At 66.4% G+C, this 55,197-nt stretch carries 54 protein-coding genes (1 of these 54 only partly in view); 24 read left to right on the top strand and 30 right to left on the bottom strand.

What is annotated here, in order from left to right:
* The 3 genes from RTQ83_RS00820 to phbB form a co-directional block, all read left to right on the top strand.
* On the top strand, nt 1-668 hold the 3' portion of the coding sequence (locus RTQ83_RS00820; RefSeq protein ID WP_312510629.1) for a zinc-dependent peptidase. Its footprint begins 220 nt before the window's first position; the window shows 668 of its 888 coding nt (coding positions 221-888); its start codon lies beyond the left edge, outside the window; the stop codon is at nt 666-668.
* Between the two features lie 133 nt (nt 669-801).
* Nucleotides 802-1,356 (top strand): hypothetical protein, encoded by a 555-nt coding sequence (locus RTQ83_RS00815; RefSeq protein WP_312510628.1) that lies wholly within the window; start codon nt 802-804, stop codon nt 1,354-1,356.
* 113 nt (nt 1,357-1,469) lie between these two features.
* Complete coding sequence (phbB, locus tag RTQ83_RS00810) at nt 1,470-2,216, top strand: acetoacetyl-CoA reductase (protein ID WP_312510626.1); 747 nt, start codon at nt 1,470-1,472, stop codon at nt 2,214-2,216.
* Nucleotides 2,217-2,320: 104 nt separating this feature from the next.
* Here the strand turns inward: phbB and RTQ83_RS00805 are convergent, their stop codons facing one another.
* The 5 genes from RTQ83_RS00805 to RTQ83_RS00785 all read right to left on the bottom strand — a co-directional run bounded on the left by RTQ83_RS00805 (nt 2,321) and on the right by RTQ83_RS00785 (nt 7,191).
* A complete protein-coding gene (locus RTQ83_RS00805; protein ID WP_312510624.1) occupies nt 2,321-2,911 on the bottom strand; it encodes a hypothetical protein in 591 nt (196 codons plus the stop codon).
* A gap of 11 nt (nt 2,912-2,922) precedes the next feature.
* Nucleotides 2,923-3,747 (bottom strand): hypothetical protein, encoded by an 825-nt coding sequence (locus RTQ83_RS00800; RefSeq protein ID WP_312510869.1) that lies wholly within the window; start codon nt 3,745-3,747, stop codon nt 2,923-2,925.
* A gap of 114 nt (nt 3,748-3,861) precedes the next feature.
* A complete protein-coding gene (locus RTQ83_RS00795) occupies nt 3,862-4,227 on the bottom strand; it encodes a VOC family protein (protein WP_312510623.1) in 366 nt (121 codons plus the stop codon).
* Nucleotides 4,228-4,764: 537 nt separating this feature from the next.
* Nucleotides 4,765-6,117 carry a DEAD/DEAH box helicase gene (locus tag RTQ83_RS00790; RefSeq protein WP_312510622.1) on the bottom strand — a complete coding sequence of 451 codons (1,353 nt, stop codon included), beginning with the start codon at nt 6,115-6,117 and terminating at the stop codon, nt 4,765-4,767.
* 294 nt (nt 6,118-6,411) lie between these two features.
* The gene (locus tag RTQ83_RS00785; protein ID WP_312510868.1) at nt 6,412-7,191 is read right to left on the bottom strand and encodes an inositol monophosphatase family protein; all 780 of its coding nucleotides are present in this window, start codon (nt 7,189-7,191) and stop codon (nt 6,412-6,414) included.
* Nucleotides 7,192-7,364: 173 nt separating this feature from the next.
* On the opposite strand from RTQ83_RS00785, the gene RTQ83_RS00780 reads away from it, so the two are divergent.
* The 5 genes from RTQ83_RS00780 (at nt 7,365) to RTQ83_RS00760 (ending at nt 11,541) form a co-directional block, all read left to right on the top strand.
* Nucleotides 7,365-8,141 carry an RNA methyltransferase gene (locus RTQ83_RS00780; protein ID WP_312510620.1) on the top strand — a complete coding sequence of 259 codons (777 nt, stop codon included), beginning with the start codon at nt 7,365-7,367 and terminating at the stop codon, nt 8,139-8,141.
* Nucleotides 8,142-8,165: 24 nt separating this feature from the next.
* Nucleotides 8,166-9,170, top strand: coding sequence for a hypothetical protein (locus RTQ83_RS00775; protein WP_312510619.1), 1,005 nt, complete (start codon nt 8,166-8,168; stop codon nt 9,168-9,170).
* Nucleotides 9,171-9,237: 67 nt separating this feature from the next.
* A complete protein-coding gene (locus RTQ83_RS00770; RefSeq protein WP_312510617.1) occupies nt 9,238-10,113 on the top strand; it encodes a response regulator in 876 nt (291 codons plus the stop codon).
* 109 nt (nt 10,114-10,222) lie between these two features.
* Nucleotides 10,223-10,918 carry a TetR/AcrR family transcriptional regulator gene (locus tag RTQ83_RS00765; protein ID WP_312510615.1) on the top strand — a complete coding sequence of 232 codons (696 nt, stop codon included), beginning with the start codon at nt 10,223-10,225 and terminating at the stop codon, nt 10,916-10,918.
* Nucleotides 10,919-10,938: 20 nt separating this feature from the next.
* Complete coding sequence (locus RTQ83_RS00760) at nt 10,939-11,541, top strand: TIGR00730 family Rossman fold protein (protein ID WP_312510614.1); 603 nt, start codon at nt 10,939-10,941, stop codon at nt 11,539-11,541.
* Between the two features lie 20 nt (nt 11,542-11,561).
* Here the strand turns inward: RTQ83_RS00760 and RTQ83_RS00755 are convergent, their stop codons facing one another.
* The 8 genes from RTQ83_RS00755 to RTQ83_RS00720 all read right to left on the bottom strand — a co-directional run bounded on the left by RTQ83_RS00755 (nt 11,562) and on the right by RTQ83_RS00720 (nt 20,239).
* Entirely contained in the window at nt 11,562-12,707 is a 1,146-nt protein-coding gene (locus RTQ83_RS00755) for a diguanylate cyclase domain-containing protein (RefSeq protein ID WP_312510867.1), read from the bottom strand.
* On the bottom strand, nt 12,707-15,475 hold the full coding sequence (locus RTQ83_RS00750; RefSeq protein WP_312510613.1) for an EAL domain-containing protein: 2,769 nt from the start codon (nt 15,473-15,475) through the stop codon (nt 12,707-12,709). Before RTQ83_RS00750 ends, RTQ83_RS00755 begins: the two co-directional genes overlap by 1 nt.
* 10 nt (nt 15,476-15,485) lie before the next feature.
* Nucleotides 15,486-15,935 carry a phosphate ABC transporter substrate-binding protein gene (locus RTQ83_RS00745; RefSeq protein ID WP_312510611.1) on the bottom strand — a complete coding sequence of 150 codons (450 nt, stop codon included), beginning with the start codon at nt 15,933-15,935 and terminating at the stop codon, nt 15,486-15,488.
* Nucleotides 15,936-15,945: 10 nt separating this feature from the next.
* On the bottom strand, nt 15,946-17,265 hold the full coding sequence (locus RTQ83_RS00740; protein ID WP_312510609.1) for a porin: 1,320 nt from the start codon (nt 17,263-17,265) through the stop codon (nt 15,946-15,948).
* A gap of 187 nt (nt 17,266-17,452) precedes the next feature.
* Nucleotides 17,453-17,968 (bottom strand): YgjP-like metallopeptidase domain-containing protein, encoded by a 516-nt coding sequence (locus RTQ83_RS00735; RefSeq protein WP_312510607.1) that lies wholly within the window; start codon nt 17,966-17,968, stop codon nt 17,453-17,455.
* Between the two features lie 171 nt (nt 17,969-18,139).
* Nucleotides 18,140-18,475, bottom strand: coding sequence for a KGG domain-containing protein (locus tag RTQ83_RS00730; protein WP_312510605.1), 336 nt, complete (start codon nt 18,473-18,475; stop codon nt 18,140-18,142).
* A gap of 186 nt (nt 18,476-18,661) precedes the next feature.
* The gene (locus tag RTQ83_RS00725) at nt 18,662-19,108 is read right to left on the bottom strand and encodes a phasin family protein (protein ID WP_312510604.1); all 447 of its coding nucleotides are present in this window, start codon (nt 19,106-19,108) and stop codon (nt 18,662-18,664) included.
* A gap of 99 nt (nt 19,109-19,207) precedes the next feature.
* Nucleotides 19,208-20,239, bottom strand: coding sequence for an NADP-dependent oxidoreductase (locus RTQ83_RS00720; protein ID WP_312510603.1), 1,032 nt, complete (start codon nt 20,237-20,239; stop codon nt 19,208-19,210).
* 129 nt (nt 20,240-20,368) lie between these two features.
* Between RTQ83_RS00720 and RTQ83_RS00715 the strand changes: the two genes are divergently transcribed.
* Nucleotides 20,369-20,911, top strand: coding sequence for a YaeQ family protein (locus tag RTQ83_RS00715; protein ID WP_312510602.1), 543 nt, complete (start codon nt 20,369-20,371; stop codon nt 20,909-20,911).
* Between the two features lie 80 nt (nt 20,912-20,991).
* The gene (locus tag RTQ83_RS00710) at nt 20,992-21,489 is read left to right on the top strand and encodes a copper chaperone PCu(A)C (RefSeq protein ID WP_312510601.1); all 498 of its coding nucleotides are present in this window, start codon (nt 20,992-20,994) and stop codon (nt 21,487-21,489) included.
* 23 nt (nt 21,490-21,512) lie between these two features.
* Here RTQ83_RS00710 and RTQ83_RS00705 read toward each other — a convergent pair whose 3' ends face one another.
* On the bottom strand, nt 21,513-22,304 hold the full coding sequence (locus RTQ83_RS00705) for a head GIN domain-containing protein (protein WP_312510599.1): 792 nt from the start codon (nt 22,302-22,304) through the stop codon (nt 21,513-21,515).
* Between the two features lie 183 nt (nt 22,305-22,487).
* Here RTQ83_RS00705 and RTQ83_RS00700 point away from each other — a divergent pair, with 183 nt between their 5' ends.
* A complete protein-coding gene (locus tag RTQ83_RS00700; RefSeq protein ID WP_312510598.1) occupies nt 22,488-22,970 on the top strand; it encodes a DMT family transporter in 483 nt (160 codons plus the stop codon).
* A gap of 72 nt (nt 22,971-23,042) precedes the next feature.
* Nucleotides 23,043-24,164, top strand: coding sequence for an ATPase, T2SS/T4P/T4SS family (locus RTQ83_RS00695; RefSeq protein WP_312510597.1), 1,122 nt, complete (start codon nt 23,043-23,045; stop codon nt 24,162-24,164).
* A gap of 21 nt (nt 24,165-24,185) precedes the next feature.
* On the opposite strand, the gene RTQ83_RS00690 is transcribed toward RTQ83_RS00695, so the two are convergent.
* The gene (locus tag RTQ83_RS00690; RefSeq protein WP_312510596.1) at nt 24,186-24,875 is read right to left on the bottom strand and encodes a DUF3617 domain-containing protein; all 690 of its coding nucleotides are present in this window, start codon (nt 24,873-24,875) and stop codon (nt 24,186-24,188) included.
* A gap of 111 nt (nt 24,876-24,986) precedes the next feature.
* Between RTQ83_RS00690 and RTQ83_RS00685 the strand changes: the two genes are divergently transcribed.
* The 3 genes from RTQ83_RS00685 (at nt 24,987) to RTQ83_RS00675 (ending at nt 28,045) form a co-directional block, all read left to right on the top strand.
* Complete coding sequence (locus RTQ83_RS00685; protein ID WP_312510595.1) at nt 24,987-27,407, top strand: TonB-dependent receptor; 2,421 nt, start codon at nt 24,987-24,989, stop codon at nt 27,405-27,407.
* A gap of 65 nt (nt 27,408-27,472) precedes the next feature.
* On the top strand, nt 27,473-27,700 hold the full coding sequence (locus tag RTQ83_RS00680; RefSeq protein ID WP_312510594.1) for a hypothetical protein: 228 nt from the start codon (nt 27,473-27,475) through the stop codon (nt 27,698-27,700).
* Nucleotides 27,701-27,739: 39 nt separating this feature from the next.
* Complete coding sequence (locus tag RTQ83_RS00675; RefSeq protein ID WP_312510593.1) at nt 27,740-28,045, top strand: hypothetical protein; 306 nt, start codon at nt 27,740-27,742, stop codon at nt 28,043-28,045.
* Here the strand turns inward: RTQ83_RS00675 and RTQ83_RS00670 are convergent.
* On the bottom strand, nt 28,038-28,901 hold the full coding sequence (locus tag RTQ83_RS00670; RefSeq protein ID WP_312510592.1) for an endonuclease/exonuclease/phosphatase family protein: 864 nt from the start codon (nt 28,899-28,901) through the stop codon (nt 28,038-28,040). The genes RTQ83_RS00675 and RTQ83_RS00670 overlap by 8 nt on opposite strands.
* A 251-nt stretch (nt 28,902-29,152) precedes the next feature.
* Here RTQ83_RS00670 and RTQ83_RS00665 point away from each other — a divergent pair, with 251 nt between their 5' ends.
* A complete protein-coding gene (locus RTQ83_RS00665; protein ID WP_312510590.1) occupies nt 29,153-30,025 on the top strand; it encodes an alpha/beta fold hydrolase in 873 nt (290 codons plus the stop codon).
* A 3-nt stretch (nt 30,026-30,028) separates the two neighbouring features.
* On the opposite strand, the gene RTQ83_RS00660 is transcribed toward RTQ83_RS00665, so the two are convergent.
* The 4 genes from RTQ83_RS00660 to RTQ83_RS00645 form a co-directional block, all read right to left on the bottom strand.
* A complete protein-coding gene (locus RTQ83_RS00660; protein WP_409456070.1) occupies nt 30,029-31,297 on the bottom strand; it encodes a c-type cytochrome in 1,269 nt (422 codons plus the stop codon).
* A complete protein-coding gene (locus RTQ83_RS00655; protein ID WP_312510587.1) occupies nt 31,294-32,019 on the bottom strand; it encodes a cytochrome c4 in 726 nt (241 codons plus the stop codon). Before RTQ83_RS00655 ends, RTQ83_RS00660 begins: the two co-directional genes overlap by 4 nt.
* 96 nt (nt 32,020-32,115) lie before the next feature.
* On the bottom strand, nt 32,116-32,664 hold the full coding sequence (locus RTQ83_RS00650) for a 3'-5' exonuclease (protein WP_312510866.1): 549 nt from the start codon (nt 32,662-32,664) through the stop codon (nt 32,116-32,118).
* Between the two features lie 77 nt (nt 32,665-32,741).
* The gene (locus RTQ83_RS00645; RefSeq protein WP_312510585.1) at nt 32,742-33,335 is read right to left on the bottom strand and encodes a ProQ/FINO family protein; all 594 of its coding nucleotides are present in this window, start codon (nt 33,333-33,335) and stop codon (nt 32,742-32,744) included.
* A gap of 563 nt (nt 33,336-33,898) precedes the next feature.
* Between RTQ83_RS00645 and RTQ83_RS00640 the strand changes: the two genes are divergently transcribed.
* Both RTQ83_RS00640 and rpoD read left to right on the top strand, forming a co-directional pair.
* Complete coding sequence (locus tag RTQ83_RS00640) at nt 33,899-34,099, top strand: hypothetical protein (protein ID WP_312510584.1); 201 nt, start codon at nt 33,899-33,901, stop codon at nt 34,097-34,099.
* 194 nt (nt 34,100-34,293) lie between these two features.
* Nucleotides 34,294-36,669: an RNA polymerase sigma factor RpoD gene (gene rpoD, locus RTQ83_RS00635; protein WP_312510865.1), complete on the top strand. Its 2,376-nt coding sequence runs from the start codon at nt 34,294-34,296 to the stop codon at nt 36,667-36,669.
* Between the two features lie 72 nt (nt 36,670-36,741).
* On the opposite strand, the gene ppc is transcribed toward rpoD, so the two are convergent.
* Nucleotides 36,742-39,561 carry a phosphoenolpyruvate carboxylase gene (gene ppc, locus RTQ83_RS00630; protein ID WP_312510583.1) on the bottom strand — a complete coding sequence of 940 codons (2,820 nt, stop codon included), beginning with the start codon at nt 39,559-39,561 and terminating at the stop codon, nt 36,742-36,744.
* 200 nt (nt 39,562-39,761) lie between these two features.
* Between ppc and hemC the strand changes: the two genes are divergently transcribed.
* The 6 genes from hemC (at nt 39,762) to ppa (ending at nt 46,197) form a co-directional block, all read left to right on the top strand.
* Nucleotides 39,762-40,724 carry a hydroxymethylbilane synthase gene (gene hemC, locus RTQ83_RS00625; RefSeq protein WP_312510864.1) on the top strand — a complete coding sequence of 321 codons (963 nt, stop codon included), beginning with the start codon at nt 39,762-39,764 and terminating at the stop codon, nt 40,722-40,724.
* 16 nt (nt 40,725-40,740) lie between these two features.
* On the top strand, nt 40,741-41,559 hold the full coding sequence (locus tag RTQ83_RS00620) for a uroporphyrinogen-III synthase (RefSeq protein ID WP_312510863.1): 819 nt from the start codon (nt 40,741-40,743) through the stop codon (nt 41,557-41,559).
* The gene (locus RTQ83_RS00615; protein ID WP_409456065.1) at nt 41,559-42,884 is read left to right on the top strand and encodes a uroporphyrinogen-III C-methyltransferase; all 1,326 of its coding nucleotides are present in this window, start codon (nt 41,559-41,561) and stop codon (nt 42,882-42,884) included. The genes RTQ83_RS00620 and RTQ83_RS00615 overlap by 1 nt, the downstream gene beginning before the upstream one ends.
* A 27-nt stretch (nt 42,885-42,911) precedes the next feature.
* Nucleotides 42,912-44,108 (top strand): heme biosynthesis protein HemY, encoded by a 1,197-nt coding sequence (locus RTQ83_RS00610; RefSeq protein ID WP_312510579.1) that lies wholly within the window; start codon nt 42,912-42,914, stop codon nt 44,106-44,108.
* Nucleotides 44,109-44,451: 343 nt separating this feature from the next.
* Nucleotides 44,452-45,423: an IS110 family transposase gene (locus RTQ83_RS00605; RefSeq protein WP_312510578.1), complete on the top strand. Its 972-nt coding sequence runs from the start codon at nt 44,452-44,454 to the stop codon at nt 45,421-45,423.
* Nucleotides 45,424-45,657: 234 nt separating this feature from the next.
* Nucleotides 45,658-46,197, top strand: coding sequence for an inorganic diphosphatase (gene ppa, locus RTQ83_RS00600; RefSeq protein WP_312510577.1), 540 nt, complete (start codon nt 45,658-45,660; stop codon nt 46,195-46,197).
* A 194-nt stretch (nt 46,198-46,391) separates the two neighbouring features.
* Here ppa and RTQ83_RS00595 read toward each other — a convergent pair whose 3' ends face one another.
* The 9 genes from RTQ83_RS00595 to RTQ83_RS00555 all read right to left on the bottom strand — a co-directional run bounded on the left by RTQ83_RS00595 (nt 46,392) and on the right by RTQ83_RS00555 (nt 55,089).
* Nucleotides 46,392-47,885, bottom strand: coding sequence for a PA domain-containing protein (locus RTQ83_RS00595; RefSeq protein WP_312510575.1), 1,494 nt, complete (start codon nt 47,883-47,885; stop codon nt 46,392-46,394).
* On the bottom strand, nt 47,872-48,408 hold the full coding sequence (locus tag RTQ83_RS00590) for a post-PEP-CTERM-1 domain-containing protein (protein ID WP_312510574.1): 537 nt from the start codon (nt 48,406-48,408) through the stop codon (nt 47,872-47,874). Before RTQ83_RS00590 ends, RTQ83_RS00595 begins: the two co-directional genes overlap by 14 nt.
* A 17-nt stretch (nt 48,409-48,425) precedes the next feature.
* Nucleotides 48,426-49,094: a choice-of-anchor J family PEP-CTERM protein gene (locus RTQ83_RS00585; protein WP_312510573.1), complete on the bottom strand. Its 669-nt coding sequence runs from the start codon at nt 49,092-49,094 to the stop codon at nt 48,426-48,428.
* A gap of 245 nt (nt 49,095-49,339) precedes the next feature.
* Nucleotides 49,340-50,419 (bottom strand): branched-chain amino acid ABC transporter permease, encoded by a 1,080-nt coding sequence (locus RTQ83_RS00580; RefSeq protein ID WP_312510572.1) that lies wholly within the window; start codon nt 50,417-50,419, stop codon nt 49,340-49,342.
* A gap of 2 nt (nt 50,420-50,421) precedes the next feature.
* The gene (locus RTQ83_RS00575) at nt 50,422-51,444 is read right to left on the bottom strand and encodes a branched-chain amino acid ABC transporter permease (protein ID WP_312510571.1); all 1,023 of its coding nucleotides are present in this window, start codon (nt 51,442-51,444) and stop codon (nt 50,422-50,424) included.
* Between the two features lie 9 nt (nt 51,445-51,453).
* Entirely contained in the window at nt 51,454-52,200 is a 747-nt protein-coding gene (locus RTQ83_RS00570) for an ABC transporter ATP-binding protein (RefSeq protein ID WP_312510862.1), read from the bottom strand.
* Nucleotides 52,187-52,993, bottom strand: coding sequence for an ABC transporter ATP-binding protein (locus RTQ83_RS00565; protein ID WP_312510570.1), 807 nt, complete (start codon nt 52,991-52,993; stop codon nt 52,187-52,189). The genes RTQ83_RS00570 and RTQ83_RS00565 overlap by 14 nt, the downstream gene beginning before the upstream one ends.
* Nucleotide 52,994: 1 nt before the next feature.
* Nucleotides 52,995-54,194, bottom strand: coding sequence for a substrate-binding domain-containing protein (locus tag RTQ83_RS00560; protein WP_312510569.1), 1,200 nt, complete (start codon nt 54,192-54,194; stop codon nt 52,995-52,997).
* Between the two features lie 22 nt (nt 54,195-54,216).
* Nucleotides 54,217-55,089 carry an alpha/beta hydrolase gene (locus RTQ83_RS00555; protein ID WP_312510568.1) on the bottom strand — a complete coding sequence of 291 codons (873 nt, stop codon included), beginning with the start codon at nt 55,087-55,089 and terminating at the stop codon, nt 54,217-54,219.
* Nucleotides 55,090-55,197 lie beyond the last annotated feature (108 nt).

The following is a 55,197-nucleotide window of genomic DNA, read 5'->3' as shown; positions in this document are numbered from 1 at the left end:
GCGCCGGCCTCGACATCACCGACGAAATGCGGGTGACGATCGCGGCCCAGGCTTGCCTGCTGCTGCTGGGCCGGGTCGGCGAAGACGGCAAGGGGGCGCTGTATCCGACCCTGGACATGGTGCTGGTGTACCCGGGCGCCTTCCTGGTGCCGCGGCGCCAGCTCGACGCCTCCGGCGTGGTGACCGAAGAGCGCCAAGATCTGCTGGGCGAATCCTGGGGCGACGGGCGCGTGATCCTGTCGTGGGAGCACGTGCGCCGCGCCGGCAGCGCGGGCGGTCCGAATCACAACGTGGTGCTGCACGAATTCGCCCACCAGCTCGACAGCGAGTCCGGCAATACCAATGGCGCGCCGTATCTCGGCAGCAGCGAGCGCTACCGCAGCTGGTCCGAAGTGCTGTCGCGCGACTATGCCGACCTGCGCCGTGACGCGATGTGGGGCCTGCACGGCGTGCTCGACCATTATGGTGCCACCAATCCGGCCGAATTCTTCGCCGTGGCCACCGAAAGCTTCTTCGAGCAGCCGCATCAGCTGGCGGCCAGGCATCCTGAACTGTACGGCGAATTCCTCAAGTATTACCGGGTCGATCCGCGTCAATGGCAGAGTGTTCCGGAGGCGCCGGTACTGGAACCGTACAGCGGCGGCATGGTCTACGGACAGTGGCGCTAAATGGGGGAGACAGCAGGGGCCGGGCGACCCGACCGCTGTTACGGCTGAGCTGGCGGCAGACGGCGTGCGGCGGCGTACAGAGCGCTCGGCCGGGCAGGCGCATGCTTGAGCTACCAAATCAGGAGGATTCGCTATGTCCACCATCATCGCAGGACGTTTCCAGCTTCAGGACGAGGTCGACCGCGCACGCACTGCGCTGGTCGAGGCCGGATTTGATGTCGACCGCATCAGCGGCTTTTACCTGACCCAGCCGGGCCAGCACGACATGACACCGATCGGTGGCGACCACATCCAGTCGCCGGGCGCCAAGGAAGCGCCCGAAGGCGTGATGCAGGGCGTGGCCACCGGCGGCGCGGTCGGCGCCGCGGTGGGCGCAGCCACCATCCCCGTCACCGGCCCGCTGGGCCCGGTCGTCGGCGGCCTGGTTGGCGGCCACGTCGGATCGCTGTTCAGCTTTTCCAAGATGAAGGACCGGGGCGAGCCGGAAGAGGGCGGCGAGAATGCCGTGCCGCCGCGTCCGGCAGGGATGCTGGTGGCGGTCGCCTTTGACGATGTCCAGCGTGAACAAGATGCGATTGCCACCCTGCGCAGCGTCGGCGCCCATCATATCGAACGCGCCCAAGGCAATATCGTCGACGGCGACTGGGCCGATTTCGATCCCAGTAGCCGTCCCGACGTGATTGCCTGAGCTACCAAAAGGCGTTGATCCTCATCAATAGCCCGTATTGATCGTTTCCCTAAACTCGGATGATCGGGGCGCGCCATCGCGTGCACCGGTCATCAGACAGGGGGGAGCGAGACATGAACGACAAACGGGTGGCCCTGATCACGGGCGCGATGGGCGGGCTGGGCACGGCGCTATGCCGGCGCCTGCATGCGGATGGATTCACGGTGGTTGCCACGCATTCGCCGGGCAACGCCACGCGCGAAAGCTGGCTGGCGGCGCGGCGCGACGAAGGCATCGTGGTGCGCGCGTGCGAGCTGGACGTGTCGAACGGCACTGCCTGCGACGCTGTGGTGCGGCGGCTGCTGGAAGAGGTCGGCGTCATTGACGTGCTGGTCAACAATGCCGGCATCACGCGCGACCGCAGCCTGCGCAAGATGAGCGCCGAAGACTGGCATGCCGTGCTCGGGACCAATCTGGACAGCGTGTTCAATATGACCCGCCCGGTGCTGGAGCCGATGGTCGGGCGCGGCTGGGGCCGCATCATCAATATCTCGTCGGTCAATGGCCAGCAAGGCGCTTTCGGGCAGTGCAATTACGCTGCCGCAAAGGCCGGCATGCATGGCTTCACCAAGTCGCTGGCGCTCGAGGTGGCGCGCCACGGGGTGACGGTGAATACGGTCTCGCCCGGCTACCTGGACACCAGCATGGTGCGCCACATGCCGCAGGACGTGCTGCGCGACCGTATCCTGCCGCAGATTCCGGTCGGCCGGCTGGGCCAGCCGGAAGAAGTGGCGGGACTGGTTGCCTTCCTGGCGTCGGATGCGGGGGCGTATGTGACCGGGGCGAATATCGCGATCAATGGCGGTCAGCACATGTCTTGATGGCGTGCGACAGAGGTTGGCAGCGATAGCGGGTGGATGACGTGGCTTCATGTCTGCCCGTTCGCGAGGCCGGGTACGTATCTCCGATGTCTGGCGCGTGTGGATCAGGCGACTGCTGTCGGTGGCGTCGGCGACAGCACCTGCAGCGCGTCGTTGTGCAGCCGGATCTTGTCCAGCGCCAGCACCACGCCTGCCGGCTGGCCCGCCATCGCGGCGCCGGCCAGCGACAGCAGGCCGCCGACCAGTCCGGTCGCCTCGCCGATCACGCCGATGCGGCGGATCTTGCGCGCGGCATCCTTGGTCAGCCCGATCAGCTTGCTTTGCGGCTGTCCCAGGTCGCGGATGACGAAGGCGGCCGCGTCGGCGTACAGGCTGTTGGCGCGCTGGCGCAGCATCATCTCGTCGTCGAGCAGGGCGCGCATGGCGTCCTGGACGTGATCCGGTACGGTGCGGCCGCCTTGGCTGCGGATCTCGGCCATGATGCGTTCGTGCAGGTGGTCGGCGAATGTCGACAATTCGTCGGCGAGTTCGATCACCTGCGGCATGCCGGACAGGGCCTGGTCCTGCGGGTTGGTGGGTGCAGGGGATGGCGCGAAGATCTCGGCGGGCGGCATTGCTGCCGCGTCGGGAACGGCGTCGCTTTGCGTGTCGCGCGTGGCAGTGGTCTCGGCAGGCGCTTGCTCGGGCTTGGTCATGATCGCTCTCCTCAATCGCCGCTCAGGTTTTCGCGGATGATGCGCACGTCGCGGCCATAGGTTCGCAGCATGCGGCGCACGTCCTCGTTCTGCAGCTTGTTCAGGTTTTCGCGCATCTTCTGGTGCCCGAGCGCGACCTTGGTCAGACCCTGCAGCGCCAGTTCATAACGGCGGTCGATCAGCTTGTATTCGGTGGACTTGTTCAGGTAATGGACCTTGGCCAGGGTCACCAGCATGCGGTCCGCATTGCGGTTCGAGAACGGGATTTCGACATCGAAGATGCCGAGCACCGTCTTCTTTTCATTCTCGTTGGTCTTGTAATAGAGCCGGGTGAGCGAGATCATGGCCTCGAGCAGCACCTGCACGTTGGGATCGCCATCGCGCACCATGGTTTCGACGCTGCGGTTCTGGTAGCCGGACGCGATCACGCGCGTCAGCAGCCGGCTCATGCCGGTGTACGCCGCAATATGGCGCTGCTGCAAGCCCGAATCGGTATTCGCCTTCAGCCCATTGCCCAGGTCATCGATTCGTTCGGACAGGTCGTAGCGGGCATCGCCGGCCAGCAGGCTGAGGGTCTGCATGTACAGCACCAGCGTCTTCTGGATCGCGACGAAATCGTCATAGACGGCGCGCCGGCGCGCATCGTTTTCGCGCGCCAGGCGTTCGGCGGCCGGCGACAAATACGGCTGCTCGCGCTCGAAGGTATCGCGATAGCGGCGCGACAATTCCGAATAGCCACCCAGCCGCGCCGAGGCATCCGCGAACTCGCGCACCTCCTGCAAACTGACCGGCCCCTGCGAAGCACATCCGGCCAGAGCAACGCTGACCAGCAACACCAAGCGACAAGCAATCCGATGCAGCATCGTGGAACCTCCCAGGGCGCGCGGCAGGGCGGCCCGAAAAGTCCCATTCTTTCAAATCGATGCTGCGTCGATCTTGCTCATCATCAATCACGCGACCTTGGCACGGTCGAAGTGTGGGTTCTCGATCACACCGAACAGATTGCCATCGGGATCGCGCACGACGGCGGTACGGATGCCGCCGCCGACGTCTTCCACCGGCATCTCGACCTCGGCGCCGAGTTCGACCAGGCGCGTCAGTTCGGCCTCGACATCGGCAGTCCCCCAATACGCCGTCGCGCCCGCACTGCCGGGCTGCCCATCCGGTATCAGCCCCAGCTCGAAGCCGCCGACCTCGAAGCCGACATAGAACGGCTGATCAAAATAGGGGGCCACGCCCAATACCCGCTGGTACCACGCCTTGGCCGCCGCCAGCTCAGCCACCGGATAAATCACCGTCCGCAAACCTTGAATCATGACCGCTCCTCACGAGTAAATCACCATCCTGCCGCACCCATCGCATAACGTCCACCTCTCAAAACAATGAGGGTCAGAGTCGAATTATCGGGCAACTTCAAAAGTTGTCAAACAATTCGACTCTGACCCTAATTATTTTGAAAGAGCCTCACAGCATCGGCGGCTCAAACAATGTCGTCGGGTAAGTGGAATACGAAATATTGGCCAACAATTTGACTCTGACCCTCATTATTTTTGATCTTCAACCGGGTGTTTTATGAACCGATTGCAGGGAGTTCTTGGGCAGCTATTGCTGAGCAGAAGAAAATACCAAATCGTCAGCGAATCGATAAAGCTGAAGCAAGAAAATAAATAGGGTCAGAGTCGAATTGTTTGACAACTTTTAAAGTTGCCATTTAATTCGACTCTGACCCTAATTATTGGGTTTGAGCCACCGAGAAATTGATACGAAGGTCAGGGCCGATATCGGGAAGATGTGACAATCTTTCCCAATAATTCGACTCTGACCCTAATTATCGATCCAGGTGGTTGCGCGGATCAGCGGTCGCGGCTGGGGCGGGCGGCGGATTGCGGGCGCGGGGCGTTGCGCTTGGCGGCGCCTGCGCCGGGGCCGTTCCCTGGGGTGCGCGGTTTGTTGTTGCCGTTGCCGTGGCCGCGGCCGCCGCCTGGACGGCCGCCGCGGTTGGCGTGGCCCGGGGCGCCGCTGCGCAGCTGGATCGGTTGCGGCTTGGCGTTCAGGTCCGGCTCGAAGCCGGGGATGACCTGGCGCGGCAGCGTTTGCTTGATCAGCTTCTCGATGTCTTTCAGCATCTGGTGCTCGTCGACGCAGACCAGCGACACGGCTTCACCCGTCGCGCCGGCGCGGCCGGTGCGGCCGATGCGGTGCACGTAGTCTTCCGGCACGTTCGGCAGGTCGTAGTTCACCACGTGCGGCAGCTGGTCGATGTCGATACCGCGCGCTGCGATGTCGGTTGCCACCAGCACTTGCAGGCTGCCGTCCTTGAACTCGGCCAGCGCCTTGGTACGCGCCGACTGGCTCTTGTTGCCGTGGATCGCCATCGCGCCGATGCCGTCCTTGCCCAGCTGCTCGACCAGCTTGTTGGCGCCGTGCTTGGTGCGGGTGAAGACCAGCACCTGGTGCCAGTTGTTTTCCTTGATCAGGTGCGACAGCATCGGGTGCTTCTTGTCGCGGTCGACCGGGTGGATCTTTTGCGCGATCACTTCCACGGTCGAATTGCGGCGCGCCACTTCGATCGATTGCGGGTTGTCCAGCAGGCGGTCGGCCAGGGCCTTGATCTCGTCCGAGAAGGTGGCCGAGAACAGCAGGTTCTGGCGCTTCGGCGGCAGCAGCGCCAGCACTTTACGGATGTCGTGGATGAAGCCCATGTCCAGCATGCGGTCGGCTTCGTCCAGGATCAGGATCTCGATCTTCGACAGGTCGACGGTGCCCTGCGCCGCGTGGTCCAGCAGGCGGCCAGGGGTGGCGACCAGGATGTCGACGCCGTGCTTGAGCAGCTTGATCTGCGGGTTGATGCCGACGCCGCCGAAGATCACGGCCGAATTCAGGTTGGTGTACTTGCCGTACAGGCGCACGCTTTCCTCGACCTGGGCTGCCAGCTCGCGGGTCGGGGTCAGCACCAGAGCACGGATCGCGCGCGGGGTGGTCTTGTTGCGCTGCGCTGCGCCGACGGCGTCGGTCGACAGGCGGTGCAGGATCGGCAGCGTGAAGCCGGCGGTCTTGCCGGTGCCGGTCTGGGCGCCGGCCAGCAAGTCGCCGCCGTTCAGCACGGCGGGGATCGCCTGGCTCTGGATCGGGGTCGGCGCGGTATAACCTTGTTCGGAGACCGCGCGGACGATCGCGTCGGACAAGCCAAGGGTGGAGAATGACATAGAATTTTTTCAGTAAAAAGCGGCCCGTCGCCACAGTGGCGCCAGTCCTGGGAATCGGGTTGGTCGATACAGGCGCGCGGTTCGACGCAATGCGACGATGACCGCGGCGCCCCGACGCTGCCGCAGGGCGGTCAGCAGGGATTATAGTGAACTAGGTTTCACTATGGAAAGTATTTTTGACGGTACTTAGCGCATGACAAGGCGACAATCGGTTACAGCTCGCGCCATGCTCCATGTGCAAATGCCTGCCAGCGCAGGCATTCCCACAATTGTGACATGCACCGCGACAGTATTTTACGCGAAAGGCGCCAGCAGCGGGACCAGTGCGCCGAATACCTTCGGGCCGGCGGCGATCACGTCACCCTTGTTCAGGTACTCGGATTCGCCGTTGAACTCGCCGACGATACCGCCCGCTTCGGTCACCAGGAGGGCGCCGGCAGCGATGTCCCAGGTCTTCAGGCCTTTTTCGAAGTAGCCGTCGATGCGGCCGGCGGCGACGTTGGCCAGTTCCAGCGCGGCCGAACCGCCACTACGCACGCCGTGGCTGCGCGAGGCGACCACTTCGTACATGCGCAGGTATTCCGCCAGCGCGCGCGGATCCGGACCGTGGCCCGACGACAGCAGGGCGCGGCCGATGCGTTCGGTCGAGCGCACGCGGATGCGCTTGTCGTTCAGGTAGGCGCCGGCGCCCTTGGTGGCGGTGAACAGGTCGTTGCGGACCGGGTCGTAGACCAGGCCGTTGGTGATCACGCCGCGCTGCTTGAGGGCGATCGAGATGCAATAGTTAGGGTAGCCGTGCAGGAAGTTGGTGGTGCCATCGATCGGGTCGATGATCCACACGTTTTCGCTTTCGTCGTTCAGGTTGCCGGAGGCGCCGCTTTCTTCGGCCAGGATCGCGTGATCCGGATAGGCTTTCAGCAGCGTTTCGACGATCGCCTGCTCCGCCGCCTGGTCGACGTCGGTGACGAAATCGTTGTGTTGCTTCTCGGAGACAACGATCCGGTCGATGTCGAAGGACGCACGGTTGATGACGGTGGCGGCGCGGCGGGCGGCCTTGATGGCCGTGTTGAGCATTGGGTGCATGAGCTAATCCGTGAAAAACGCGAACGCCCACCAACGCCCGAAGCGCCGTGAACGGTCAGCTGATAGAAGAGTGATAAAAGAGCAAAGCGGTGCTGAACCCGTTACAATCGCGATTTTTCCGCTCTTGTCAACGCTGTTCGCACCGCGCGATGGCGCTATTGTAAATGATCCCGACCGCAACCGTCACTTCTCCCGACATTTCTTTATTCAGGCGCCTGCGCTTCGTGCTGGTTGAAACCAGCCGCGCCGGCAATGTCGGATCGGTGGCGCGCGCCATGAAAACCATGGGGTTCAGCGAGCTGGTGCTGGTGGCGCCGAAATGCGAAGATCCCCTGAACGATCCGGAAGCGGTGGCCTTCGCCAGCGGCGCCATCGACGTGCTGCGCAATGCGCGCATCGTGTCCGACATCCAGAGTGCGCTGGACGGCTGCAACTTCGCCGCCGCGGTCTCGGCGCGCCTGCGCGAATTCTCGCCGCCGGTGTGGACCCCGCGCGCCTTTTCCGCCCATGCCGCCGGCCAGGCTACCCTGATGCCGGCGGTGGTGTTCGGCAACGAGCGGGTCGGCTTGCCGAACCATATCGTCGAAGCCTGCAATGTCCTGATCAATATCCCGGCCAATCCCGATTACTCGTCACTGAACCTGTCGCAGGCAGCCCAGGTGCTGGCCTATGAAGCGCGCCTGGCCGCGCTCGGCGACGGCATCGATGCCGGCGCGGTGGGTTTCCATGGCGACGCCGCCAGCGTGACCCAGATCGACGGCATGTACGAGCACCTCGAGCAGGCCCTGGTGGCGGTCGGCTTCCTGAATGCCGACAACCCGAAGAAGCTGATGCCGCGCCTGAAGCGCCTGTTCGCGCGCACCGGGCTGGAAACCGAAGAGGTAAATATCCTGCGCGGCATCGCGCGTGCTATTCTCGGCCGCACGCCGCCTCGCGACTGAGAAGCCCCTTTTAATTCCCCGACCATGAGCTCGCGCCAACTCCTTCAACTGATCCTGCTGGTGCAGGCGCTGTTCGCCGCCGGCATCGCCCTGGCGGCAGTGCAATGGCTCGACGCCGCCCCCTGGCAGGGCATCCTGCTCGGCCTTGCCGCCGTGGTGCTGGTGCGGCTGGGGATCAACGCCAACAACTTCCTGCTCAGTGCGCGCGTGGCCAGTCCGACGCCGCCGGCGTTCCGGCTCGGCGTGTCCGGACAACTGCGCATGATGGCGGAAGAATTTATATCCAGCATGCGCCTGACCTCGTGGCAGGTGCCGCGCGCCCGCCCGCACACCCGCATCTATCCGGATGCGGCGCTGCCACCCGTGTTGCTGCTGCATGGCTACGGTTGCAACAGCGGTTACTGGGCGCACTTGGTGCCGCTGCTGGACGCGGCCCGCATCAGCCACGCGACGCTCGACCTGGAACCGCTCACCGGCGACATCGACGGCTACGCGGCGCAGATCGAACAGGGCGTGCAGGCGCTGTGCGCCCAGGCCGTCGCCGCGCAGGCCGCGATCGTCGCCCACAGCATGGGCGGCGTGGCGGCGCGCGCCTGGATGCGCGCCTTCGGCAGCGCGCGCCTGGCGCGCCTGATCACGCTCGGCTCGCCGCACCACGGCACCTGCTTGGCCGCCTTCGGGGTCGGCCTGAACGCCGCCCAGATGGGGCGCGCAAGCCCGGACGGCCCGGCCTGCGACTGGCTGCGCGCACTCGACGCCAGCGAGGACGCGAGCAAGCGCGCCTTGATCACCTCGATCTATACCCACCACGACAACATCGTTTCGCCCCAGACCACCGGCGAACTGGCAGGCGCACGCAACCTGGCACTGGGCGGCGTCGGCCACGTGGCGCTGGGCAGCAACCGGCGCGCGCTGGCGGCGGTGATGGCCGAACTCGACGGACTGCGGCAGAGCCAATCGGCACACCGCGACGAGCTCGCCGCCGCACTGCATAGCACGGCCGTGGCATCCGGCCATCACCCGCGCTAGAGAGCAGCCCCGAGGCGGCGCCGGGCGTGGTAAAGTGACATCAACGTCGCATTCCCGGAGCGCAACCGTGGCCCGTATCCTGATCATCGAAGACAATCCCGCGAACATCGAACTGATGTCGTTCCTGCTCGGCGCCTATGGCCACACGCCGCTGAGCGCAGCCGACGGCGCACGCGGCGTGGCGGCCGCACGCAGCGAGCTGCCCGACCTGATCGCCTGCGACGTCAACCTGCCCGGCATGGACGGCTTCCAGGTGCTGGCCGCGCTCAAGCAAGAGCCGGCACTGGCCGGCGTGCCGATCCTGGCCGTCACCGCGCTGGCGATGGCGGGCGACCGCGAGAAGGTGCTGGCGGCCGGCTTCGACGGCTACATCAGCAAGCCGATCGAGCCGGAAAGCTTCGTCGCCGAGCTGGAAGCCTTCCTGGCCGGGACGCCCGGGGCCGCCGCTTCGGCCAGCCCGGCGCCGGCCGCGGCACCGGAGCCGGTCACGCCGCCGGCCGCGGCAATTGCCCCCGCGATCAATGCCCCCGACACCGGCCCAGGCACCGTCGCCCTGGAGCGTCCCACGCTGCTGCTGGTCGACGACGACCGCTTCATGCTGGGCGTGCTGAACGACATGCTGACGAATGAACCCTACCGCGTACTGAGCGCCCAGTCGGGCGAGGAAGCGCTGGCGCTGCTCGCCGCCGAGCCGGTCGACGTGATCCTGTGCGACCAGGCCATGCCCGGCATGCGCGGCACCGAAGTGCTGGCCGAAGCGGCGCGCCGCTATCCGAAGACGGTGCGCCTGATGCTGTCCGGCCAGCCCGACCTGAGCGAGATCGAAGCCGCGATCGCGGCCGGCGTGGCCGACGGCCACTACATCAAGCCGGTCGGCGCGGCGCTGCTGCGCGAGCGCCTGGGCGCGGCCTTCCGCCTGCACAGCGAGCGCGCAGCCGCCTGAGCGGGCATGCGCGGTCCAAAGCGGCGGACGCACGAAGGGCGCGGAAAGGTCGATTAGAACGACCGTTCGATGTTATCCTTGCAGCAATTGCACTTTAACCTCGTCCTTCATGCAACAAAAAGCTCCGCGCCGCACCCGTGAACGCATCCTTGAGCTCTCGCTCAGGCTGTTCAACGAATTCGGCGAGCCCAACATCACGACGACCGTCATCGCCGAGGAGATGAATATCTCGCCCGGCAATCTGTACTACCATTTCCGCAACAAGGACGACATCGTCAATTCGATCTTCGTCCAGTTCGAGGCGGAGATCGAGCGCATCCTGACGGTGCCGGCCGGACGCCGTTCGAACATGGAAGACGTGTGGCTGTACCTGCACCACATGTTCAAGCTGATCTGGCGCTACCGCTTCTTCTACCGCGACCTGAACGACCTGCTGTCGCGCAACCGCAAGCTGGAACTGCACTTCAAGGCGATCCACGCCCACAAGATCAAGGTCGCGCGCCAGCTGTGCGAAGACCTGCGCAGCGAAGGTTCACTGGAAGCGTCGGACCAGCAGATCGGCGCCATGGCGACCAATATGGTGGTGGTGGCGACCTACTGGCTGTCGTTCGAATACGTGCGCAATCCGCGCAAGTACAGTGAGCAGCAGGCCATCGCCGACGCGCTGGCGCGCGGCTGCTACCAGGTGCTGTCGATGGTCGGCCCCTACCTGCGCGGCGAAACGCGGGTGCTGTTCGAAAAGCTGTCCGACGACTACCTCGAAAAACTCTCGGCCGACGCCCGTCCCGGCGCCGACTTCCTGTGACTTCCTGTTCAGACCGACCAATGAAAACGCTTGCCGTCTACTGTGGCGCCGCCTCCGGCGCCGATCCCGTCTACGCCGACGCCGCACGCGCGCTGGCGCGCGCCCTGGTCGAACACAATATCGGCCTGGTCTACGGCGGCGGCAAGGTCGGCCTGATGGGCGTGATCGCCGACGAAGTGCTGCGCCTGGGCGGCGAAGCCACCGGCGTGATCCCGCGCGCGCTGGTCGAACGCGAAGTCGGCCACGCCGGCCTGACGCGCCTGTTCGTGGTGAAGGACATGCACGAGCGCAAAGCCATGATGTCCGACCTGTCGGAAGGCTTCATCGCCATGCCGGGCGGGATGGGGACGCTGGAAGAACTGTTCGAGATGGTGACCTGGGCCCAGCTCGGCATCCACGCCAAGCCGATCGGGCTGCTCAACGTGAACGGCTTCTGGGATGGTCTGCGCGCCTTCGTGCGGCACCAGTGCGCGCAGGGCTTCGTGCGGCCCGAGCACGAGGGCCTGATGATGGCCGAGAGCGATCCGGATGCCCTGATCCGTAGGCTGCGCGCGGCATCGCCGGCGGCCGCGGTGCAGGCGGCGGTGGAAGCCGACGCCGCGGCGAAGGGCCTGCGCGGCTGAGCCGGAACAGTCCGCCGGCTTTACGCCATCTCGATCCGGTCGCGTCCCGCCGCCTTGGCCCGGTACAGGGCCTTGTCGGCCCGGCTGATCGCTTCGGTGAACGGTTCGCCCGTTCGCCGCTCGGCCAGCCCGGCCGAGAAACTGATGCGCCGTTCCGGATCGAGCCCTTCGATGCGCAGCGCGTGCACGCGCTCGAGCATGCGCTCCAGCACCTGGCGCGCGTCCGGCGGCGCCGCTTCCGGCAGCAGCAGCAGGAATTCCTCGCCGCCCCAGCGCGCCAGCGTGTCGCGTGCGCGCAGGGCGCCGCGCGCGGCGGCGGCGAATTCGCGCAGCACCGCGTCGCCCAGCGCGTGGCCGTGCTGGTCGTTCACCTGCTTAAAGAAGTCGATGTCGAGCAGGGCCACGCAGCTGCCGCTGCCGGCGCCGTTCTTCTGCGGCTGGCGCCGTTCCTCGGCCTGCAGCACCTCGTTCATGTGGCGCCGGTTGGCCAGCGCGGTCAGTTCGTCGACCGTGGCCAGGGTGCGGATGGTCTCCAGCGCCTGGGTCAGTTCCAGCGTCTTGTGCTTCATGCGCCGGCGCAGCTTGGTCATCTCACCGGTCAGCACCGCCGTCGACAGCAGCGCCGCCGCCAGGTAGCCGAAGGTCAGCGCCTCGACCTCGGGCGGGAAGCGCTGTGGGTCGCCCGCCTGCAGGCGCCACATGGTGCCGCCCAGGCCGAGCAGGGCGGCGGTGGCCAGCAGCAGGGTCTGGCGCGGCTGCAGGGCGAAGGCGCAGAAGGCGATGATCACCACCGTCATGGTCAGCAGCGCGGCGCGCATCGGGCCGGCGATCGCGTACGCCGCCATGCCGCAGCCGATCGCGAACAGCGACTGCAGCACCGCCAGCCCCTCGGGCGCGAGGCGCAGCCTGCCGGAAAAACGGATCAGGACATAGAAGCACAGGGTGCCGCCGGCGGCGACGCCGGCCAGCAGCGTGGCCGGCGCGGCCGGCGAATGGCCCCATGCCACCTGGCACGCCAGCAGGGCGATGCCGGCCAGGTACAGCAGGGCGGTGGCAGCCCAGTAATGCAGCATGCGGCGCAGCGCCGGCTCGGCGCCGAACAGCGCCTCCGCCGTCACGGAGGCGGGCGAGTCGCCGGCCGGTGCGGAAAAGCGTCGCACCGGCATCACGCGGCACGTTCCTGCGCAGTGTCGGCTGTGTCAGGCGCCAGCATGCGCGCGATCTCGTGCGCAGCCACCGGACGGCTGAACAGGTAGCCCTGCATCTCGTCGCAGTCGTTGGCGCGCAGGAAGTCGCGCTGCTGCTCGGTCTCGACGCCCTCGGCGATCACGCGCAAATTGAGCTTGTGGCCGAGCGAGATCACCGCGGCGGCAATGGCCTGGTCGTCGGCGCTGTGGGCCAGGTCGGCCACGAACGACTTGTCGATCTTCAGGCGGCTGATCGGGAACGATTTCAGCGCCGACAGGCTCGAGTAACCGGTGCCGAAGTCGTCGACCGAGAGCGACATGCCCATCGCCTCCAGCTCGCGCATGGTTTCGACCGAGCGCCCGAGGTCGCGCATGATCAGGCTTTCGGTGACCTCGATCTCCAGGCCGTCCGGCGGCAGGCCGCTGTCGCGCAGGGCGCCGGCGATGCGCTCAACCAGGCGCTTTTCTTCGAACTGGCGCGCCGAGACGTTCACCGACACCGTCAGCGGCGCCAGGCCGGCGCGGCGCCATTCCATGCTCTGGCGGCAGGCGGTGCGCACCACCCATTCGCCGATCGGCACGATCAGGCCGCTCTCTTCGGCCAGGCCGATGAAGCGCAGCGGCGACACCATGCCCTGGTCCGGATGGTGCCAGCGGATCAGCGCTTCCAGCCCGAACAGGCGGCCGCTTCTCAGGTCGACCTTGGGCTGGTACAGCAGCTCGAACTGGCAGGCGCCGGGGAAGCCCTCGGCGCAACTGTCGATCGCGGCGCGCAGGCCTTCGAGCAGCATCAGCTTTTCTTCCACGCTGGCGTCCATCTCGCTGGCGTACAGCTGGACGTTGTTGGAGCCCAGTTCCTTGGCACGGTACATCGCCATGTCGGCGTGCATCATGAGGGCGTCGGCATCGCTGCCGTCGCGCGGATAGAAGGTGACGCCGATGCTGGCGGTGACCTGCACTTCCTGGTCCTCGACCAGCACCGGCTCGGCCACCGCTTCGCGCACCCGTTCCAGCAGCGGCAACACGCTTGCACCCAGTGCCGCGCCGTCGTCCGCCAGGTCGGGCAGCAGGATCACGAATTCGTCGCCGCCGAAGCGCGCCAGGGTTTCGCCCGGACCGAGGCAGCGGCGCATGCGCGCGCCGACCACCTTCAGCAGTTCGTCGCCGGCATTGTGGCCCAGGCCGTCGTTGACCAGCTTGAAGCCGTCCAGGTCGATGAAGGCCAGCGCCAGCGCGCTTGCATCGCGCGCGGCCTCGACGATGGCGGCATCGAGCCGCTCGCGCAGCAGGCTGCGGTTGGGCAGGCCGGTCAGGTCGTCGTGGTGGGCCAGGTGGCGGATGCGCTCTTCGGCCAGCTTGCGCTCGGTGATGTCGCGCACGATGACGACCACGCCGCCTTCCACCGCCACCGCCTGGCGGTGCAGCCAGCGCTGTTCGCCGGGCAGGGCGCGGGTCAGCCATTCGGCTTCGCGTGCCACGCCGTCGTGCGCCACCGCGGCCAGGTCGGCGAAGATGGCCGATCCCAGGTCTGCCGGCAGCATGGTCGACATCGGTTGTCCCGTCATGTGGGCGCGCGTGAGGCCGGTGAGCTGCTCGGCGCGGCTGTTGACGGCGGCGACGCTGAAATCCACCACGCGCCGCTGGGCGCCGAACACGCTGCGCAGCACGAAGAAGGCGTCCGGGCTGGCCTCGGAAGCGGCGGCGTAGGTTTCCTGCGCCATCCGTTCGCGCCGGCGCGCCTTGGCCAGCTGCCACGACCAGGCGCTGACCAGGATCACCACCGCCACCAGCAGCGCGCTGCCGGCACCCGCGCCCAGCAGCCAGGCACGGCGCTGCTGGCGGTAGTCGGCCATCTGTTCGGCTTCGGACAGGCCGGCCACGGCCACCAGCGGGAAGCCGTTCAGCGGCCGGCTGCTGAGGTAGCGCGGTTCGGCGTCGAAGGCGCGTCCCAGCGCCACCCGGTCGGCGGCGCGCGGCGCGTAGCGCTGGCCCCACGACACCCGTTCGCCGATACGCAGCGCGCGCACCACGCCGTCAAGGCCGGCCAGGCCGAGCAGCCCCAGGTCGCCCTGGCGCGAGCGCTCGTAGGAACTGGTGAAATAGGCCGGGTCGATTGCCACCACGGCGACCCCGGCGAAGTGGCCGGCGGCGTCGTTGATGCGGCGCGAGAAATGCAGATGCGGCTCTTCGTTGCGGGCGTGGAAACCGGTGTGGCCGACGAAGGGCTGGTCGCCATTGGTGCGGCGGTGGTATTCGAAATAATCGGCGCCGCTCAGGTTGCGCGTGTCGCTGGCCGGGTTGCTGGCCACCACGCGTCCACCGCTGTCGGCGATCTCGACCTGGAACACCAGGCCCGGCGGCAGCAGGCCCTTGGCAGCCAGCGTCGGCAGGGCGCCGGTGGGACCGTCCTGCTCGACCGCGTATTTCAGCACGCGCAGGGTCTGGTCGATGTTGCTCAGGCTGCGTGCCATCTGCGCTTCGTAGGTGTCGAGCAGTTCGCGCGTGGCGTCGTGCGCGGCCTTGCCGGCGCCCTGCCGCTCGGCTTCCAGCGCGTGCAGGGTACCGCCCCAGATCGCGCCCAGCAGCACCAGCGCGAACAGCGGCAGCGCGATGTGGGTTTCCAGCGCCAGCACCAGCCAGCGCATCGGCGCACTGCGCCGCGCCGGCGGCCCCGGTGGTACGGACGGCGCCATGCCGGCGCCGATCCTGACGGCGCCGGGCGTGGCCGGCTCGGCGAGCGCCTTCATTTTTTCACGCTCACGGCAGCACCAGCACCGGACGCACGCTGGCGTCGAGCGCGCTGCGCTCGATGTAGCCGATCATCGACGGGTTCTCGGCTACTTGGCGGCGCACGCCGGCGTCGTCGAGGACTTCGCGCGGCGGCTGGCCGCGGCCGGTGAACACCAGCTTCGACCAGTGGGCCTTGAGCAGGGCCGGGCTCATACCCGACACCTGGCGGTAGAACTGCTGGCGCGCGTCGGTGCCGAGGCGCTGGTCGAGCGGTACCGCCACGGCGCCGTCGGGGAAGCGCGCCGACTGGCCGAGGAACACGGCAGACACCTGGTCGGCACTCATGACCGGGGTCGGATTGCGGCTGGAGACGATCACCACCAGTTCGGCCGAGGCGTTGGCGGCGGGCAGGGCCAGGGTGCAGGCGGCGCAGGCCAGGACGGCGCGCTGCAGGCGGGTACGGATGAAGTTGTTCATGGCGTCCCCCTTAGAATACGAAGTCCAGCGCGACACTGGCAATGCCGAACGCGCGCCCCGAACGGAAGTCCGGCTGCTGGTTGATCAGGGTGCCGCGCGAGCCGTCCGCCGGTCGCACGCGGTCGAATTGCAGTTTGAGCGCAATGTCGGGCGCGGCGTCCCAGCGCACACCGGCGCTCCAGGTCGATTGCACCGGAATCGTCGACAGGAAGGTATTCAGGCCGGCATTGAGCTGCTGGGCGGGAATCGCCAGCTGCGGCGGCAAGCCGGTGGTGGGTAGACCGGGGTCGCGGGTTGGCATGTCCGCACGTACCTTGGCAAATCCCGCATATGGCGTGAATGCTCCCTGGCGCCAGCCGGCGCCGACATACATCGAGGTACCGTCGCCGAGCAGGGAACTGGTGCGGGTCTGGCCGTATTCTGCTGTGACGAACCAGGGGCCCGGATCGTAGGTGGCGCCGGCACTGAGCATGCGCACGCGCTTGTCCTCGATCGCGTAGCGATCGGCCAGGGCATTGCCTGGCGGGCCGAACATGCGCAGGGCGTCGAACAGTTCGCGCCCGATGCCGGTGGTCAGGCGCCCTCCGAAGGCCGTCACGCGTCCGCTCAGGGCGCCGTATTCGATGCTGTGCGAAATGCCGCGGACATTGCCGGCGCGGATCTTGAGGCCGTTGGCCAGGTCGCGGTCGGTGCGCCCGGCCAGCACTTGCGTGTTGTGGCGCACCGCGCCGGTGCTCCAGCGCCAGGTGGCGTCGATGCCGTCGCTGCTGGAAATCGGCAGGGTGCCGTAGACGTCGACCGGGGTGCGCACCCAGGGCAGGGCGTAGCCGACCTTGCGGTATTCGGCGGCCAGGAACACCGGCAGCGCGATGCGCCCGGCGCGTACGGCGATCTCGGGCGTGAGTTGGTACTTGACGTTGGCCCATTCGACTTCGGGCCGGTAGCTGCCGTCCAGACGCTGTTCGCTGACCACCTGCAACACGGCCGACCACGGCCCCATGCCGAGGTCGAGCTGGGCGCCCAGGCGGCTGTCGACATCGGGGCTCCAGGCGTGACTGGCGCCGGCGCCGTCTTTTCTCAATACCGAAGCAGTGAAGTCGGCGCTGCGCCCGTTCGAGTGCACCATGCCGAGCGTGCCGAAGCCGGACAGCTTCCAGGTCGGCGTGGAGGTGCCTTCAGCCTCTGTCTGGGCCTGGGCCGCAAGCGGGACGGCGGCCAATGATCCGGCCAGCAGGGATGCGGCCAGCAAAGCCCGCGGACGCGCTGCGGCGGCGGGCGACGAAACGGGAGCGGCAGGCAAACGCGCGCCAGAATTGAATGTCAGGTGCATGTGATGTCGAGTTGCGGCGCGAATTGCGGCGGGCCGGGGAGTCGTCGGTGCGACGACGGAATTTCTGGAAATGTTGCTTGTCAAACTCTAACGGAGCGGCCGTCTAAAGTCGAGTACATCACCCACAAGCAGTATAAAGCAAGAAAGTGTTGTTGTCCGAGTGCAACATTCTCTCACATATTCACCTTTAGGTTGCGTTCCACAGGCGTTCGCCCGACAGATCGAGCCAGGTCAGATACAGGCGTACGTCGAATTCGAGCTGGTGATATTCCGGCTCCATCCAGCAGCACAGCTTGTAGAACGCCTTGTCGTGCTCCTTTTCCTTCAGGTGCGCCAGCTCGTGCACGGCGATCATGCGCAGGAACGGCAGCGGCGCGTCGCGGAACATGCTGGCGATGCGGATCTCGTGCTTGGCTTTCAGGCGCGAACCCTGCACCCGCGAGATCGCCGTATGCAGGCCGAGCGCGTGCTTGACCACACTGATCTTGCTGTCGAACGCGACCTTGGAGACCGGCGCCGCCTGGCGCAGGTACTCGCCCTTGAGGTCTTGCACATAGTCGTACAGCGCGCCGTCGGTGCGGATGCCGTGGGCGTCGGGATAGCGCCGGCGCAGGGTGGCGCCGAGACGGTCCTGGTCGATCAGCTGGCTCACCTGGGCGCGCAGCGGTTCCGGGTAGGCGGTCAGGTATTTCAGGGTATGCATGGGCCGGCAATGTACCACAGCCGGCGCGGTGGGGAATGCCGCTTCGCGCTCGGCGGCGCCGGTCGCGAAGCGGATGTGCTTGCAGAATGTGCTTGCAGAATGTGCTTGCAGGATAAGCAGTTGCAGGACGCTGATGCGGTCAAACCGCGGTCGGATGCGATGGCCGCTGCGTCAGCCCTCCTTTTCGCCCTGGCGGTTGCCCTTGGCCGCAGCCGCCGCGGCGCGCTGGGCCGACTGCCGGCTTTCGCCGCCCTTGCGGCCGATGTCGGCCATGTGCGCACGGTTGCGGCTCACCGCCTCGCCGCCTTTCTGTCCGGCGCGGCGCGCTTCTTCGGAATCGAATTCGTGCGCCGTGCCTTTCTGGTGCGCCGCCTGGCCACCCTTGCTCGCGATCTCGCGCTGCTGGTTCTGGTCCATCGCGGCGAACCCGCGCTTGGCCGGTTGCCCGCTCTTCTGGGCGTTGCCTGGACTGCTCGTGCCTTTTCCGTTCTCTTTGCTAGTCGCCATGTCGATCTCCTTGTGCCCGTGGGCTGTCAGTGGTAGAGGCCGTACCGGTTGTGATGAGCGCAGTATTACCGCGCTCGTGCGTTTAGAGAAACGTAGTGGACTGTTAGTTCAACCTTTCCACCGCTGTGTCGTGGTGCATGGTCTGTATGCCGCCGGACCGGCCGTGCGCGCAATGCCACTCGCAGATCAGCTCGCCCGCCTTGCGGCGGTCGCGGCCGCATTCGCCATATTGCTGGCAGCCGCGTTGGCGGCCGCATTGGCTGCGTTGGCGGCGGCCACGCTGTTGGCCGCGAACGCCGCCGGTGCCTGCGCCGCTACCTGGCCCAGGCCGGCGCCGGCGTCGGCCAGCACGCCCATCAGGTTCTGCTGGTAGCTGCGCAGGTGCTCGCCCACCCGCTGCCAGCCGTGCATGGCGGTGGCGCCGAGCTGGAACGGGTCGCTGCAGGCGGCCAGCTGGCGGCCGCTGTCGATCATGTCGTCGATGGTCTGGCGCGCCAGCTGCATGTTCAGTTCGCTCACGCGCGCGACCAGGTCGCAGCTGCGCTGCGACAGCGTGGCCAGGTAGCCGACCTGGGCGTCGAACTGGGCGCGCAGCGCCGGATTGGCATTGGCATTCTCGGGATAAGGAAACATGGCGGACTCCATGAAGGGAAGAGGCGGGCGTCGCCCCGATCCTCTACGACCGCATGTGCAGCACGAAGTTCTTGCCACGCGCATGCCATGTCGGCGGCATCAGGCATCGGCCACTTTGAGTACCAGCTTGCCCAGGTTGCGCCCTTCGAACAGCATCAGGAGCGCCTGCGGGAAGCCCTCGAAGCCGTCCACCACGTGTTCAACGCTCTGGATCGCACCCTCGCGTAGCCACTGCGACAGCTGGGCCACCGCTTCCGGATAGCGCGCCGCGTAGTCGAACACCACCATGCCTTCCATGCGCGCCCGGTTCACCAGCAGCGCCAGGTAGTTCGACGGCCCCGCCACTTTCTCGGTGGCGTTGTACTGCGAGATCGCGCCGCAGATCACGATCCGCGCGTGCAGCCGGATACGGGTCAGCACCGCGTCCAGGATCGCGCCGCCGACGTTGTCGAAGTAGACGTCGACCCCGTCCGGGCAATGCTGCTTGAGCCCGGCCTGCACCGGGCCGGCTTTATAGTCGATGCAGGCGTCGAAACCGAGCCGCTCGACCACGAAGCGGCACTTGTCCGGCCCGCCGGCGATGCCGACCACGCGGCAGCCCATCTGTCTGGCGATCTGGCCCGCCGTCATGCCCACCGCGCCGGCCGCGCCCGAGATCACCACGGTGTCGCCGGCTTTGGCTTGGCCCACTTCGCGCAGGCCGAAGTAGGCGGTCATGCCCGGCATGCCGAGCGTGTTGAGCCAGGCGGTGGGATTCTCGACGGTCGAGCCGATGCGGTTGAAGGCGGCGCTTTTGTCGTCGGCCGGGCCCGACCAGTAGCGCTGCACGCCGGTGCCGCCGACCACGTAGTCGCCGACCGCGAAGCCCGGCGCGCGCGAGGCGATCACGATGCCCAGTCCGCCGGCGCGCATGACTTCGCCGATCGCCACCGGGCGGATGTAGGAGCGGCCTTCGTTCATCCAGCCGCGCATGGCGGGGTCGAGCGACAGGTACAGCACCTTGACCACGATCTCGCCTTCCTGCGGCTCGGGCACGGCCTGCTCGTGGAATTGCCAGTCGTGCGCCTGCGGCAGGCCGACGGGGCGGGCGGCGAGCAGGAACTGCTGGTTGGGCGGGAAGGCGTTGGTCATCTTGGTCTCCGTGGTGATGGCAAGTTGTCGGGATAAGCCGACAGGAAGCATGCTTCTCCCTGCCGGCAGGTGCGCACCATGCGACAATAGCGGGTTTTCTCAACCAGGCACGCACAACCTCACGCACCAATGGCTCTCAAAGCGACCATCTACAAGGCCGACCTGTCGATCGCCGACATGGACCGGAACTACTACCAGGAACACAATCTCACCATCGCGCGCCACCCGTCCGAAACCGACGAGCGCGTGATGATCCGCGTGCTGGCCTTCGCGCTGCACGCGGATCCGGCGCTGGCCTTCACCAAGGACCTGTTCGACGTCGACGAGCCGGCCCTGTGGCTGAAAGACCTGACCGGCGCCATCGACCTGTGGATCGAAGTCGGCCAGCCGGACGAAAAGCGCCTGCTCAAAGCCGCCGGCCGCGCCGAGAAGGTGGTGGTGTACAGCTACAGCGCCACCAGCAGCATCTGGTTCAAGGGCATCGCCAACAAGATCGAGCGCGCCAAGAACGTCTCGGTGATCAACATCCCGTCCGAGACCAGCGCCCAGCTCGAGAAGATGGCGCAGCGCTCGATGAGCCTGCAGTGCACGATCCAGGACGGCCAGGTGTGGCTGACCGACGGCGTCGAGACCGTGCTGGTCGAGCGTGAAGCGCTGCGCGGCGCGCTGTGAACCCGTCAGCCTCGATGCATACGCTTGAGGCTATAATTTTGCGATACCCGTTTTCGATTATTCTTTCTGCGAGGACCGTCATGACCCGCCAGCTTATCGCCGCGCTTGCCGCCGGCCTGTTGTCCGCCGCCGTTTCCCTGCCCGCACTGGCGCAGGTGAGCATCACCGACCCATGGGTGCGCGCCACCGTGCCGACCCAGAAGAACACCGGCGCCTTCATGCAGCTGCAGTCGCCGACCGCGGCGCGCCTGGTCGAGGTGCGCACGCCGGTGGCCGGCCGCGCCGAGCTGCACGAGATGGCAATGGAAGGGCAGGTGATGCGCATGCGTCAGGTGCAGTCGATCGAACTGCCGGCCGGAAAACCGGTCAACCTGGCCTCGGGCGGCTACCACGTGATGCTGCTCGACCTGAAGCGCCAGCTGAAGGAAGGCGAGAACGTCGAGCTGACGCTGGTGGTGCAGGACGCCGCCGGCAAGCGCCAGGAAATCAAGACCGCGCTGCCGGTGATGCCGCTGTCGCATAGCGGCAAGCCGGCTGCCGGCGGCCATGCCGGTCACGCCGGCCACAGCGGCCACTAAGTTTTGATCAGACTGCGCCGCGGTCAGCGCGGCGCAGACCCTAGCTGGCGCACCCGGCCCGACCCCGCCGCCGAGTGGCTCACGCGCGGGTCGCCGTAGTAGCCGATATCGCCCGATCCGGCGATCGACGCTTTCAATTCCTGTTGCGCCCACAGCGTCACGTCGCCCGAGCCGGCGATGTTGACGCTGGCTTCACGCGCCTCGACCCGTCCCAGGTCGACCTTGCCCGATCCCGCCACCGACACCGACAAGCGGCGCAGCTTGCCGCCGCCGCAGCGCAAGTCGCCGCTGCCGCCGACGCTCGCCGACAGGCGCTCGGCCTCGATGCCGCGCAGGTCGATCCGGCCCGAGCCGCCGATATCGATGTCCAGCCGGCTGCCGCGCAGCGGGTCGGATTCGATCGAGCCGCTGCCGCCCAGCGCCAGGCGCTCGATGCGGCGCGCATTGACCACGATGTGCAGGTTGCGGGTGCGCAGGTTCAGGTTGCGGCGCGCGGGGCGGATGCGCAGCATGCCGTCTTCCACCACGGTCTCGATCAGTTCCTGCAGATTGTCTTCGGTCTCGACCGTGATGCCTTCCCGGTCGCCGATACGCAGTTCGAGCTTGCCCGGCAGGCTGAACGAAATGCCCGAGAAGTTGGCCACGCGGCGCTCCTGGCGCGACACATTGCCGCGGCCTTCGACCGTCTCGCCGCCGAACGGCCAGGGGAAGGCGAGCGCAGGCGCGCTGGCACCGGCAGCGCAGCCGAGCAGGGCGCCCAGCAGCAGGGTGCGGCGGGCCGGCGACGGCGGGAGCGATGACGGATGGCGGTGCATGAGTGTCTCCTGGCATGGTTGAGTGATGCTGCGATGCTAGGCAAGCGGCGCCTCTGCTGCGCGCGGTTTGCGACAGGACGCAGCCAGATGCGACTGGATTGCACCGGCGCGTGATGAACCGTGTCCCCGGTTTCGGCCCGGATGCACTAAAATCGTGCGCTTTTTGCATCTCAGGGAAGTACGATGAATCTGATTTTGTTGGCGCTGGCGTTCTGCATCGGCATCGCCATGTCGGCGCAGGCGGCCGTGAACAGCCAGCTGGCCCAGTCGCTGGGTGCCAATTCGGTGGCGGCGGCGCTGGTGTCGTTTGGATGCGGCACTGCGGTGCTGCTGCTGGCGGCCTTGCTCAAGAGCGGCCCGGCCACGCTCGGCGCATCGCTGGCGGCATTGCCGTCGCAGCCGCTGTGGAAGTTCGCGGGCGGCTTCCTGGGCGCCGCCTTCGTGTTCGGCAGCGTGTTCCTGGCGCCGCGCATCGGGCTGCTCAGCTTGGTAGTGCTGGTGATCGCCGGTCAGCTGCTCAGCTCGATGACGATCGACCACTTTGGACTGATCAATATGGCGACGCGCAAGTTGTCCACGGTACGCATCGTCGGCGCGCTGGTGGTGGTGGCCGGGGTGGCGATCACGGTGTTCGGCGACCGCATTGTTGCAACGATGTCACGTTGAACAATTAATTTTCTTGGAGCAATTTCTGGTTTTATAATGGTCCGGTCTTGATTTTTTGTCAGTACCGGCCCGATGGAACACCACCAGTCCTCGCAAATCCCCACCCTCTCGTACATCGAAAACGAAGACCATCCGGTGTTCGAGACGCTGGTCCAGCAGATCCTGCATCTGCTCAATTCCAAGCTGGTGTTCTCGGACATCATCATCCACCAGAACAGCCCGCTGATGCTGCGCCAGCCGAAGGGTCTAGTGGCGGTGACCGATTCGCCGATCACCAAGGAAGAGCTGGAAGAATTCTTCGACGTGATCGAGCCCAACTGGCAAGACCGGATCCAGACCCGCGCTTTCGACCGCTCGATCGACCTGCATACCGCGCGCATCCGCGCCAACTGCTTCCGCTTCCAGGGCGGCAAGCGCCTCGGCTGCGTGATCCGGCGCTTCCCGAAAGAACCGATTGCGCTGTCCGACCTGGGCCTGTGGGACGACGAGCGCGAGTTCGCGCGCCTGACCAGCGGCCTGGTCCTGATCATCGGCGACACCTGCCAGGGCAAGTCCACCACCATCGCCTCGATCCTGGACGAGATCAACCGCCAGCGCTCGGGCCACATCATCACCATCGAAGACCCGGTCGAAACCCTGATCCCGCAGCGCAAGTGCATCATCACCCAGCGCGAAGTGGGCGAGGGCGGCGACGTCGAAAGCTATTACCTGGGCGCGCTCGACGCGCTGCGCGAGCGGCCGGACGTGATCGTGATCGGCGAGATCCGCGATGCGCAGACGGCGCAGGAGGCGCTGGCGCTGGCCGAGTCGGGGCCGCTGGTGCTGGCCACCTTGCATGCGCGCTCGACCGAGCTGGGCTTGCAGAAGATGCTGCGCCTGCTGGGCAATTCGGATGCGCAGGCACAGGCGCTGGCGCATGCGCTGCGCGGGGTGCTGTGCCAGGCCTTGCTGCCGTCGGTGGAGGGCAATCGCTATTACCTCGCCACCGAGTGCCTGACGCCGAGTGCGGCGGTGATGCGGATGCTGGAGGCGGGCGACCTGGGCGGGATCCGGACCCAAATGAACAGCGGTCAGGATCCGGGCTGCCACACGATGAACGCATCGCTCGAGGAATTGCTTGCAGCGCACAAGGTACGGGTCGAGGATGCGCGTAATGCGACTACGGATCGGGTGGGATTCGCCGATATGGTGTGAATCCCCCGATCCGGTGTCGGCTTATCCGTTGACGGTAAGCGGCTTGACCTTGCCGCAATCGCCGCTCAGCCATTTGCCGGTGCCGCTGCTTTTCTGCGTCGTGGTGCTGCCATCGGGCGCGGTCTGGGTGACGGTCGATTCGAAGGTGTAGGCCTTATCGCCCGCGTACTTGACGCTGCCGTCGACCTTCATCTTCGGCTTGGTGCAAACCATGCTGAAATTCGCGCCGCCCGGAACCGCGTTGCCTTTCCTGGTGCAGCCGTCCGGTCCCTTTTTGCCCAGCAGATCGAATTTCGCGATGTCTTCTTTCGTGAGGCACATCTTGGTGCGCAAGCCGCCATCGGTAAATTCGGTCCCGCTGGCGTCGAGATCGGCCAGCGCTTTTTCCATTTCCTTGCGCTGCTCCGGCGGCATCGACGCCATCTGGCGTTTCATCTGTTCGGCCAGGCCCGCCATCGGATTGCCTTTGATGTTCGCGCCGGGCATCGTCATGTCGAGCTGCCATAGTCCCGGCTTGATGTCGACTTGCTGCGCGAACGCGGTTGACGCGCAGACGGCGGCGAGGCTGAGGAAGATCGTGGCGATGCGTGGCTTGATCATGGTCGTGGTCACTAATGGTGAATGGACCAACAGTGTAGCCGACCTGTTGCCAGTTCGGCATCGATCCTGGAGCAATTGCTGCGCCGACTGTCGTTTCTGCCCATCGCGCATATAAGCATAGTGCGAATCGGTATTGGAGTGACAACGCTTCCCCTGCTAAGCTTGCAGCCCCTTCGGCCGCCCAAGCGCCGCCGTTCCTGCAAGAACAACAGAGAGAAAACCATGAGCTGCAAGCACACCCACGCCAATCCGGCCCGCGCCGTCCTTATCCTCGGCTTGATCGCTGCGCTGGCCCCGCCAGTCGCGCTCGCCCAGGATGTGCAACAGAATGCGCAACAGGACGCCGCCGCCGATCAGGCGCAGACCGTCGTCGTCACCGGCACCCGTTCGCTCAACCGCCGCACCCTCGATTCCGAGTCGCCGGTCGACGTCATCGGCAGCAAGGAGCTGCTGAGCACCGGTTCCAGTGAGCTGGCCACCGTGCTGTCGCGCCTGCTGCCGTCGATGAACTTCCCGCGCCCAACCGGCGCCGACGCCAGCGACGCGGTGCGTCCGGCGCAGCTGCGCGGCCTGTCGCCGGACCAGACGCTGGTGCTGGTCAACGGCAAGCGCCGCCATGCCTCGAGCGTGGTCAACGTCAACGGCACGCTGGGACGCGGCTCGGCCCCGGTCGACCTCAACGCGATCCCGCTGGCCGCGATCGAACGCATCGAAGTGCTGCGCGACGGCGCCGCCGCCCAATACGGGTCGGATGCGATCGCCGGCGTGGTCAACATCATCCTCAAGCGCGGCGCCGAAGGCGGCGAAGCAGAATTGAGCTACGGCCAGTTCGACAAGGGCGACGGCGAGCAGGTCACCGTGCGCGGTTCGACCGGCTTCAAACTGGGCGACGACGGCTGGCTGCGCGTGGCGGTCGAAGCGGCGGACCGCAATGCGACCAACCGCGCCTTCGCCGATCCACGCCCAGCCGCCGGGCCGCGCCAGGGCACCATCACCCAGCGCTACGGCGACCCGGACAGCCGTCCACGCACGCTGTTCGTCAACAGCCAGGTGCGGGTCAACGACAACGTCGACTGGTACGCTTTCGCCAATTACGGTGAGCGCAAGACCTCGTCGGCGGCGACCTTCCGCACTGCCTTCACCAACGACATGCAGACCGCGCTGCGCACGCCCCTGTATCCGGAAGGCTTCATGCCGCTGCTCGACAGCACCTCGACCGATGCATCGGTCGTGACCGGCCTGCGCGGCAACCTGGCCGAGTGGCGCTGGGATGCGAGCCTGAACCATGGCCGCAACCGCTTCGAGCTCGACGTCAACAACACCGCCAACTACAGCCTGGGCGCGACCAGCCCGACCAGTTTCTATGCCGGCGAACTGACCTCGACCCAGAGCCTGGCCAACATCGACGTCGCGCGCGACATCCCGGTCTCGTTCATGAAAGGACCGCTGACCGTGGCGCTGGGCACCGAGTATCGCCGCGAGACCTACGAGATCGGCGCCGGAGAAGCCAACTCGTATTTCGGCACCGGCGCCCAGGGTTACTCGGGCTTCCGTGCCAGCGACGCCGGCAAGAACAGCCGCAACAACAAGTCGCTGTACCTGAACCTGGAAGGCGACATCACCGATGACCTGTCCGGCGCGCTGGCGGTGCGCCATGAGCGCTACAGCGATTTCGGCTCCACCAACTCGGCCAAGGCCTCGGCGCGTTACGCGTTCTCGCCGCAGTTCGCGCTGCGCGGCACCGTCTCGAACGGCTTCCGCGCACCGTCGCTGGCGCAGTCGTTCTACACCATCACCACCACCAACACGCTGCTGGTGAACGGCACCAGCGCGCTGGTCGAAACCGGCACCTTCCCGGTTGGCAGCGCCGCGGCTTCGCTGCTCGGCGCCCAGCCGCTGAAGGCGGAAAAGGCGCGCAACCTGAGCATCGGCGCGCAGTGGCAGCCGATCCGCAACTGGACCACCACCGTCGACCTGTACCGCATCGATATCGACGACCGCATCGTGTTCTCGTCGAATCTGCAGCTGGCCAACAAGCCGGACCTGGTGAGCGCACTGGCCGCGCAAAACGTGTACGTCGGCGCCGCGCGCTACTTCACCAACGCGGTCGACACCCGCACCAAGGGCGTGGACGTGGTCAGTACCTATCGCCTGAACCTGGCGCAGGGCGCACGCGCCGATCTGACGCTGGCCTACAACCACAACGACAACGAAGTCAAACGCGTGGCCGATTCGCCGGCGGTGCTGTCGGAACAAGGACTGCTGCTGGTCGATCGCCAGACCGTGAACCGCCTGACCGTCGGTTCGCCGAAAGATAAACTGAGCCTGAGCGGTGACTACACCAAGGGCATCTGGAATGCGCGCGCCGTCGTTACCCGCTACGGCGAATTCACCGTACCGCAGAACGACCCGGCGCTGGACCAGAACTACGATCCGCAATGGGTGCTCGACCTGGCCGCGTCGGTGCGCATCGCCAGCCAGTGGCGCCTGACGGCCGGCATCGACAACGTCACCAACCGCTATCCGGCGCAGGTGACCTCGCTCTCGAATCTGAACGTGAACGGCACCCAGCCGTACAGCGTGTGGGCGCCGAACGGCTTCAACGGCCGCTACTTCCACGTCAAGGCCGGCTACACCTGGTAAGTCGGGCTTGAAGCGACGAGGGCGATGGTACGATGTCGCCTTCGTCGAGAAGTCTGGAGAAGAAAATGACCGTATTTGCCATGCCCGTGTTCGACGCCACCGTCATCTATGAAGGCAAGGAACTGTTCAAAGGCCAGGGCGCCGCGCGCGGCTGGGCCGAGAAGCTGGCCAGGGAGCTGGAGACCGAAGTCACGGTCGAAAAGATCGGGACCGGCTGGGCGCTGTGCGGCCAGGTCGATGGCGCCGAGTGCCGCTGGGGCATTCTCGGACAGCGCCTTAAACGCTTTGACTAAAACGCCTGAACTGAATCGCGATTGCCGGAGAGTGGACGGATGAATGAGACGCAGGCGATTGACTGGAAAAAAACCCGCGAGCGCGGCTTGGTGCGCTGGATACTGGTGCGCTGGACCCTGGGATTGGGTCTGCCGCTGTCGGCCGGCATCCTGCTCCCAGGCTTGATTAAAGACCCTGAAAGCCGCGTGCAAACGCTTCTTCTTCATTTGCCGCTATGCGCTGCCGCAGGCGGGATCGTGGCTGGCCTGGCGACGTGGTACCTGTTCGAGGACCAGTACCGGCGCTACATCGCACGCGTAGCAGGACCCATCGCACCGGGTCCCGACAAGCCGCAATCTACTTGAGCTGCACCCGTGCGGTCACCGGATGGTGGTCGGACGGGTAGCGCCCGCCGAGTGAATCGCTCAGGGTCGCATATTTGAGCACGTCGAAATGGCGGTCGACGAAGATGTAGTCGATGCGGTCCGCCATCGGCGCGTGCAGCTTGAAACCATTGTAGGTTCCGCTCGGGCCATACGGCGGCGCCTTGCTCGCAGTGCGCGCATCGCGCAGCGCTTTCGACATGGTCTGGATCTGTACCGTCTCCGGCGTCGAATTGAAGTCGCCCACGCAGATCGCCGGTTCGCCGCGCGTGATCTCGGCCATCTTCTTCAGCAGCAGATCGGCCGACGCCAAGCGCGCCTTCTTGCCCTCATGGTCGAAGTGGACCGAGAACACATACAGCGTGCGGCCGCTGCTGCGGTCTTTCAACTGTGCCCAGGACGCGATGCGATTGCAGCAGGTGGCGTCCCATCCAAGCGATGGTTTATCCGGTGTTTCGCTGAGCCAGAAGTCGCCCTTGTTCAGTAGCGTGAAGCGGCTCTTGCGGTAGAAGATCGCCGAATGCTCGCCGGCGTTCTTGCCGTCGTCGCGCCCGATGCCGACGTGGTCGAATTCTTCCATCTTCCCCAGTTCCGCGACCTGGTCCGCGAGGCCTTCCTGCGTGCCGACGATGTCGAACTCGTGATAGCGGATCAGCGCCTTGACCGTCTCCTTGCGGTTCGGCCAGGCATTCGCGCCGTCGCCGGGATTGTTGTAGCGCAGGTTGTAGCTCGCGACGTTGATCGGCGCCGCATCCGGGGCGGCCGAGGCGGCGGGCGTGCACAGCGTGCCAATCAGCACGGCGGAGGCGAAAACGAGCGGGGAGAAAATAGTCTTCATGGTGGATGCTTCAGGAAGTCATGCGAGCTTCGGAGTTAATCACATTCAGGCTTTCCTGTTGAGCCTCCGAGAGTAAAAGCGGCGCAGTTTAGGCGCTTTACTAAACGGTGCGCCCGATCCGGCCATCGTTGCATCGTGCATTCCACAATGCGGCTTCGGCAGTTCATCGCATCGGCCGCGGCGCTCGAGCCGGGTGCTGCTACCTTGAACTCACCAAGCGAATAACAACGCGAATAACACGGAGAAGCCACATGAAGACCATCGCCCGATCCCTTATCGCCGCAGCCGCCATCGTCTGCTGCGCCGCCCAGGCCCAGTCGGGCGCCCCCGCTTCCATGAGCACCGAGCAGCTGGCGGTCGGCGCCAGGCCGTACCAGGTGCAGGTCGCGAGCGCCGGCGCCGGACGTTACACGGTGATCTTCGAATCCGGCTTCGGCACCGACCTGCGCGCCTGGCGCAAGGTGGCGCCGGAAGTGGCCAAGGTCGCACACACCTTCGCGTATTCACGCGCCGGGCATGGCACGTCGGATCCGCGTCCCGAGCCGCGCACCATCGCGCAGAACACAGCGGAACTCGAACAGCTGATCGCGGCGGCGAAACTGGCGCCGCCATTCATCCTGGTCGGCCACTCGTACGGCGGCTTGCTGATGCGGTCCTTTGCCGCGCGTCATCCGGACCAGGTGGCCGGCATGGTGCTGGTCGATCCGGCCAACGAACGCTTCAATCCGGCCTTGCGCCAACTCGACGCGGCGCGCGCGGCGCAGGATGACCGCCAGTTCGCCGGCTTCGTGCCAGCCAAGTTCCAGCCCGAATACAAGCTGCTGCAGCCGGTGCTCGACAGCGGCGTGCTGCCGCTGGCCGGGAAGCTGCCGGATGTGCCGACCGTCGTGCTGACGTCGGTGCAGCAGGCCGAGAAGCCGATGTTCTTCCTGGAGACCGCGCCGGCGGTCGCCATCAAGCGCGAGCTGCATGCGGAGTTCCTGCGCCAGTTCACGCACGGTTCGCAGGTAGTGACGGCCAGGAGCGGCCACAATATCCAGCTCGACGAACCGGAACTGGTGGTCGCGGCGGTGGCAAAAGTCATCGACGCGGCCGACAAGCAAACGGCGGATGCAGGCCTTTGACGGCTAGTCCACCGGCGGCGCGCGGTGGCGGTTGACTTCCGTGCTCGATACGGCCGGCGCGGCATTGCCCCAGCTGCGCCGGATCCAGCTCAGGACCGCCGCTACTTGCGCATCATCGAGTTCGTGGCCGAAGGGCGGCATGCCGTACGGCCGTGGATTGCCGCGCGTGCCGGGCGGGAAGCCGCCGTTGATCGTCATCCGGATCGCGTTCACGGCCGGCGTCATGGTCACCGCGCGGTTGCCGGCCAGCGGCGGATAGGCCGGCGCCCAGCCCTTGCCATCGAGGCCGTGGCAGTCGGCGCAGCGCGTTTCGTAGATGCGGCGGCCCTCGGCCAGCACCTGTTCGCCCAGCGGCGGACCGGGATCGGGCGGAGCGGCTTGCGTGGCGGGCAGCGACTTCAGATAGCCCGCCATCGCGCCCAGGTCCTGCGGCGTCAGGTGCTGCAGGCTGCGCGCCACCACCTCGGCCATCGGACCGGTGGCCGAGCCGCGCGGAGAAATGCCGGTGCCGAGCAGTTCCACGATGTGTTCACGATCCCAGCCGCCCAGGCCGGCCTCGCTGTTCGACGTCAGCGACGGCGCATACCAGCCGAGTGTGGCGATCAGGCCCCCGTCCAGGCCATCGCCGCCGGCGCCGAAGCGGTTGCGCGTGCTGTGGCATGCGCTGCAATGGCCCAGTCCATCGACCAGGTAGGCGCCGCGGTTCCAGTCAGGTCCGCGCGCCGGCTGCGCTTCGTACACGCCGGGGCGGAAGTACAGCAGGCGCCAGCCGGCCAGCATGATTTGCTGGTTGTAGGGGAAGCGTAGTTCGTGCGCGCGGTTCGGTTGCCGTTGCGGCGGCAGGCTCCTGAAGTAGGCGAACAGGGCGTCCGAATCGGCGCGCGTGACCCTGGTGTAGTTCGTGTAGGGGAAGGCAGGATACAGCAGGCGGCCGTCACGTGCGATGCCGTTGTGCAGGGCGTTCCAGAAATCGTCCGCGCTCCAGTCGCCGATGCCGGTGGCGCGGTCCGGCGTCAGGTTGGGGCCATAGAAGCGGCCGAACGGCGTGTCGATCGCGCGCCCGCCGGCATAGGCCGCACCGCCGCGCGCGGTGTGGCAGGCGATGCAGTCGCCGGCGCGCGCCAGGTAGGCGCCACGCGCGATGTTGTCCGGCGTCGAGGCCCAGGCGGCGGGCGAACCGGCCGGCACGTGCTGCTCGCGCGGCCAAGCCAGCAGGGTCGCCAGCGCCAGCAACGCCAGGATGATGAGGACGGCGCTACGCAGCGGCTTCATCGCGCCGGCCTGACGCTGCCGCATGCCAGCGGCAAGGGGCGCTCGTTGGCTGCCGCCGGCGTCGGGTCGCCCGGCATCGGCTGCGCCGCCAGCCAGCCGGCGACGGCGGCCACGTCTTCGAGCGACATGCGCGCCGTGATCGCGGCCATGCAGTCCGGCGCATGCGCTTTGCGCGCGCCGTTGCGCCAGGCGCCGAACTGCGCGTTGACGTAGTCGCGCGGCAGGCCGAGCAGGCCGGGGATCGCGGGACGCACGCCGGTCAGGCGCGCGCCGTGGCAGGCGACGCAGGCCGGAATGCCGCGCGCGGCGTCGCCTTCGAGCGCGAGCTGGCGTCCGCGCGGCAGCGCTTGCGCGGCGCCGGGGGGCTGCAGCACGTTCTGCAGAACGGTCGGCGGCTGCGCCGCGAAGTGCTCGGCGATCTCGCGCAGGTAGGCGTCGGGCAGGTGCTCGACCAGGTAGGTCATCAGCGGATACTGGCGCCGTCCGTCGCGGAAGTTGAGCAGCTGGTGGTACAGGTAGCCGGCAGGTTTACCGCCGATGCGCGGGAAGAAGCTGTCGTTGACCGGATTGCCGCGCGCGTCGACGCGCGCATGGCAGGTGGCGCAGGCGAGCAGGCGCTGGTCGAGCGTGTCAGGAACGGTTTGCTGTGGAGCGGAAGATGCCGGTGCGCCGGTGAATACGGCGGCAACGAGGAGGGCAGCGGACCAGCATCGCGATCTCATGGAATCTCACCTGCAGCGAAGATGGTGAGAATGATAACGCCATTCGGCGGCCGCGCGGGCCTGATGCGGCCAGCTTATGCGGCCGGCATGGAAAGATTACGCCGGCGGATTGGCGCGCCAGTGACGGTAGATGCGCAGCGCCGCATGAGCGTCGTCGGCGGCGTATTTAAGCTGCTGTTCGCTCAGGCGCGGCAGCGACCAGTTGGTGGTGGTGATGCGCTTCGACTTCTGCAGCTTCTGGCCGAGAAAACGCGCCACCGCGCTCTTGGCACCGAGCGGGTTGCGCTCGCCGCGCCGGCGCAGCGCCGTCGACAGATCCAGCACGTTGCGGATCTCGACGCCGAACTTGGCGCGCAGGCGGCGCACATCGTCGCCCAGGCCAAAACCGACCTTCAGGATCGTTTCCGCTTCCAGCACCGGTTTCAATACCGGGATCGCCAGCGCGTTGCCGGCCGGGGTTGCGGTCTGGAACAGCCATGCGACATCGTCGGTGGACAGCTGCACCAGGTGCGGACCGGTCGAGACTTCGCCCTTGGCGAAAGTCGGCTTGGATTCGGTGTCGAAGCCGATCGTGTCGGCGGCCATCAGGGCCGCCAGCGCGTCGGCGGCATCGCGCTCGCTGCGCACCAGGCGCACGTCGGCCATCGAGATGCCGACGTACGGGGGCAGGTCGTCTTCCGGCGCCGTCGCGGCTGCCGGAGCGGTTGCCGGGCTGGGCGTGCTCAATTCTTCGAGAACTTGGACGCCAGCGCCTGCAGTTTTTCTTGGCGCAGGCGGTTCGCTTCCTCGGCCGCGGCGGCGTCGCGCTCGGCCTTCTTGCGCTCGGCTTCCTTCTTGAAGCGCTGCTGCAGCTGTTCCTTGGCGTGGGCGCGGTGGGTGTCCGGCACTTCGGCGCCGGCGGTGCCGTCCAGGTCATAGCGCACCTTGGCTTTTTCCATGGCGCGCAGGTAGCGCATCGAGCCGGTGTGGATGCCGAGGGCGGCGCGCATCACCTTGCGGTCCAGGCCCGGCATGCGCGCCAGCAGCTGCTTGTCGATGCCGATCGACAGCGGCAGGCAGTCGCGGAAGGCCGGGAAGTCCTGCTGCAGTTGCTTGAGCAGGGCGCGCGGCGACAGGCCGGCGCCGGCAGCCTTGGCAGGCTGCGCGGCTGCAGCTGCAGGTGCGGCTTCGTCGGCCGGTTGCGCCTCGTTTGCTTCAGGTGCTGCAGCTGCCGATGCCGAGGCCGGAGCGGCTTCGGTTGCCGGCGCCGCTGGGGCTTGTTGCGCCTCGGGCGTGGCGTTGGTATCGACGGACTCTGCAGGGGTAATGTTATTCATTGACTTCATGGTAAGAACAGGAAAGCGAAGGATAGCACGGCGCTTGGGCGCGCATTGTACTAGTTCCAATTATAAATGTTGGTAAAGCTCACGCGCCGGCTGAGCAGACCCACGCGAAATCGTGTATGATCCGCCCCTTGCCTTGCGTTTGGCTTGCGCCGGCGCAGACCTCCTGAAGCGGAGGAGGGAGCCCCAGGCAGGTTGCCATATGCGAATTGTTTATATCCGATATCGGATATCGCAATTATCACCAAAACTTGCAATGGGGCATAATATCGCCTCCCTCTATTCTTCTAGAAAAATAGACGCAAGCCCGTATCAGCGGGCTTTTTTTCGTTCCGACATGTACAGCACGACTTTGAACACCGACCATTTTCCCGCCGCCCGCTGCCCAGTTTCAGCATTCCCGCGCGGCCACCGGAAAAGTCGTGCTTGAAGTCCAGCATGTCCGCCCTTAGGTAGGGCCACTTCCGTTCCCCTTTTCCCAGGGCCCGTACGCGGGTCCCGCTGGATATTTGACTTCGCAGGCGCCGCAACTGGCCTCGACTGGAGAGTTTTAAGTTATGAAGAACACCGCCAAGACATTGACACTGACAGCGAAAAAAGCGCCGGCCAAGACTTCGGCGCCGCTGGCAGTGCCGAAAACCGCGACCTCCTACTTCCTCGAAACGGAAGCGGCGGCCAAGGTGACGGTGGTCAAGACCCGCTCGCGCCTGGCGACGCTGAAGCGCAAGCCGACGCCATCCTGGCCGCGGGCCAGGTAGTGGCGCCCGAGGCGGCGGCGCAGGCGCCGGTTGTCGACGAGCCCGTGGTCCAGGAGCCAGTCGCGGCGTTCGAGGCCGAGCCGGCTCCCGCTCCGGTCGCCGAGCAGGCAGCGGCGCCGGAAGCCGCCGCCGAACCGGCCGCGCCGGCCGCCACCGAAGCGGTGGCCGAGACTGCCGATGCGATCGAAGACTACATGCCGGCGCAGGCCAAGCCGGCCGCGCCGCCGGTGATCGTGCGCAAGCGCGGCCGCCTGGCCGGCCTCAAGCTCGATGGCGCCGAAGCGCCGGCCGCGGCCGAGACTGAAGCGGCGCCTGTCGCCGCCGCCGCCGCCCCGGTCGAAGCCGCAGCCGCAGCCGAAGCTGCGCCGAAAGTCGTGCGCACCCGCACCGCGCGCCGCGTCGACGCCGTTCAGGCGGTCGCCCCGGCGGTGCCGGCGAGCGCCGTCGGCGCCGTCAGCAAGACCACCGACGCCGCCGCGCTGGCTGCGATCGACACCTCGGGCTACCTGCTGCCGCAGGTGAAGGTGCCGGGCCGCCGTGGCCGTAAGCCAAGCGAATTCGTGCCGGAGAACGACGAAGTCGCGGCGCTGAACGCGGTCGAGCGCGCCGAAATGAAGGCGGCCTCGAAGGCGCGCGAGCGCAAGGCCAAGGGTCTGGGCTTGCTCAACGAAGCCGGCTTCTCGGAAGCGGAACTGGAAAAGCGCCGCCAGCAGCTGAAGAACCTGATCAACATGGGCAAGGAGCGCGGCTACCTGACCCATGCCGAGATCAACGACCACCTGCCGGAAAACATCATCGATCCGGAAGCGATCGAAGGCATCATCGCGACCTTCAACGACATGGGCATCGCGGTCTACGAGCGCGCCCCGGAAGCGGAAATGATGCTGCTGTCGGACCAGGCCGTGACGCCGACCAGCGAAGACGAAGTGGAAGCTGCTGCCGCCACCGCGCTGTCGACGGTCGACTCGGACTTCGGCCGCACCACCGACCCGGTGCGCATGTACATGCGTGAAATGGGCGCGGTGTCGCTGCTGACCCGCGAAGGCGAGATCGAGATCGCCAAGCGCATCGAGCAGGGCCTGAAAGACATGGTGCAGGCGATTTCGGCCTGCCCGACCACGATCTCGGAAATCATCGCCCTGTCGCACAAGATCGCCAGCGACGAGCTGAAGATCGACGACGTGGTGGACGGCTTCGTCGACCAGAGCGACACCACGCCGCCGGCCGCCAGCGTCGCTGCCGCGGCCGCCGCTTCCTCGGACGACGAGGAAGAGGAAGAAGAAGAGATCGAGGAAGAGGAAGAAGAAGGCGGTAACGCCGGCGGCGCCGCGGCCGGCTACTCGGCCGAGCAGCTGGCCCAGCTGCGCAAGAGCGCGCTGGAAAAGTTCTCGCTGATCGAAAAGCAGTTCGACCGCATGGGCCACGCCTTCAAGACCGAAGGCTACGGTTCGGACAACTACAACGAAGCACAGGAAATCATCTCGTACGAGCTGCTGGGTATCCGCTTCACCGCGAAAGTGGTCGAGAAGCTGTGCGACACCCTGCGCGGCCAGATGGACGAAGTGCGTTCGATCGAGCGCGCCGTGCTGGACATCTGCGTGAACCGCTGCGGCATGCCGCGCGCCCACTTCATCAAGGTTTTCCCGGGCAACGAGACCGACCTGCAATGGGGCGACCGCGAAGTCGACTGCGCCTATCCGTACAGCGCGGTGCTGAGCCGTAACCTGCCGGCGATCAAGGAACTGCAGCAGCGCATGATCGACCTGCAGGCGCGCGTGGCGCTGCCGCTGGCCGACCTGCGCAAGATCAACAAGCAGATGGCGGCCGGCGAGAAGCGCGCCCGTCAGGCCAAGCGCGAAATGACGGTGGCCAACCTGCGTCTGGTGATCTCGATCGCGAAGAAATACATCAACCGCGGGCTGCAGTTCCTGGATCTGATCCAGGAAGGCAATATCGGTCTGCTGAAGGCGGTCGACAAGTTCGAGTACCGTCGCGGCTACAAGTTCTCGACCTATGCGACCTGGTGGATCCGCCAGGCGATCACGCGCTCGATCGCGGACATGGCGCGTACCATCCGCGTGCCGGTGCACATGATCGAAACCATCAACAAGATGAACCGCATCTCGCGCCAGATCATGCAGGAAACCGGTTCCGAGCCGGATCTGCCGACCCTGGCTGCGAAGATGGAAATGCCAGAGAACAAGGTCCGCGAGATCATGAAGATCGCGAAAGAGCCGATTTCGATGGAAACCCCGATGGGCGAGGACGGCGATTCGCAGCTGGGCGACTTCATCGAAGACAACGCGACCCTGGCCCCGCTGGACGCGGCGCTGCACGCCTCGATGCGCAACGTGATCAAGGAAGTGCTGGACTCGCTGACCCCGCGCGAAGCCAAGGTGCTGCGTATGCGTTACGGCGTCGAGATGTCGAACGACCACACGCTGGAAGAAGTGGGTAAACAGTTTGACGTGACGCGTGAGCGCATTCGTCAGATCGAGGCGAAGGCGATGAGCAAGCTGCGTCAGCCGTCGCGTTCGGACAAGCTGAAGACGTTCCTGCACAACCAGTAATTCAACGGTTGTGTGGATGTAAAAGAACCGCCCGGTGCAAGCCGGGCGGTTTTTTTGTAGGGTTGGTTGCGATCAGCCGGTGTTGCGCAGACCCGCCGCCACCCCATTGATCGACAAGTGAATCCCGCGGTGCACGCGCGGATCGGCCTTCTCCGGGTCGCCCGTCAACGCACGGCGACGATGAATCAGCTCCACCTGCAAGTGATTGAGCGGATCGAGATACGCAAACCGGTTCTGGATCGAACGCGCCAGCAGCGGATTGCCGGCCAGCCGCTCGCTGGCCCCGGTGATCGCTTCCAGGCAGCGGATCGTTTCGCCATGCTCGTCCACGATACGGCGGAAGATGCGCTCGCGCAGCTCCTCGTCCGCCACCAGCCCCGCATAGCGCGAGGCGATCGCGAGATCGGTCTTGGCCAGCACCATGTCCATGTTCGACAGCAGCGTCGCAAAGAACGGCCACTCCTTGAACATCGTGCGCAGTTCTTCCAGTCGCGCCTCGCGATCCTCTTCCAGCCAGCCCTTGACGCTCGACGCGAACCCGTACCAGCCCGGCAGCAGCAAGCGGCACTGGCCCCACGAGAAGCCCCACGGAATCGCGCGCAGGTCTTCGATGCGGCGCGTCGACTTGCGTGAGGCAGGACGCGAACCCAAATTCAGTTCTGCGATCTCGGCGATCGGCGTGGCGGCGAAGAAGTAGTCGGTGAAGCCCGGCGTCTCGTACACCAGGTCGCGATAAGCCTTGTAGGCCCGGTTCGACAGTTCGGCCATGATGGCTTCGAAGCGTGCCAGCTGCTCGGCATGTGCGCCGTTGCCGGACGGCGGTGTCAGGCTCGCCTCCAGCGTGGCCGATACCAGCAGTTCCAGGTTGCGCCGGCCGATCTCGGCGTTCGAGAATTTGGAGGCGATGATCTCGCCCTGTTCGGTCAGGCGGATCTGGCCGTTGACGGTGCCCGGTGGCTGGGCGCGGATCGCGTCGTAGCTCGGGCCGCCGCCACGGCCCACCGTGCCGCCACGGCCGTGGAACAGACGCAGCTTGACCTGGCGCTGTTTGAACACTTCCACCAGTTTGAGCTCGGCCTGGTACAGCTCCCAGTTCGAGGTCAGGAAGCCGCCGTCCTTGTTCGAGTCGGAGTAGCCGAGCATGACTTCCTGCAGCTGTCCCTGTTTCTCGATCACGCTGGCCACCAGCGGCAGCGCCATCCACTCGTCCATGATGGCGGCGGCGCGCTGCAAATCCGGAATGGTTTCGAACAGCGGGATCACCATCGCATCGTTGGTGCCCGAATTTCCCCCTAAATGCACCCGCATCAGGCCCGTTTCCTTTTGCAGCAGCAGGACCTCGAGCAGGTCGGACACGGTCTCGGTGTGCGAGATGATGTAGTTGCGGATCGCGCGCGGGCCGTAGCGCAGGCGGATGTCGCGCGCGGTGCGCAGGATGGCGAGCTCGGAATTGGTCTCGTCGCCATAGGTCTCGTAAGGCGAGAACAGGGGACGCGGCTGCTCGAGTTCCTTGAGCAGCAGGGCGCGTTTGTCTTCCTCCGACAGTGCGGCGTAATCCTGTTCGACGCCGGCGCGCGCGAACAGCTCGGCCAGCACGCGTTCGTGGATGTCCGAACTCTGGCGCATGTCGAGCGAGGCCAGGTGGAAGCCGAAGATGCGCGCCGCGCGCAGCACGCCGGCCAGGCGTGGCTGGATCAGCACCGCGCCGTGATTTTGGCGCAGCGACTCGGCCAGCACTTCGAGGTCGGCCGCGAATAGTTCCGGATCGAGGTAGGGCGCGGCGTGGCCGACTTCGCGGCGCAGGATGTGGCCGACGCCCAGTTCGCGCGCGGTGGCGGCCAGGCGCGCGTAGATGCCGATCAGGGCGCGCCGGTATGGCTCGTCGCTGCGATGCGGCGAATTGTCGGGCGAGTTTTCGGCCAGCGTTTCGAGGGCCGGGCTGACTTCGACCAGCAGGGTCGATGCCGACAGCTCGGCGCCGAGCGCGTGCACTTCGTCCAGATAAAAGTCGAGGATGGTGGTCGACTGGCGCGTCAGCGCGTGGCGCATGGTGTCGGCGTTGACGTTCGGATTGCCGTCACGGTCGCCGCCGATCCAGCTGCCCATCTGCAGGAACGAAGCATGTGCGGTCTGCTCGCTGGCGGCGCCGTACTGCTCGGCGATCTCGGCCTCGATGTCGTCGTACAGCGCGGGGACTTCACGCAGGAAGGTGATGCGGTAGTAGGACAGGGCGTTGTCGATCTCGTCGGCCACGGTGAGCTTGGAGTAGCGCAGCATGCGCGTCTGCCACAGGGTGGCGATGCGCGCGTGCAGGAGCTGTTCGTTGCGCTGGCGTTCCTTGGGCGTCTGTGGCAGGTCGCGTTCGGCCAGCAGGCGCGCGATGTCGTGCTCGGCGTCGAGGATGCTCTTACGCTGCACCTCGGTCGGGTGGGCGGTGAGCACCGGCGAGATCAGGGCGTCGCGGAAGAATTCCTCGACCGTGTCCTGGCCCACGCCGGCTTCCTTCAGCTTGCCCAGCGCGTGGCCGATGCTGCCGGCGCGCGGCGCCGAGCCGGCCAGCAGGTGGGCGCGGCGGCGGCGGTTGTGGTGCTGGTCTTCGGCGATGTTGGCCAGGTGCGAGAAGTAGGAGAAGGCGCGCACCACCGAGATGGTCTGGTCGCGCGTGAGCGCATGCAGCAGGTCGGTCAGTTCCTTGCCCGCGTCGCGATCGGCGTCGCGCCGGAAGCGCACGGCGGTCTGGCGGATGGTCTCGACGATGTCGAACACCGCTTCGCCTTCCTGGTCGCGCAGCACGTCGCCGAGCAGGCGGCCGAGCAGGCGGATGTCTTCTTTCAGCGGCGCGTCCTTGTCGGCGCCGGCGGTTACATCTGAAACTACAGCTGGATTGTCCATATCGACCACAAGTTAAAGTGTAAGTGCGATGGCGGGTGGCCACGATCTGCAAGGTGCCCCCATGCTAAAATTTATGATCTTATGCAGGGGCCGAAACTGGCATCGTCCGGATCGGCCCGACGACAGTGAAAGAATCCGTGTTAAACGTTACTGAAACAGCTACTGAACAAGCTTCCGGTCAGGCTTCTGCGCCGGCGCCGATTAAACTGGCGCCGCTAAAACTGATCATCGCATCGCGCGAGAGCCGCCTGGCCATGTGGCAGGCGCAGCACGTACGCGACCGGCTCGCGGCATTATATCCAGAATGTAGCGTCGAAATTCTCGGAATGACAACACGCGGCGACCAGATCCTCGACCGTACCCTGTCCAAGGTCGGCGGCAAGGGCCTGTTCGTGAAGGAGCTCGAAGTCGCCATGGCCGAGGGCCGCGCCGACCTGGCGGTGCACTCGCTCAAGGACGTGCCGATGGAACTGCCGGAGGGCTTCGAGCTGGCCGCCGTGCTGGAACGCGAAGATCCGCGCGACGCGTTTGTCTCGAACGACTACGCCGGCCTGGACGAGCTGCCTGCGGGCGCCGTGGTCGGCACCAGCAGCCTGCGCCGCCAGGCCCTGATCGCGGCGCGCTATCCGCACCTGGTGATTCAGCCGCTGCGCGGCAATCTCGATACGCGCCTGGGCAAGCTCGATCGCGGCGACTACGCGGCCATCATTCTGGCCGCCGCCGGCCTGAAACGCCTGGGCCTGGAGAGCCGCATCCGCGCCGTACTGGAACCGGAACTGAGCCTGCCGGCGGCCGGCCAGGGCGCGATGGCGATCGAGATCCTGAGCGGCACGCGCAGCGACGGCGTCGACATGCGCGCCGTGCTGGCGCCGCTGAACCACGTCGACACCGCCAGCGCCGTCATGGCCGAGCGCAAGGTGTCGCGCATCTTCGGCGGCAGCTGTCAGATCCCGCTGGCGGCCTTCGCCACCGTGCAGGATGGCCAGATGCGCCTGCGCGCGATGGTTGCTACGCCGGACGGCCTGCGCAGCGCGCATGCCGAAGTCTCGGGTCCGGCGGTGCAGCCGGAATACCTGGGCGAACAGGTGTCCGAGCTGCTGGCGCAGCAGGACGCCAATGCGATTCTGGCGGCCTGCCGCCAGGAAGCCGCCAAGGATGCCTGAGCTGCGGCCGGCATCGATGCATGAAGGAGCGCCCGCCGATGTGAGCGGGCCGCCGGTCGTCATCACGCGTCCGCGCCAGCAGGCCGACGCGCTGGCGCAGGCGGTGACGGCGCTCGGGCGCGAGACAGTGGTGCTGCCGCTGCTGCAGATCGCGCCGGTCGACGATCCGGCGCCATTGCGCGCGGCGTTAGTGGCGCTGGAGACACCGGGAGACGCGGCGGCGCTGGTCGCTTTCGTGTCGCCGAATGCGATCGATGCGGCGTTCGGCCAGATTGAAGACTGGCCGGCGAGTGTGCCGCTCGCGATCGTGGGTGAGGGCAGCCGCGCGGCACTGGCGCGCCATGGCGTGGCCAGCCCGCAGTACACCATCTTCAGCCCGGCCGACAGCGCGCACAGCGATTCGGAACATCTGCTGGCCAGTCTCGATCTGGCGTCATTGGCCGGACGCCGCGTGCTGATCGTGCGCGGCGACGGCGGACGCGAACTGCTGGCCGACGCGCTGCGCGCGGCCGGGGCAAGAGTCGAAGCCATAGCCGCCTACCGGCGTAGCGTGCCGCTACTGGACGAGGCGTTGCGCGCACGGTTGCGCGTCTTGCTGGCGCGGCAAAACGACTGGATAATCACGAGCTCGGAAGCCCTGCGCGGCCTGGCGGGGCTGGCCGGCCAGCTGGATGCGGCCGGCGCGACGATGGCCGCAACGGACGCGCTGCGCGCGCAGCGCCTGATCGTGCCGCACGCGCGCATTGCCGCCACCGCGCGCGCGTTGGGATTCACCCGGGTGACCGAGACCGGATCGGGCGATGCACGCCTATTAGCAGCGTTACAATCACAATAATGAACGAATTGCCGAACAATCCAGACCAACCGCAGTTGCCGGGCGCCGGGGCGCCGAGTCTCCACAAGCCGGAAGGTGCCGTCGTGCCGCCTGGCGCCAATGGTGCGTCGGGTGCCGCGGGTGCCTCCAGCGCTCCGGGTGCCTCAGGTACTCCAGGTGCTTCCAGTGCGTCGTCGGCTGCGGGCGCGTCCTCGGCTGGCGCTGGCGGCGGCCTGCCTCCCGCTGGCTTGCCGCCGGCGGTGTCGGCGCCGCGCATGGGCGGGCCGGGCCGGGCCGGCCTGGTCGACCGTTTGACCAAGCCGCTGCCGCTGGCCGTGATTGCGCTGGCCGTGCTGCTGGCGGTGCAGACCATCTCCTCGCACAACCGCATCAATTCGCTGCGCCAGGACATGGCGCGCTCGCTCCAGAAGGGCAATGCGGTGAACGCCGAGACGGCGGCGCTGGCGCGCGACGTGGCGGACCAGTCGAAGGAATTGCAGATCAAGGTCGGGGTGCTGGAAAGCCGCCAGAGCGAGGCGCAAAGCCAGCAACTGGCGCTCGAGCAGCTGTACAAGGACCTGTCGCAGAACCGCGACGAGTGGGCGCTGTCGGAAATCGAACAGGTGCTGTCCACCGCCAGCCAGCAGCTGCAACTGGCCGGCAACGTGCAGGGCGCGCTGATCGCGCTGCAGAACGCCGACCGCGCGGTGTCGCGCGCGGACACGCCGCAGTTCCTGTCGATCCGGCGCGCGATCGCGTCCGACATCGAAAAACTGAAAGGCATGCCGGCGGTGGACCTGGCCGGCGTGGCGCTGCGCCTGGATAACGTGATCGGCCAGGTCGATACGCTGCCGATGCTGGCCGACGAGACGCCGCTGCTGCCGGTGGCGCCGGTGCGCAGCACGCGCAAGGCGGCCGATGCCACCGCCGCATCGACCAAGGCCGCGGCCGAACCGCCACTCGGCGTCGGCCAGCGCATGCTGCAGACCTGGCGCCAGTGGAGCCAGGAGATGTGGGACGATGTGCGCCAGCTGATCCGGGTGCGCAGCGTCGAGCATCCCGAAGCGCTGATGCTGTCGCCGCAGGAAGCCTTCTTCGTGCGCGAGAACCTGAAACTGCGCCTGCTGAACGCGCGCCTGGCGCTGTTGTCGCGCAACGAGGCGACCTTCCGCGACGACATCGCCACTGCACAGACCACGCTGAACAAGTATTTCGATACGCGCGCCCGCGTCACCCAGTCGGCCCAGGCCGCGCTGCGCCAGGTGCAGGCCAACAACCTGACGATCGAGATGCCGACCCTGGCGGACAGCCTGAACGCCGTGCGCAACTACAAAGCGAAGCAATAAGTCATGTACAAAGCAAAGCGATAAAACATGCGTTTACTCCTCTGGCTAGTCGCGCTGATGGCCACCGCCATCGGCATTGCCGTGACCGCGCGCTTCAATCCGGGCAATGTGGTGCTGTCGTATCCGCCGTACCGGATCGACATGTCGCTCAACCTGTTCATCGTGCTGCTGGTGGCGCTGTTCGCCGTCGTGTACGGCCTGGTGCGCGCGTTCTACGCCACCGCGCGCATGCCGCAGCGGGTCGCCGCCTATCGTCAGCGCAAGCGCGAGCGTGAAGGGAATAAAGGCTTGCGCGACGCGCTGAAGGGCTTGTTCGAAGGCCGCTTCGGGCATGCCGAGAAAGCCGCGATGCGCGCTGCCGAACTGCCCGAGAACGCGGGCCTGGCATCCCTGATCGGCGCGCGCGCCGCGCACCGCATGCGCGAGCCGGCGCGGCGGGACGCCTGGCTGGCCGGCGTCGCCCACGATGCCTCGCTCAAGACCGCGCGCCTGATGACGGTGACCGAACTGCTGGTCGACGACCACCAGCACGACGCCGCGCTGCAGGCGGTCGACGAACTGTTCGCCAGCGGCCAGCGCCACATCCACGCGCTGCAATGGGCGATGAAGGCCAACCAGCAGGCACGCAACTGGCCCGAGGTGCTGCGTCTGGTGCGCATCCTCGACAAGCGCAAGGCGCTGCATCCGGCCCTGGCCAAGCGCCTGCGCGAGCTGGCCTACCAGTCGCTGTTGGGCGAGGGCGGCCACGATGCCGAATCTGTTCGTCGCACCTGGGCCGGCGTGCCGGCGGCCGATCGCACGGTGCCGTATATCGCGGCGCGCGCGGCCGAAGCCTTCAACGCGCGCGGCTTGCATGACGAGGCGCGCGCGATTGCCGAAGAGTCGCTCAAGGCCGAGTGGGACGAGCGCGTGGTGCGCGCCTACCGCGACGCCGCCGGGCCGTACGGATCGCCGACCTTGCTGGCGCAAATCGAAAGCTGCGAGCAGTGGCGCAAGTCGCGTCCGGCGGACGCGGAGCTGGCGCTGACGCTGGGGGCGCTGTGCCTGAAGCAGAAACTGTGGGGCAAGGCGCAGCGTTATCTGGAGCAAGCGCTGTCGGATGCGCTTGATGCGACGATGGTGCGCGAAGCGCATCTGAAGCTGGCGCAGATGCACGAGGCGCTGGGGCAGGAGCAGGAGGCGGCGAAGCATTATCGGCAGTGTGCGCTGGTCAGTATTTTGTGATGGTGGGGCGCGGAACAGTCGGCTCATCGTAGGGTTGGCGGCTCCGCCGCCGACGCGGTGATCGTTTGCCACAAGATCATCCGGCGCGATATCGGAGCCGCTAACAATCGACGCGTCGGCGGCAGAGCCGCCAACCCTTGTATCTTGTTCTCATTGGTGGTTAGCTACCACCAATAGAGGTGAAGGCCAGCTTGTGCCAACCCTTAAGGCTCGACCTTGTAGCGTAGATCAAGCCCTTCACCTCGTTCCCCACACCATACCAAACACTGGACGGTAGCCAAGGGCCTGGACCCTGTATGCACAAGGAGAGTGGGTGTGATGATCGAGAACACAAGGAGAGTCTATGTTTTACCTGGGCGTTGACGTTGCCAAAGCCAAGCTTGATTGCATGTTGCTCGACACATCGAGCGGCAAAGTGAAGTCGAAAGCGATTCCGAATACACGTGCTGGCCATGCTCAGCTGCTGGAATGGCTGGACAAGCAGAAGGCGGCCAAGCCACATGTGGTGATGGAGCCGACTGGGGTATATCACGAAGGCGCTGCATTGGCCCTGGCCGATGCTGGCCTGATCGTCTCACTGGTCAACCCAGCGCAGTTACGTGCTTTTGCACAGGGTATGGGTGTCAAAACCAAGACCGACAAACAAGACAGCATGGTACTGGCTCGCTTCGGCGAGACGCAAAAGCCAGCTCCATGGCAACCACCGTCGGCATCAGCTCGCAGGTTAAAAGCATTACTGGCTAGGCGCGATGCCATGGCAGATGATTTGCAGCGCGAACAAAACCGCCAGGAGGCGACCGATTTCGCCAACGCGCCGGAGGAAGTAAGAGCCTCGATTGCACAGTCCATTGCCTTTATCGAGGCAGAACTGGAACGACTGGAAAAGATGATCGCTGAACATATCGACGACGATCCAGATCTACGCAACAACAAGGAGCTGCTCGAATCGATCCCCGGCGTTGGCCCCCGGGTTTCTGCCCATATGACAGCGCTATTTGCAGAGCGAACGTTTGAGCGTGCCGAGCAGCTTGCAGCTTACCTCGGCCTGGTGCCTGTGCAATGGGAATCAGGTTCTTCGGTGCGTAGCCGCCCCCGTATGTCGAAAACTGGACCAGCACATTTGCGTAAAGTGCTGTACTTGCCCGCAGTTACCGCCAAGCGCTGGAACCCTCACATCAAAGCCCTCAGCGAGCGCTTGTTGGCAAAAGGGAAATCGAAGATGGCTGTCATCGGGGCTGCCATGCGCAAACTCGCCCATCTATGCTTTGGCGTCGTCAACTCCGGCAAGCCCTACGATCCAAAATTTGCGATGTAAGGCTTGACGGGCAAGACGGTATCTACGCTAGTGGCGGGTCGAGGGTTTGAGCGGGTGCGATTGGACGTGTGGACAGGAGATATGCAACGCTACTCGACCGGCCGTGCTCCAATCGACCGTTGACACCCCCGCCAACCGCCGCCACACCATTGCCCACGGGCTCCCCGCACAGGCCATGTCGGTTTCGCTATAATGTCGGTCTATTATTGACTCTTGAGCAACCAAGGACCATCCATGAGCCTGAATAACGTCCCAGCCGGCAAAGACGTGCCGAACGACTTCAACGTCATCATCGAAATCCCGATGAACGCCGACCCGGTCAAGTACGAGGTCGACAAGGACAGCGGCGCGATCTTCGTCGACCGCTTCATGGGTACCGCCATGCACTATCCGTGCAACTACGGCTACGTGCCGCAGACCATCGCCGACGACGGCGATCCGTGCGACGTGCTGGTCATCACCCCGTTCCCGCTGCCGCCGGGCGTGGTGGTGCGCTGCCGCGCGCTGGGCGTGCTGAAGATGACCGATGACGGCGGCGGCGACGCCAAAGTGATCGCGGTGCCGGTCGAAAAAGTCCTGCCGATGTACAAGAAGATCCAGTCGCTGGACGACCTGGAAGAGCTGCGCGTCAAGCAGATCCAGCACTTCTTCGAACACTACAAGGATCTGGAACCAGGCAAGTGGGTCAAGATCGAAGGCTGGGCTGGCATTGATGAAGCCAAGGCCGAACTGGTCAACGGCGTGGAAGCGTTCAAGAAGCAAGGCCAGGCGTAAGCCAGACGCGAGCTTGATGCAGTTTGGGGCTGACCTGGCCCGAGACCTGCATCACACCGCAGCCGATGAAGCCGGCGCCCGCGAGGGCGGCCGGCTTTCGTCTTTTCAGGCCGTAGCGATTGCAGGGCCAGCCACTCACAGCTCAACTGGACGCAATTCGCCGCAGCTTGCCGCAGCTTGCCGCGGCTTATCCTCTACCAGCCGATGTCACGCAGCAGCGGATAAGTCAGGTCGCGCGGCGGCGTCACCACGTGCGGCAGGTCGTCGTTGATCGACGGCTCCATCAGCTGGTTCGGCCGCGCCTCGGTGGTGTAGTGCGACACCGAGGAGCCGGGCGAATTGACGCTCGGCGTGTACATCAGGATGCGCCGCTGGGCATCGGCGCCGGCCAGGCGGGTAGCGTCGCTGGCGAGCTGGGCCACCACGCCGGAGCGGGTACGCGAGCGCTGCTGCAGGGAAGCCTTCAGCGTCTGGCCATCGGCCAGCGTGATGCGCACCGACGGAATCGTGATTGCCGGGTCGATGCCCGGCAACCCGGCCACTTCGCCCGGCATGACGTCTGCCAGCACCATGCCGATCGCGCCGGCGGCCTGGACATTGCGCGCCTTGACCACGAAGTCGCAGCTGCCGCGATCGACCAGGGCGATGTTGCCGCGCACCGCGCGCGTGTTGGTGGCATCCAGCGGCGTGCACGCAAGGCCATTGCCGTTGCCCTGGTCGACCACTGGCATCAGCTGGCCGCGCAGCGGCGTGCTGGAGACCGGGGCGCCGAAGGTGGCGTCGCCCACCGCATAATTGCCGCCTGCGCCGCCCGCGTTGGGGCCGCTGATGGTCAGGACCGAGGCCGGTCCCAGGGCCGCGGGCACGGCAGCGGTGACGTTGGCGCCGTTCCACGACAGGCCGCGCCAGGCGATGGCCGAAGCCACCCGTTCGGCATCGGTCATCTGCACCCACAGGCGTTCGGTGCGGTTGTCGATCAGGTAGTGGTCCCAGACCGACGGGATGTCGAGGATCTGGGCACCGGTCTCGTCATCGGTGAAGGTCTGGAAGCCCAGGCCGTGCGCCATCTCGTGCAGCAGCACGGTGACCAGGTCGATTCCGTCGCCGGCGTTGTTGTCGAAGCCGAGGTAGAAGGTCAGGCCGGGCACGCAGTCTGGGAACAGGCCGAGCCGCGAATTGAAGCGCGCGATGATGTGCGGCACCGTTGGCGCGCTGATGTCGAGGCCGAGCAGCTTGCTGGCCAGCGCCGCCGGATACCAGGTATTGGCGCGCGGTGCGTTGGGGAAGTCGCTCCAGATCTCGTTGGCACCGGCCGAACCGAGCACGGCGCCGGTGGTGTCGCAGGCCAGCGGCACGAATGACGCCCCGATGCGGATCGGCACGTCGCTGGTCAGGGTCGCGCCCCAGATGTCGGCCGCGCGCTGGAACGCGTTCAGACGCTGTTGGCCGAGCGTGGTGCCGGGGTTGCCGCCCACCGGCGCGGCCGGCGTCGGGTCGTTGAAGCCGACGCCGGCCGCGTTCTGGTTGACGATCACGATGGTGGCGGCGCGCGCGGCACCGACGTTGATGAATGTCGCCAGGGCCAGCAGCACGATGGCGGCCGCGCGGGCACAGGCGCCGACGTTGGCGCGGGCGGCGATCCGGGACAGGCTTGGGCTACCGGCGTCAGCGAGATTAGCGATGATCATGACGAGCCTCCTGGTCGGCGCCTGGTGCGGGTTGGGCGAGGACGCGCCCGGCGGCTTCGGCGCCGTGCACGCATTGCTGGTCGAGCTTGCCGTCCGGGCCGCGCTTGACCACGGAGTACACGAGGCCGCGTTCGCCGAGCTGCACGTGGCGCCGGCCATCGGCTCCGGTGATCATCGTGGGCTGTGCCGGCGCCGCCAGGGCTGCCGGACCCTTGCGCTGCAGCGCACGCATCTCGTCCGGAGTCGGGGCGCGCAGGCGGCCGGTTTCGGCGTCGCGCACCACGGTCAGGCCTTGGGCGCCGCTCGTTGTGGACGAACTGGCGCCCGCGCCTGGGGCGGTGTTTTGGGGTTGCGACGAAGCGGGGGGGTGGGCCGCGCTTTGGGATGAACCGTGCGCCGGACTTTGCGCCGGGCTCTGTGGAGCGGACTGAACCGTAGGTGACGCCGGTGCCTGGCCGGCCGCGCCGGCAGCCGGGCACAGCACCATCAGCGGCAGGAGGATTAATGGGGCAATGATTCGCATGGTGTTCTCCCGAAGCCTTATTGACCGAGACGGCGCCGCGCCAGGCCGAACACGCCGAGCGCGCCGGCCAGCATCAGCCAGGCGGCCGGTTCCGGCACCGCAGTCACGACGCGCACGGTGTCCAGCCCGATGTAGCTGAGTGTGTCGGCGTCGCCCAGGTAGCGGAAAGCGAAACGTCCTGGTCCTTCGACCGCGAGATTGGCGTTCCATTGCGTCCACTCGGATGGGAATGCGCTGTCGCCGCCGATCGCTTCGAGCAAGGTGCCGAACGAGGCGGCGTCCGTTCCACTGCCGGCGCCGTAGCGCACCTCGAGCAGGTTGGCAAAGCCGTCCTCGGCTTCGCGGTTGGTGAAGAACGACAGGGTGGTGACGCCGCTCAGGTTGAGGGTGGGCGTGATCAGCCAGTTGTCGACGTCGCCCGCGCCATTCGCGGCGCCGAGGAAGTTGGCGGCAGCGTAGGAATTGGCAGGCCCGGACTGGGCGGCAAAGATACCGGCATTGCCCTGGAACCAGCCGGTGCCGGGCGGGTCACTGCGGTTGATGCGGGCCCAGTCGGTCAAGGCTGCGAGATTGGTGAATCCTTCGTCGAGCACGGTGACGCTGGCATGGGCCGGCGCGGTAGCAGTTGCGGCGGCGACGACTACCGCTGCGGCAGCTGCCGAACTACGGAATGCGAGTCGTTTCATGAAGATGTCTCTCTGTGATAGCCAGAAGGATGGGAGTCCTCGCGCTGGCAGACGACGAGGCCATTGCCATCTCCAGAATAAGAACGACAAGCGAAGCGGTATTGATGTGTATTGGACGGCCCGGGCCGTTGATCCGGGTTGGCTCAAGGCCAATCGGGGAACTCGACGGCAAGTCTTGCTTTGCCGCACAGCTCGCCAAAAGAAAACGGCCTCCGAAGAGGCCGCAATGCGCACAGTTCGCCGGCCTAGGACCGGCGTGCCAGCCAGGCGCGCAGGCGCAGCTTGCCGACGATCCCGATCGGGAAGAAATAGATCGACAGGATGAACAGCACGCCCAGCCACAGCATCCAGCGGTCAGGGTGCAGGGCCGCGGCCAGCATCGGCACGCCGGCCATCGCTTCCGACCCATGCGCCATCAGTTCCTTCAGGTAGTTCTGGGCCAGGATGAACAGGGTGGCGCCAACCACCGCGCCGTACATCGTGCCCATGCCGCCGATGACGACGATCAGCAGGATGTCGGTCATCACCTCGAAGCCGAGCGAGGTCTTGGGGCCGACGTAGCGCAGCCACAGCGCCATCAGGGCGCCGGCCAGGCAGGCCACCAGCGCCGCCAGGCAATTCGCCCAGATGCGGTATACCATCGTGCGGTAGCCGAGCGCCTCGGCGCGGAACTCGTTTTCCCGGATCGCCTGCAGCACCCGGCCAAAGGGCGAATTCACCAGCCGCAGCAGGAACAGGAACAGCAGCAGGCAGCCGACGAACACCAGGTAATAGGTCAGCACCTTGCCGTCGACATAGCGGCCGAACACCTCGTTCTCGAACAGCAGGTAGCTGGGCGACAGCAGCTCGGGCACGCTGAAGGTGACGCCGTCCTCGCCGCCGGTGAAGTCGGACAATTGCGAGGCAAGCACCGCGAACGACGACGCCACGGCGAGCGTGATCATGGCGTAGAAGATGGCGCGCACCCGCAGGGCGAACAGGCCGACGACCAATGCCAGCACCAGCGCCAGCAGCAACGCGATCGCGAGCCCGGCCAGGGCGACGCTCCAGCTCGGCTCATCGACGCGCGCCAGCGCCAGGCCGATGCCGTAGGCGCCGATGCCATAGAACATGGTGTGTGCGAACGAGACGATGCCGGTATAGCCCAGCAGCAGGTCGTAGGAGGCGACCAGCACGATGTAGACGCAGATGGTGGCGGCGGTGTTGAGCGGACGCGCGCCCTGGAACAGGAACGGCGCCAGCGCCAGCCCGGCCAGGATCAGCAATAGCGTGCCGGTAAGCACACGGCTGCGCGGCAGGTCGCCGGAAAGGAGTCGGTGCAGCATGCTCACCTCCGCGCCAGCGAGTACAGGCCGGCCGGGCGCCACAGCAGGATCGCGATCATCAGGATGATGTTCGAGACCAGCGCGATCTTGGGCGCCAGGAAGCCGGCGTAGTTGGCCACCAGTGCCATCAGCAACGCACCGATGAAGCAGCCGCCGACCGAGCCGAGCCCGCCGATGATGACCACGATGAAGATCATCACCATCAGCTCGCCGCCCATTGCCGCGTTCAGGGTTTCCTTGTACAGGCCCCACATCACGCCGCCCAGGCCGGCCAGTGCCGAGCCGGCGGCGAACACGGCCACGAACAGGCGCCGGATGCGGTAACCGAGCGCTTCGACCATCTCGCCGTTCTCGACCCCGGCGCGGATCAACAGGCCGATCCTGGTGCGATTCAGCACCAGGAACATGACGGCGAACACCGCCAGGCCGACCACCACCGCCACCAGCCGGTATTTCTCGATCGCCGCATCCTGGAAAAGGATTGCGCCGCGCAGCGCGGTCGGCAGCGGCAGCGGGATGGTCTCGGCGCCCCAGATCACGTGGATCAGTTGCTCGGCGACGATCATGCCGCCCATCGTGATCAGGATTTGCTTCAGGTGCTGGCCATAGACCGGCATGATGATGACGCGCTCGAAGGCCCAGCCCAGGAGACCGGTGACCAGCATCGCCAGCAGCACCGCCAGGCCAAGCACGGCCAGGTTGAGCAGCAGCGAGTCGGCCTCGAGCCAGCCGCGCATCGGCAGCAGCACCATGGTGGCGGCGAAGGCGCCGACCGAGACAAAGGCACCATGGCCGAAGTTCAGCACGCTCATCAGGCCGAACACCAGTGTCAGGCCGCTGGCCATGATGAAGATCATCATGCCCATCGCCAGCCCGGCGACAGTCAGCGTGACCCAGGTGGGAAAGCTGCCGACCAGCGGCAGCATGGCCAGCATCAGGGCCGGCGCCAGGAGCAGCGGCGCGATGTCGCGCCTGGCTGCCGGCAGTGCCGCCTCGGTCTGGGGGAGGGGAAGGGTTGCACTCATGGACAGATCCTATTGGTGAGTATCGAGCGCCAGCCCGAGCAGGCGCTGCTGCAGCCCATCGTCATGGGCCAGCTGCGCCATCGCGCCGGTGTGGACCACGCGGCCGTCGTCCATCACGCTCACGCTGTCGCCCAGCGAGCGGACGAAGTTGAAATTCTGTTCGACCAGCAGGATCGTCGTCTCGCGCTCCTTGAGTTCGCGAAAGGCGGCGATCAGGCTGCGCACGATGCTCGGCGCCAGGCCCTTGGTCGGCTCATCCACCAAGAGCAGCTTGCGCGGTTCGACGATGGCGCGCGCGATCGCCACCATCTGCTTCTGGCCGCCCGACAGGTTGCCGGCCGGGTAGTTCCAGAACTTGCCCAGGGCCGGGAAGAAGCCGCAGATCCAGTCCACGCGGGATGGATCGAGGGCGCCATTGCGCGCCGCCAGCACCAGGTTTTCACGCACGGTCAGTTCCGAGAACACCGCCATGTTCTCGGGCACGTAGGCGATGCCGGCGCGCGCGATGTCGGGCGTGGCCAGCCTGGTGATGTCGCGGCCGTCGAAGCGGATCGTGCCTTCGCCGGCTTTCCACAAGCCCATGATGGTGCGCAGGGTGGTGGTCTTGCCGGCACCGTTGCGGCCCAGCAGCACCGACAGGCCGCCGCGCGGCACCGCCAGGTCGACGCCCTGCAGGATGTGGTACTGGCCGATGCGGGTGTGCACGCCGGACAGCTGCAGCAGCGGCTCCGCCGCGCCGGGATCAGGCGTGAGCATGTTCGGATTCGGGTGTTCCAAGATAGGCTTCCTGTACGATCTTCGATTGCATCACCGCGCCCGGCTCGCCGTCCGCCACCAGGGCGCCGTTGTGCAGCACCACGATGCGGTCGGCCAGCTGGCGCACCACGTCCATCTTGTGCTCGACCAGCAGCACGGTCTTGCCGCTGTCGCGCTTGACCTCGCGGATCAGTTCGAGCACGGTCGGCACTTCGTCCACACTCATGCCGGCGGTCGGCTCGTCGAACATCATCACGCCCGTTTCCAGCGCCAGCAGGATCGCCACCTCGAGCTTGCGCTGGTCGCCGTGCGACAGCGCGCCGACGAACATGTCGCGCCGCGCGCTCAAGGCCACCCGTTCCAGGTAGTGCTCGGCGCGTGCGATCAGCTCCTTGTGACTGGACCAGACCGAGAAGAAGTGCAGGCCCAGGCCGGCACGGCTCTGCACCGCCAGGCGCACGTTCTCTATCACGGTCAGGTGCGGGAACAGATTGGTCAGCTGGAAGGCGCGGCCGATGCCGAGCCGGGTGCGGCGCGCGGCGCCGTCGCGCGTGATGTCGCGCCCGTGCAGGTGCACGCTGCCGCTGCTGGCGGCGAGCTGGCCCGAGACCAGGTTGAAGTAGGTGGTCTTGCCGGCGCCGTTGGGGCCGACGATCACGGTCAGGGTGCCGGGATGGAAATCGGCGCTGACCGCGTTGACCGCGACGTGGCCGCCGAAGCGGATGGTCAGGTCGCGCGTCGACAGCGACGGCGCGCTTGCAGTCGCAGGAGCGTTTGCCAGGATCGACGCCATGTCAGCGCTTGTTCCGCACCGGCAGCGGCATCTCGCTGGCCGGGATTTCGCGCACCAGTTCCAGCAGGTCCCACTCGTTCTTCTGGTCTTTCTTGATCTTGAAGTGGTACATCGGCTGGATCGCCTGGTGGTCTTCCTTGCGGAAGGTCATGGTGCCTTTCGGCGACTCGAAGCTCATGCCTTCCATCGCGGCCACCATCTTGTCGCCGTTGCCGTCGCCGACCTTGGACAGCGCCGCGACCACGGCGCCGGCCGCGGCCATGCCGCCGGCGGTGAACATGTCGGGCGGCGCCTTGAAGCGCTTGGTGTGCTCACTGACGAACCAGTCGTTCATCTTGTTTTTCGGGAAGTCGTAGTAGTAATAGATCGTACCCTGGGTGCCGGCGAAGTTCTTCCAGGTCTTCATTACCGGCAGGATATTGCCGCCAGGGGAAAGGATGATGCCGTGGCGCTCGGGCTTGAGGTCGGCGATCTTGTTCATCGGGTTCGGGCCGGCCCAGACGATCTGCAGGATGCGCGGCTGCGGCTTGTCCTTGAGCGCGTCGAACAGGCGCTGCGACGAGGCGGTGAAGTCGGTGGTCGTCATCGGTGCGTATTCTTCGTGCACCACCCTGGCCTTGCTGCCGGTGGCACTCAGGGCTTCCTTGCCGGCCTTGATGGCGTCGCGCCCGAAGGCATAGTCCTGGGTCAGAAAGCCGATGCTGCCGCCTTTCAGCGTGCTGGCGGCGGCCAGCGCGTCCTGCATCGAGCTGCGCGCGGTGCGGAAGATGTACTTGTTCCACTTGTCGCCGGTGATGGCGTCGGCCACCGCCGGCTCGATGATCAGGACCTTCTTGTACTCCTTCGCCACCGGCAGCATCGCCAGCGCCGAGCCGGACGAAGTAGTGCCGACCGCGATATCGACCCGGTCGTCGCCGTAGGCTTCGGCCAGCAGGGTGCGGCCGAGGTCGGGCTTGCTCTGGTCGTCCTTGACGATGACCTTGATCTTGCGGCCGTTGATGGCCATGGTGCCGCCCGTGAGGTATTCCAGGCCGAGCATGAAGCCGGTTTCGGTCTCGCGCGCGTAGGTTTCCAGGGCGCCGGTCTTGCCGGCGATGAGGGCGACCTTGAAGTCCTTGCCCTGGGCCAGGGCTGACGGGGCTGCGCCGATGGCGAAGGCGGCGGCCAGGGACAGGGCGAGCGGTTTGATCATGTGGGGCATTGCAGGGTCTCCTTTATCTGTTTTATGGCACCCGCGCCATGAAGGCGCGGATCGCCTCGAGGGCGTCGGGTTCGGTGAGCATCGGGGCGTGGCCGACGCCGGCTACTTCGGCGTAGTCCATGGCGGGTGCGGCGCCGCGCATCCAGGCTGCCTGGCGCGGCTCGACCAGGTCGGACAATTCGCCGCGTACCAGCAGCGTCGGGCGCTGGCGGGTCAGGCGCCGGAACGCCAGGCGCAGGGCGAGCGAAGTGGCGGGCAGTTTGCCGCTGCGCAGGCTGGTGGCGATGCCGGGGTCGTAACGCGGGCATAGCTGGCCGTCGTCGCGCTGTTCGAAGGCGCGTCTGGCCCACTTGGTCCATTCGCTGTCCGGGTTCGTTGGGAAGGCGCAGGCGTTGATGTCGCGCACGTGGCAGACCGCGTCATCCCAGCTGGCGAAGGTCGGCTGCTTGCCGGCGTAGCCGGCGATGCGTGCCAGGCCGCGCTGGGACAGTACCGGGCCGACGTCGTTCAGGACCGCGGCGGCGATCAGATCGAGGCGGCGCGCGGCCAGGGTCATCGTGATCAGGCCACCCATCGAGGTGCCGATGAAGACGGCGCGCTCGATGCCGAGGGCGTACATCAGGCCGGTGACGTCGTCGGCGTAGACGGACAGGGTGTAGTTGTCGGGATTCGGGTCGCGCGCGGAGTGGCCGCGGCCGCGCACGTCGAGGGCCAGTACGCGGCGGCCCATGGCGGCCAGCTGCGGAGCCAGCTCGTCGAAGTCGAGCGAGTTGCGGGTCAGGCCGTGGATGCAGATGACCGGCAGGCGGGCCGGACCGCCGGAGCCGGGGTAGTCGCGTGCGTAGAGCGGGAGGCCGTCGCTGCTGGTGTGGCTGATGGGGGTGAAGAGGGGCACGCGGGTGGTTCCTGTTCTGGGTTGTCTGGGTGGTTCCTGTTGAACGGTGCTGGTGCTTGTGGTTCTCGACTTCGGATGGGAACTTGGGTCCCCGCCTGCGCGGGGATG

It is taken from the genome of Massilia sp. (assembly GCF_031995545.1).
Taxonomy (GTDB): domain Bacteria; phylum Pseudomonadota; class Gammaproteobacteria; order Burkholderiales; family Burkholderiaceae_D; genus Telluria.
Note: the sequence above shows the minus strand (reverse complement) of the source record. Positions and strands in the feature narration are given on the sequence as shown.

Bases quoted from the DNA above. Each gene is read 5' to 3' on its own strand.
- RTQ83_RS00610 (WP_312510579.1), top strand. From the start codon at position 42,912: ATGCGTTTACTCCTCTGGCTAGTCGCGCTGATGGCCACCGCCATCGGC.
- RTQ83_RS00675 (WP_312510593.1), top strand. From the start codon at position 27,740: ATGAATGAGACGCAGGCGATTGACTGGAAAAAAACCCGCGAGCGCGGC.
- RTQ83_RS00685 (WP_312510595.1), top strand. From the start codon at position 24,987: ATGAGCTGCAAGCACACCCACGCCAATCCGGCCCGCGCCGTCCTTATC.
- RTQ83_RS00680 (WP_312510594.1), top strand. From the start codon at position 27,473: ATGACCGTATTTGCCATGCCCGTGTTCGACGCCACCGTCATCTATGAA.
- RTQ83_RS00700 (WP_312510598.1), top strand. From the start codon at position 22,488: ATGAATCTGATTTTGTTGGCGCTGGCGTTCTGCATCGGCATCGCCATG.
- RTQ83_RS00725 (WP_312510604.1), bottom strand. From the start codon at position 19,108: ATGTTTCCTTATCCCGAGAATGCCAATGCCAATCCGGCGCTGCGCGCC.
- RTQ83_RS00695 (WP_312510597.1), top strand. From the start codon at position 23,043: ATGGAACACCACCAGTCCTCGCAAATCCCCACCCTCTCGTACATCGAA.
- RTQ83_RS00655 (WP_312510587.1), bottom strand. From the start codon at position 32,019: ATGAGATCGCGATGCTGGTCCGCTGCCCTCCTCGTTGCCGCCGTATTC.
- RTQ83_RS00670 (WP_312510592.1), bottom strand. From the start codon at position 28,901: ATGAAGACTATTTTCTCCCCGCTCGTTTTCGCCTCCGCCGTGCTGATT.
- RTQ83_RS00720 (WP_312510603.1), bottom strand. From the start codon at position 20,239: ATGACCAACGCCTTCCCGCCCAACCAGCAGTTCCTGCTCGCCGCCCGC.
- RTQ83_RS00560 (WP_312510569.1), bottom strand. From the start codon at position 54,194: ATGCCCCACATGATCAAACCGCTCGCCCTGTCCCTGGCCGCCGCCTTC.
- RTQ83_RS00605 (WP_312510578.1), top strand. From the start codon at position 44,452: ATGTTTTACCTGGGCGTTGACGTTGCCAAAGCCAAGCTTGATTGCATG.
- RTQ83_RS00590 (WP_312510574.1), bottom strand. From the start codon at position 48,408: ATGCGAATCATTGCCCCATTAATCCTCCTGCCGCTGATGGTGCTGTGC.
- RTQ83_RS00615 (WP_409456065.1), top strand. From the start codon at position 41,559: ATGAACGAATTGCCGAACAATCCAGACCAACCGCAGTTGCCGGGCGCC.
- RTQ83_RS00620 (WP_312510863.1), top strand. From the start codon at position 40,741: ATGCATGAAGGAGCGCCCGCCGATGTGAGCGGGCCGCCGGTCGTCATC.
- RTQ83_RS00785 (WP_312510868.1), bottom strand. From the start codon at position 7,191: ATGCTCAACACGGCCATCAAGGCCGCCCGCCGCGCCGCCACCGTCATC.
- RTQ83_RS00580 (WP_312510572.1), bottom strand. From the start codon at position 50,419: ATGCTGCACCGACTCCTTTCCGGCGACCTGCCGCGCAGCCGTGTGCTT.
- RTQ83_RS00705 (WP_312510599.1), bottom strand. From the start codon at position 22,304: ATGCACCGCCATCCGTCATCGCTCCCGCCGTCGCCGGCCCGCCGCACC.
- RTQ83_RS00585 (WP_312510573.1), bottom strand. From the start codon at position 49,094: ATGAAACGACTCGCATTCCGTAGTTCGGCAGCTGCCGCAGCGGTAGTC.
- RTQ83_RS00640 (WP_312510584.1), top strand. From the start codon at position 33,899: ATGAAGAACACCGCCAAGACATTGACACTGACAGCGAAAAAAGCGCCG.
- RTQ83_RS00760 (WP_312510614.1), top strand. From the start codon at position 10,939: ATGAAAACGCTTGCCGTCTACTGTGGCGCCGCCTCCGGCGCCGATCCC.
- RTQ83_RS00775 (WP_312510619.1), top strand. From the start codon at position 8,166: ATGAGCTCGCGCCAACTCCTTCAACTGATCCTGCTGGTGCAGGCGCTG.
- RTQ83_RS00665 (WP_312510590.1), top strand. From the start codon at position 29,153: ATGAAGACCATCGCCCGATCCCTTATCGCCGCAGCCGCCATCGTCTGC.
- ppa (WP_312510577.1), top strand. From the start codon at position 45,658: ATGAGCCTGAATAACGTCCCAGCCGGCAAAGACGTGCCGAACGACTTC.
- RTQ83_RS00570 (WP_312510862.1), bottom strand. From the start codon at position 52,200: ATGCTCACGCCTGATCCCGGCGCGGCGGAGCCGCTGCTGCAGCTGTCC.
- RTQ83_RS00815 (WP_312510628.1), top strand. From the start codon at position 802: ATGTCCACCATCATCGCAGGACGTTTCCAGCTTCAGGACGAGGTCGAC.
- RTQ83_RS00710 (WP_312510601.1), top strand. From the start codon at position 20,992: ATGACCCGCCAGCTTATCGCCGCGCTTGCCGCCGGCCTGTTGTCCGCC.
- RTQ83_RS00565 (WP_312510570.1), bottom strand. From the start codon at position 52,993: ATGGCGTCGATCCTGGCAAACGCTCCTGCGACTGCAAGCGCGCCGTCG.
- RTQ83_RS00805 (WP_312510624.1), bottom strand. From the start codon at position 2,911: ATGACCAAGCCCGAGCAAGCGCCTGCCGAGACCACTGCCACGCGCGAC.
- rpoD (WP_312510865.1), top strand. From the start codon at position 34,294: ATGCCGGCGCAGGCCAAGCCGGCCGCGCCGCCGGTGATCGTGCGCAAG.
- RTQ83_RS00595 (WP_312510575.1), bottom strand. From the start codon at position 47,885: ATGATCATCGCTAATCTCGCTGACGCCGGTAGCCCAAGCCTGTCCCGG.
- RTQ83_RS00795 (WP_312510623.1), bottom strand. From the start codon at position 4,227: ATGATTCAAGGTTTGCGGACGGTGATTTATCCGGTGGCTGAGCTGGCG.
- RTQ83_RS00645 (WP_312510585.1), bottom strand. From the start codon at position 33,335: ATGAATAACATTACCCCTGCAGAGTCCGTCGATACCAACGCCACGCCC.
- RTQ83_RS00650 (WP_312510866.1), bottom strand. From the start codon at position 32,664: ATGGCCGACGTGCGCCTGGTGCGCAGCGAGCGCGATGCCGCCGACGCG.
- phbB (WP_312510626.1), top strand. From the start codon at position 1,470: ATGAACGACAAACGGGTGGCCCTGATCACGGGCGCGATGGGCGGGCTG.
- RTQ83_RS00715 (WP_312510602.1), top strand. From the start codon at position 20,369: ATGGCTCTCAAAGCGACCATCTACAAGGCCGACCTGTCGATCGCCGAC.
- RTQ83_RS00735 (WP_312510607.1), bottom strand. From the start codon at position 17,968: ATGCATACCCTGAAATACCTGACCGCCTACCCGGAACCGCTGCGCGCC.
- RTQ83_RS00790 (WP_312510622.1), bottom strand. From the start codon at position 6,117: ATGTCATTCTCCACCCTTGGCTTGTCCGACGCGATCGTCCGCGCGGTC.
- RTQ83_RS00755 (WP_312510867.1), bottom strand. From the start codon at position 12,707: ATGCCGGTGCGACGCTTTTCCGCACCGGCCGGCGACTCGCCCGCCTCC.
- RTQ83_RS00730 (WP_312510605.1), bottom strand. From the start codon at position 18,475: ATGGCGACTAGCAAAGAGAACGGAAAAGGCACGAGCAGTCCAGGCAAC.
- RTQ83_RS00765 (WP_312510615.1), top strand. From the start codon at position 10,223: ATGCAACAAAAAGCTCCGCGCCGCACCCGTGAACGCATCCTTGAGCTC.
- RTQ83_RS00780 (WP_312510620.1), top strand. From the start codon at position 7,365: ATGATCCCGACCGCAACCGTCACTTCTCCCGACATTTCTTTATTCAGG.
- RTQ83_RS00660 (WP_409456070.1), bottom strand. From the start codon at position 31,297: ATGAAGCCGCTGCGTAGCGCCGTCCTCATCATCCTGGCGTTGCTGGCG.
- RTQ83_RS00690 (WP_312510596.1), bottom strand. From the start codon at position 24,875: ATGCGCGATGGGCAGAAACGACAGTCGGCGCAGCAATTGCTCCAGGAT.
- RTQ83_RS00575 (WP_312510571.1), bottom strand. From the start codon at position 51,444: ATGAGTGCAACCCTTCCCCTCCCCCAGACCGAGGCGGCACTGCCGGCA.
- RTQ83_RS00745 (WP_312510611.1), bottom strand. From the start codon at position 15,935: ATGAACAACTTCATCCGTACCCGCCTGCAGCGCGCCGTCCTGGCCTGC.
- ppc (WP_312510583.1), bottom strand. From the start codon at position 39,561: ATGGACAATCCAGCTGTAGTTTCAGATGTAACCGCCGGCGCCGACAAG.
- RTQ83_RS00740 (WP_312510609.1), bottom strand. From the start codon at position 17,265: ATGCACCTGACATTCAATTCTGGCGCGCGTTTGCCTGCCGCTCCCGTT.
- RTQ83_RS00750 (WP_312510613.1), bottom strand. From the start codon at position 15,475: ATGAAGGCGCTCGCCGAGCCGGCCACGCCCGGCGCCGTCAGGATCGGC.